Here is a 49,175-nt window from a genome sequence, read left to right as displayed (position 1 = left end):
CGTCGGTGTCGGTCTGGACGACGGCCCACGGCGTGTCGGCACCGCAGTCCGGGTGGTCCTGCACTGTGCGGTACGGCACGGCGCCTCCCTGCGTGGTGGTCTGGTGCGGCATTGTGGTCGCGGACGCCGCCAAGATCATTCCGGCTGCTGCTTGCTCCCCGTCCTGCGGCCACACGGTGACGAGCGTGCCTCGGCAGCGTGCGCCGCCAAGGCACTTGGTGTAGCCGCCCGTGGGGTATGCCTCGCGCGCCTCGGCCAGAGTGGTGAACTCACGGCCGTCGATGTCCCGGCACGGCTTGCACGAGTTCTTGTCGAGGATCTCCGTGGCCGTGTGCGTCGCGGGCGGTGCGACGGCGAGGACGGCGAACCTGCCCTCGTTCTGTGCGGCGGTCATCGCCGCGCCGATCTGCTCCTGGACCGCGGCCTGCGACAGGGCGGCGAGGTGCTCGTCGACCGCCTCGGCGACCTGCGACGCCGAGCCTGAGCCCCACACCCGCATCGCCTGCCGGACGGCCGACTGCACCAGGCCAACGCCCAGGACGCGGGCGGCCGTACGGCCGATCTGCCGCAGCTTGTCGCGGATCGCGGCGGCGGTGAGTGCCTCGTCGTCCAGCGACCAATCCGGCACGGTGACGCCCTGCGCCTCGGCCTCGGCCTGCTGAGCTTCGCCCGCCTCCCGCGCGTAGGCGATCATGCGGGCGATGAGCAGCGTGGCGCCGTCGTCGGTGTCGACGGTGAACTCGTCGAGTCGGTCGAGGTCGTCGGCGTCGGCCGCGGCCTGCACGGCGGCGGTGATCTGCTCGCGCTGTGCGGCCTGGATGTCGGCCCAGTCGGCGACGGTGGCATCGACGGCCTTGTGCCAGGCGTCGTTCATGGCGGCGAAGTCGGCGCGGCTGCGGGTCTCCAGCTCGGTGGGCTGCCGGCGCAACGAGCCGGCCGCCGCGGTGATGCCGTCGGGCAACGGGATGTCGGTGTGGTCCCCGGCGAACGCGACGCGGATGCGGTCGAAGGTGATCGGGCCGAGCCGCTCCTCCAACTCGATGATGAGCTCAGGTTCGTCGGAATAGGCGGCGCAGATGTGCGGTACCCACGGCGCATGCTGCACTGGCAGGTCGGGGTGATCGTGCATCCCTTCCAGCGCCTCGATGGCGAGCGTGTGCGCGAGTTCCAGCGAAGCGGTGATGACGCGCTCGTCCCGGTCGTCGCCAACGCTCCAGACCCAGGAAGGGCTGTCGGTGTTGGCGTTCCAGTGCGCTGCTCCGAAAACGCGTGCCTCGATGGGGCCGCTGACGAAGTCGTCCACGCCCGCTCGCAGGTTGCTGATGAGTTCCTCGCGCTCACGCTCGTTCCATTGGGCGCCGTCGTCGCCGAGGAAGTACAGCGTCAGGTGCAGCTGATCGACGTCCTCGCCGCCCTCGATCGCCAGCCGTGCCGCATCCTCGGGCGTCGGCATCAGGGCGATCATCGCGCCGGAGAGATGCGAGCCGTCAGCCGCGGCTGTGAGCGTGACCATTCGAGCTCCGAGTCGTCGAGAAGAACCCGCTCGTGTCCATGAGCGGGCTGAGCTTGCCGATCGTGAACCGGCCGAACGCGTCAAGGCGCGCCTCATACACGCCGCTGGTCCCCGGCCGAGGCAGGCTGTGCAGCTTCAGCGCGGCGTGGGTGAACGGGCAGCTGTACGCGTGCTCCGAACACTGCTGCGGGTGCAGGAGCTCGGGCGGCCGGCCGGTCGCGAACCGTACGGCGTGCAGCGCCTGCGCCTGTCGGACCATGCGTTCCTGCCGTGCTTCGGCCGCCGCCTGCCGAGCCCTGGCCGCAGCTTCTCGTGCCTCGTCTGCGTCCGGGGGCTCGTGCTCGCCTTCTGGCGGCGGTTCCTCATCGCCGCCCGATGGCTGCTGTGACGCGGCGGTTTCGGGCGCTACGGGCCTGATCTCCACCTTCTGCCCGGTGAGCAGGGACAGCGCGGAAGGGCCGCCGGACGGCAGCGTCTTGATGATGACCTTCAGCCCCTGCTCGCGCAGTTCCTCGGCGGTGGGGGCGTCGGCCTCGTCGAAGCCGGTCTCCCGGCGCAGCGCAGCGCCGTTGATCTCCAGCCGGTCGTACAGCTGGATCGCGTCGTCCGATCGGTCGGGGCGCAGCGTCAGCTCGGACATGTCGTACCAGACGACCCAGTGGGCCCAGTCCTCCACGCCTGACGCCTTGAGGCGGGGCTGGAGATAGCCGGTGGTGAGGGCGTGGCAGATCAGCTCGGCTTCCGGGGCGATGTGCGTCTTCAGCGCGCCCTCTTCGAGCTGCCACGCTCCCCAGTGGTTCACGTCGCCCATGCCGAGGAGTACCTCGGCGGGCATGTTCAGCATGGTCGCGAGGCCCTTGATCGCGGACTCGCGTTTGTCGAGGATCTTCTCGTCGAGCTGGAGGGTGAAGTCGAGGTGCTTGATCTTGTCGACGTACTCGGCGGGCACCTTGATCGGTAGCGGCACAACGGCGGACGCTGTGCCCGGGTTCTGGATCGCGGTCGCCGCGATGTCGATCCACTCCGCGACGAACGGGTCGGCGGCGTCAGCGAACTCCTCCTTCGCCGGGAACGTCACCTCGTCTGGGAAGAGGACGACACCGGCGCTGGCCAGCCGGGACAGGAACTGCGCCATGATGTACCGGTTGATCAGCTCCAGCTCGCGCATCTTCCCGCGGGCGGCCCGGGCCGGCGAATCGGCGCGGTAGTGCCACCGCTTGTGCGGGCGGAACACCCGGGTCACGAGCGAGTCGCTGCCCAGGGACCGCCACTTGATCCCGTTGTTCGATGTGGTCTCGTCGACGACTTCGAAGTGGCCGCGCGCAGCGCGGACTTCGTCGATGCTGCGGACGGCCCACTTCTCGACGCCGTTCACGGTCTCGCCGACGAGGTAGCCCTCGCCGGGGACGGCGAGCTGCGTGCCGAACCCGGACATGAGCTGCGCCTGGGCGCCGACGCCGCCGCCGAGGGTGGTCATGAGGTCGACGGCGGTTCCGGCGTCGGCGCGTACGGGCTCGTCGGCGCCGGGTTCCAGCTTGGCGGCGTAAAGGCGGACGCGGGAGAGCATCGCGGACACCCATTCGACGCCGTAGCGGAATTCGCCGAGGTCGTCGTAGTAGCCCCAGGCTTCTTCCTGCCAGGTGTCGGTGCGGCGGATGAGGTCGGTGCGGGGTTCCTTGACGGGGGCCGCGGCGGCGGTGATGGCTTGGGGTTCGCTGGCGTGCGGTGCGGCTGTGGGCAGCGGTCCGCGTCGGGTGAAGGCGTGCCACCAGGCCATGTAGTCGCTCCCTGCTCGCGGTCTGCGAGGGAGGGTAGGCACCGGGCCGGGAAGATCATTCCGGGGAAAGGGGAACGGCCCCCTGCGCCAACAGGAGGCCGTGAACAACCCGATCCCGAATGCGTGTGGTTGGAGCCAGCAGCAGTGAGGACGTGCGGCCATCGTAGCGGAGGTGGCCGCCTGCTTGTGCCGCTATGCCCAGTCCTGTGCTGCGATCAGAGCGCCAGCTGCCCACACCGCGAACCACACCAGCAGCGGCACCGGCAGCCCAACGACCGCCCACGTTCCGGCCGTCAAGGCGAGCGCGACCCAGCCGGACGCGCACCACGGGCACGACAGCAACTCGGCCAGCCAGTACGGAGACCACTTCTTCCGCTCTACCCAGCGGTTCTCCACCCCATCGATGGCCTGGGTCTTCCAGGGCACGCCTTTGGAACGGACGTGCTCCCACTCGGCCTCTGTGAGCGGGCGCCAACCTCCAACCAGCCGATCCCGCAGCCACAGCACCGGCGGGAACGTGTCCTCAACCACCAGCCGCGTCAGCCGGTACGTGGCGAGCGACAGCATGATCAGCAGCAGCCATGTCTCCATGGCCCGTCACCGTAGCCGCGATCCGACGATCTGCTTTCTGGCGAGATCTCCGCCCAACGAGCCCTGCCCGCGCGGCACCGTTCCGACCAGCTTCGTGTGCCAGCCACCCCACACCATCCCGTCCAACCGGTCCGGCGACCAACCGAGTTCGGGATACCAGGTACACAACTGCTCCTCCAACTCCGGGAACGTCCCCGCGTGATGCCACCGCCCCTGCGCCGACAACGCCGCCACCGGCTGGGCACGGATCGCCTTACCCTGCGTCGCCCGCACCTTCCGGATCGGGATGTCCACGCCGACCTTCTCCATCGCCGTACGGATCACCGCGACCGCCTGGTCCCCGCCATAGTTCACCTCGACGCAGATGTCGTCCGCCTCCCAGTCGATCGCGGCCCGCACAGCCCGCTCACCCCAGCCCTCCGGCGGCAGCTGGCACGACCGGTCATCGAGGACGAACCCGTGAGGCTGCGGCCTGGGCGTGCCGGCGGTCTGGACCGTCGGGTCCTCGGGGTCGGCCTGCGGGGCAGGCAGCACCCCGGGAAGGATCAGCCCGGACTTCGCGGTCACGACGATGCCCTGCTCGCCGGCGCCGCCGGACGGGTCGACGCCGACGGTCCGGCGGATCAGATCCGGCACGGCGTCCAGCTGCATCCGCGAGGCCGCCAGCGCATGGCGCCGCCAGTAGGCGTTGGTCACCTCGTCGAGGATCTGGCCGAGGAGTTCCTGCTCGCCGAGGTCGGTGCCTGCGTAGGCGTCCTCGAGCATCTGCCGGATGTGTTCGGGCAAGTGCGGGTTCTGGTACATGGTGGCGTGGGTGGTGACCACGCCGGGGACCTCGCCGTTCTTCAGCCGGTTGAGCAGCAGCTTGGGCTTCGGGGTGGTGGAGGCGACCCAGTGCGGGCGCGGCCCTGAGCGCAGGCCGAAGCGAAGCTGGTCGAAGCTCTGCTGCATGTATCGCCAGGCGGCGAACTCCTCCAGCCAGGCCAGGCAGGTGTTACCGCCGGCGCGGAGGCGCTCGACGTCTTCCGGGGAGTTGGCGCCGTAGAGCTTGGCCTGGGAGCCGTTCGCCCACCGTACGACGGTGCCGCCTGCGGTGGTGATCGGGCCGGTGGCGGTGGGGTCGTGGGCTTTGATGCCGGACGGGCCGGAGACGCAGGCGGTGACGGCGTCGCCTTGGGTGGGGGCGATGATGCCGATCCAGTGTGGGACTGGTCCGGGCAGGCAGGGGGGTCCGGCGACGTGGCGGGCGACGTACTCGGCGCAGGCGTCTGTTTTTCCGGCGCCGCGTCCTGCCAACAGTAGCCAGCCGTACCAGTTCCCGGGCGGTGGGATTTGGTGTGGGAGGGGTTGCCAGCGTGGGGTGAGGAGGGCGCCGAGCGCGGCGGCGGCGCGCTGCGCGATGTGGGCCCGGTCCTCGGTGGTCATGTGGGGATTGTGGCCGCTCTTGGGCGCTGCGCCGTCCGGAGGTTGACGGCGTCGGTGTGCGCCGGTTCGTTGACCTAGTGGCGGCGCGCGTCGCCCTGGTCGGGCAGGCCTGCCGAGTTGCTTCCGTGGTGGTGCCATGTCCATGAACGCCGGGGCAGGTGCACGATCTTCGCTCCGACGGCGATGCAGCCGAGGGTGAATGCGTAGTCCTCGCCGGAGACTTGGACGTTGGGGTCGCGGGCGAACCCGACCTGCTTGGCGAGTTCGGTGCGGACGAGGATCGTGATCGTCGTCGAGTTGGGGCAGTCCGGGTCGAAGGGGCGGCCGTAGAACATGGGGAAGGGGTCGGTGCCGCCGACGACGCGGAACCAGGGGTACACGTAGTCGGCGTTGGTGTCGGCGGCGCAGGCGAGGAGCTGCTCGACGTGGTCCGGGTCGAGTTCGTCGTCGCTGTCGAGGAACGCGGTCCACTCGGTGTCGACGAGCGCGAGGCCGTGGGCGCGGGTGATGGCGGCGCCCTTGTGGTGGATGTCCTCGGCGAGGATGTGGTGGACGGGGACGGTTTGGGCTTGGACGGAGCGGGCGGCGCGGTCGAGCATGCCGTTAGTGCGCCGCTGCTCGTGGAACGGCGTGACGACCGTGACCGTGGGCTCGCTCATGGCGCCCCCGCGTGCTCGACTTTGCCGAGCTGCTCCTTGCACTGGCAGCCGTCGACCGGAGACCAGGACGGGCAGGCGCTGGTGGTACCCGCGCGACAGCAGCACGGAACGTTGACCGTGAGGGTGTCGCAGCCGCACTTGTCGGGATCGTGCCAGCCGGTCACGGGCCTCTTGCACTGGTCGCAGCGCAGGTAGGGATTGGCGAATGTGATCTCGACGTGGACGCGGGTGTGGGTCCGAGTGATCATCGCGGCGTGCCCCTCCAGAGGATTTCGTTGTCGCCCTGGATCAGCAGCTCCAGCGTGGACCAGAACTTGATCCCGTAGTCCGCGTTCGCCGCGAACGATCCGTCGAAGTAGTGGAACGACGGAATGCACCAGAAGCTGACGTGCGTCGGGTCCGCGAACGCATGCCACGTCCCTGACAGGCAGTTCGGCACGCGGATCTCGAACACGCCGCCCGGCCGAAGCACGCGGTGCGCCTCGTTCATCACGGCGATCCGGTCGGCGCCCGCGGGGATGTGCTCCATGACGTGGCTCGCGCGGATCGCGTCCACGCTGCCGTCCGCCGCAGGCCACGGCACCTGCTGCGCGGGCCGCTGCCACTCGCCCACCCCGTGGGTGGGATCGAGGTTGGTCCACCCGGCCTGGACCAGGTGGCCGCCGCCGATCTCGATACTCGTCATCACACACGCTCCGGCCAGTGCCACGTGCCGCCCTCGCGGCCGACCTCGGACTGCACGCACCCGCCGTCGGAGAGTGAATGGAAGAACATCCCCGAGGGGTTCAGGACTGCCAGGCCCACCGGTACGGCGATGTTGCGCCTGGCGTCTTCGGACGTCTTGCCTTCGGGCCACTCTCCTACTTCGGTGATGACCGCCGCCCGACACTGCGCCGAGTAGGCCTGCGTGCCGTCCTCACGGACCGGTGTCCCGTGACTCACGTAGTGGACCACCCGGCCCACACTCGGTACCTGCTGCTCACTCATCCGTGCCTCGCACTCCCCTCATAAGCCAGCCACGACGTGGCCAGATGCGACCCCGGCCAAGGCGCCGGGCGAAGCCCCGTCTCCCGCAGCACGAACGGCTGCGAGATCTGGTCCTGAAAACTCCACTCGTACGTCTCCGCCAGCCAGCGCACACCGAGCTCCCGCACCGCGGCCGTGTGACGACGGCCGATCACCCCCGTCGCCCACAACCCCCAGGACTCGGGGTGGCCCAGCTCGCTGTAGCGGTCGGCCTGCTCCAAAACCGGTTCACCCGCGTACTTCGCCAGCCCCGCAGACTCCTTGGCCTCCGCATACAGGCAGTTCCGCCACGGATGCACGAACTGCGCGATCGGCTCCTCATCCGTCAGCTTGGCCACAGCCTCGATCGCGAACTGCGCCGAGACCACCCGGAACGACGCGTCCACCCACAAAGAGACACCCGCGTCCGTGTACCGCCAGGGCTCGTACTTCGGATGCTTCGCCGCCCGGTTCGGATGCACCCCAGGCCGCGGCTCATACACGAGCGTCCACCCCTGCGCCGCCTCGGCGTCCGGCGGCTCACCGTCGTGCACACAGATCCACTCGACGTCCACACCCGCCTGCGGCAACACCGGCTTCAGCGAGTCGTAGCCGTCATAGATCGCCGTGACGATCGCGACCTGGCTCACGACGCCGTCCGATACCAGGCCACGACATCCTCCACCCGCGCCCACGAGTGCTCCGGCTTCCAGTCCAGCCGGTCCCAGCCGTCGCCCCGGGCCACGATCCGCGTCGGTGTCTCCCCCAACCGCATCGGCAGATGCTCCACCCCGGCCGTCGACCCGGTGAAGTCCAGAACGGCCCGAGCAAGCTCGTTTACTGTGACCGCAACCCCGGTGCCGGCGTCGAACGTCACGTCGTCCCCGAACTGGGCGGCGTCGACCAGCATCCGGCCGACGTCGTCCGAGTGCACCAGGTCCATCGTCTGCTCGCCGTCACCCCACACCGGCAGCGGCCTGCCTTCCCACGCGGCGCGGGCGAACGTGGGCAGGATCTTCTGCGGGTGCCCGGGACCGAACTTCTGCCCGGGACCGTAGGCGTTGAACGCGCGGACGTGGGAGACACGCAGCCCGTACGCCTCATGCCACGCGGTGGCCAGGCGGGTCGCGCACACCTTCGTCGCTGTGTACACGCTGGGGAACACGGGCGGCATGCCGACACCGACGTAGGCGGCGTCGTGTTCCTGGCACCAACGCAGGATCCGCAGCGTGCCCACGACGTTGGCCTGTACAGCTGCCTCGGCGTCGTCGAAGAGTTCGGAGGTGCCGAGCATCCCAGCGAGGTGGATGACCGTGTCCGCGCCCTTCAAGGCAGCGAGGTCGCCGAGGACGTCGTTGCCGTGGGCGCGGTCGAACGACCAGGCTTCGTGGCCGACGGCTTCGGCCGCGCGGATGGTGGCCTGCCCGAGGAACCCACTGCCCCCGGTGACTGCGATCTTCATGTGGCTCCTCACCATGGGGTCCGCCCCCACTTCCTTGCGAAGGTCTCCCGGTCCCGGCCTGCCTGCTCTTGCAGTTCGGGGCGTTCGTGCATGGATCCGTTGGGGCAGCGGTGTTCGACGGGGATGCCGGGGACGAGGAGCGCGCCGCCCTGCTCGCGGGCGCGCCAGTCGATGTCGTCGTCGCCGTACCACCAGGCGAGGTCCTCGTCGAGGCGCAGCCCCGTCTCGCCGCGGAGCATGTAGGCGTAGCCGGTGATCCGCTGCCGGAGGTCGATCGGTTCGGCCTTCGTGTGCAGCAGGACATCCCGGCCGCCGTGCTGGTCGGGATAAGCGAGCGCGGCCGGGCTGCCGCGCATCGCCATCGACAGGGCCATCACCCAGCCGGCCGGGACGACGACGTCGGAGTTGAGAACCGCGATGTGCCACTCCGTGGCGCCTGCGCGGTGGGCGGCCGCGTCCGCGAGGGCGAGCCCGATGTTCCACAGCTGGCTGATGTTCGGCGGGTCGATCGGTACGGCCGCGACGAAGACCTTGCCGTGCCACGGCTCCGGGTCGATCGGCGGATCGGAGAGGTTGTCGATGACGATGACCCGGTCGACCTGGTCGGCCACGGAGTTGATGCAGTCGGCGAGGAGGTCGTGCCGGTTCCGGGTCGGGATGACCGCAGCCCGGAAGATCCCGCTCACGCGTTCAGCCACTGCGGGTTGGCGGCGTACCACGCCACAATGTCCGCCAGGGTGTCGTCCAGCGGCCGCGGCCCCGGCCAGCCCAGGGCGGCGAGCTTGCTGCCGTCGAGTGCGTACCGGTGATCGTGGCCCGGCCGCTGCGAGTGGTAGTCCACCAGCTCGTAGTCCAGCTGGCGCCCGGCCGCGTCGGCCATGCGCTGGGCGAGGTCGAGGTTGGACGCCTCCTCGCCGACGATGTTGTAGCGCAGCGGGCCGTCCGGGGTGGTCGGGTAGTACGTGGCCCGCTCGTCCCCGTCGAAGCGTTCGGTCAGCCACAGCCACGCGGCGGCGAAGTCCCGGACGTCGACCCAGCACCGCGAGCCGGACACCCCGTCGGGACTGGCGTGGACGGTGAGCTTCTCCCCACGAAAGATGGCGCGGGCCACCTTCGGGATGAACTTCTCCGCGGCCTGCGGCGCCGGCGCCAGCAGGTTCATCGTGTTCGTCACGATCAGCGGCACGCCGAGCCCACGCCAGTACGAGTAGGCGATGGCCTCCTGCGCGGCCTTCGACGCGGCGTACGGGTTGGAGGGGCGGATGCTGTCCCACTCGTGGTGCTGGTAGCCGTCGCTGGCTGGGCCGAACACCTCGTCGGTGCTCATCTGCAGGAAGAGCCGCGGTTTGGCCAGGCGGGCGTACTCCAGCATGTTGAGGATGAGCTCGACGTTGTTCCGCACGAACGGCACCGGGTCGGTCAGCGACCTGTCGACGTGGGATTCGGAGGCGATGTTCCACACGTAGTCGACCGGGCCGATCTGCTCGGCGAGGAGCGGGGTGATCGGCAGGGCGAGGTCGTGGGCGAGGACGTCGACCCGGGCCCGCGCGTCGGGCCGTTCGTCGAGGACGGCGTTGATGCGGGCGCCGTCGCCATGGTGCCGGTACGACACGGGGCAGACGACGCGCCAACTGGTGTGGTCAAGAACGTGGGCCAGTGCGGCGGATCCCACGAACCCAGACGCACCGGTCAGGAGAATTGTCCTGCCGTCGGGAGATTTACCCACTGTGCTTCTCCAAGTAGCTAACGATCGAAGAGATCAACTCGAAGGACTCTTCGACCTTCCCCAGGGTCGAATTGCATCTGAAGCACAGCAGTCCGCGAACCTTACCGGTCGTGTGGCAATGATCGACGGATAGGCGCCGTTCTCCATCGGTTTCCCCGCAAGTCGCGCAGACACCGCCCTGCGACGCGAGCATCTCCTTGTACTGATCAGCGTTGATCCCGTACTTGCTTTTGAGTCGACGCTCCCAGTCCCTCTCCGGGTCGTAGGTTGCGGCCCAGATCCTGGAGCAGCATGCACGGCACCAAGTCTTCAGACCGTCCCTGCGCTTGCTGTCCTTGGAGAACTGATCCGCAGGCTTGAATGCGCTGCAATTTGCACACCAGCCTTCGCCGGGTTGCGCTTTTCGCGGCCTGACCCGGTGATGGACTTTCTGCGGGTCGCCATTGCGTTGCAACCGGCCGTAGTGCTTCCTGCATAGCCCCTTGCAGTGCACTTCCCCTCCGGCCGAACAGTACTCGTCGTCAATCGCGCACCGGATTCCCTTGTTCTTCACAAAGAGAATTCTATTTCCCTGGCATTCTTGTGACTTGCGGGAATTCCGAGATGTGACGCACCCGACTGGCGTTCTGACCCATGCGTGTCGATGCGCGGCGGTTCCGGGCAGGCCGGTCGGGAGCAACCTCATGCCGCGGACGGTAGAGACCCCACCGCGAAGATCATTCCGGCTGGCTGGTTCCCGGCGGCAGGGCGCTGGCGCCGAGGAGGTGCTGCTGCGCTGCGCCGAGCGCCTTCACCCGCTGCTCGTGGTCGAGTTCGAGGACATCGAGCGCGGCGGCGAGCGCCGATGCGACCAGGTCGCCCTCCAGGTCGAGGCGCCGCTCCAGGGCGACCATGACACCGGCGTCGACGGCCTGCTTCGCTGTGAGGGCGGCGAGTTTGCGTTCGTCGCGGGACTGCGCGAGCCACTTCGTGATGGAGGGCGGTGGCTTCAGCGGGTTGCCGCCGGCTTCGACGTGTTCGCGCATCTGCTCGGCGAGGACGCCGTCGGCCCAGGCGGCTCGGCCGGTGGCGGTGCGGACGAGGTCGAGTAGTGCTTCGTGTGGGGTGATGTTTCGTTCGGCGGCGATTTCGTGTGCCATGGCCCATGCCTCTTCGACGTGTCGGTTTCCGCCGCGGTGCCAGATGCAGGTTCCGTACCCGGGGTGGTTGGTGCCTTGTCCGGCGCGGTGGGAGCACATGCGGCCGTTGAGGTTGCGTTTGGGGCATCGGGCCGGGTAGGCGGTCATGGGGTGATTGTGGCTCGGCGGGTTGGGCTGATCTTCCGGGCGCAGCGGAGGGCCCCGACCGGGCGGTGGTCGGGGCCTTCGGCGTGAGCAGGGTCAGGCGGTGGTCAGAACTCCTCGGTGCGGAAGGCGTAGCCGGAGTCGTGCTTCAGGGTCTCGCCAAGCTCGGCATCCCGCAGTTGGCGCCCGAATGCCAACCCGGCGCGGCCGAACGCAATGTCCTGGGCGGCAAGGACCCGCAGTGCGGACAGGGCGACGGCGTGACGGGTGGGCAGCGGTTCGGTGCTGGAGTGGGCCTGCGTTCCGTCGGGGCGGGTGACGATGAGGCGGAAGGTCATGTGGTTCATCCTGTCGTGTCGGGCGGTCAGGCGGCGGGCCGGTACGGTCCCCAGCCGCCGCGGATCATCGGGTTGTGCGGCCGGTCCTCCAACTCCACGGGGAGGTCGGACCAGACCAGGTGAGTCATGCCGAGGTCGAGGGCAGCGGCCACGCGGTGGTGCCCGTCGACGAGCCACGGCTGGCCGTTGTAGGTGCGGATCATGATGGGGAGAGCCATGCCGTCGCGGCGAATCTCGTCCAGGAGATCGGCGTAGTGCTCGGATCGCCGTTTGTGGTCGAGGACGTCGCGGACGTACAGGGCGTCGGGTGTCTCGTCGTCGTCGACGGTGAGCATGTCGAGGACGTCTGCGACGGGGATGATGCCGAGCACGGCGGGCTCCTGGGTGGTGGGGCGTCGGCGAGGAGTTGGACGCGGGCGGTGATGGGGAGGTCGACGGGGCCCGCCTGGAGAGCGGGCTCCGAATGCGGTCAGTCGGAGGACCAGCCCGCCCACTCCGGCTCGCGGAAGGCCACGGTGCCGCTGGTGTAGCGGATCAACTCCCCGTACTTGTGCAGTGAGTGCACCGTGCCCTGGTCGTCGGTGACGCGCCACGACGAGCCGAGCGGGTCCTCGACCGTGGTGACGGTCCGACCGTTGGGCAGCGGTGCGCCGGGGCTGATCGCGAACCGGTCGTAGCCCAGGAGACACCCGTTGGCGGGGACGGTCTCCAGGATCTCCGTGGCCTGGGCGGCAGCAGCGGCCGGTACCGGGATGACGGAAATGTCGATGCCACTGAGGAACACGGAGGTGGGGTCGGTCGTGCGGACGATGCGCAGCGGGCGGCCGTCGCGGTCGGTCACGTCCCACTCGTCGATTGCGTGGCCCTGGGCGCGCGCCTGCGCGATGTCGGCTTCCGCTTTGGTGACGGTGTCGTGGCCCCACAGGGTCCCGTAGTGGTCGTAGTTGGCGACGATGGCGGGCTCCGGCTCGGGCTCCGGCTCCGGGAGCGGGGCGTTGAGCTCTCGCAAGGGCTGGGGGTCGATGGGGGTGAGGACGAGGGCGGTGCCAGCGGCGACGATGGCGGCGAGTTCGATGGTGTCCACGGTGCTCCGATCTCGGGGTGGTGCGCGGGCGGGTAATGGGGATGTCGATGAGGTCAGGCGCGCGGGACCCAGCGGGTCTGGCCGCCGCCGCCCGGGTTGTCGATGGTGACGACGGGTCCGCGCGTCTGGAAGGCGCGGCCCTCCTCGATGGCGGACACCATCTCGATCTGCACCATCTCTCCGCATTGGCCGCTGCGGTTGGTGTCGACGGCCCAGGCGTTGTCGCTGGTGGGGTGTTCGGCGTCGTAGGTGGCGTCGGGGTTGATGGCGGTGACGCGGGGGTCGTTCCAAGACATGGTGTTCTCCTCTCAGGCCGCGAGCAGCATGCGTGCGGCGAGCTGGTGGTAGCAGCGCGAGCCCTTCAGGCCGGCGGGGCAGGAGCAGGCGGTGGGGGCGGTCTTGTAGGTCTCGGTGCCGTCGGTGCTGACGGCGATGAACACCACGCTGCGGAGGGGGACGATGGCGCCGTCCTCGATGAGCTCCCGCGCACTGGCGACCTGGTGGGGCTTGTAGTCGGTGAGGTCGACCTGGGCGCGGCGGATGTGGCGGGCACAGGTGGGGCCGTAGCCGATGGCCTGGGACTTGGCGGTGCGGAGGGGGCGGCCGCAGCGGAGGCAGTTGGTGTGCTGGTGGGTGGTGGCTGCGGCGTTCATCGGGTCCCCCTTGCTCCATGGTGATACCTATAGGGTAGGCCTACCGCATTACGCATGTCAACTAGACTAGGCCTACCGGATCAGTCACACTGGGGGTATGTCCACCACCATCAACCTCGCCGCCATCCGCACCCGCTACGAAATGGCCGTCGAAGACGCCGAGAAGCAGCGCACCGCCGACGTCCAGGAAGCCCTCGCCGCAGGCGCCACCCAGAAGGAAATCGCCGACGCCACCGGCTACACCCGCGAGACGGTGCGCCGGATCGCCAACCCGGAAGCCGCCGAGGCCATCCGCAGTGCCCGACGGGCCGCCAAGCGCCCGGTGGGCAGCGAGGAGAAGGGCGTGTGACTGCCGGAACGATCGACTGTGCAGCCTTCACCTCAGAGGACGACGAACCGGCAGCCTGCAGCGCCTGCGGTCATCCGGCCTGCGAGGTATGCGAGGAGACGCACGCCGTGTACGGCGGGACCGTCTGCGCCGGATGCGTCGACCTACTCGACGAGGATGACCAGGCGCACGAACGCGAGCTGACTGATGCCGCGCGTATCGGCTTTGAACGGGCTGGCGGCAGGGAAGGGCTGGCCCACGTCTGGGACCAGTGGATGACCGAAGGCCATACAACCGGCAAGCGGGTCGGCGAGGGTGCAGGCCCGGTGCGCCGGGACGAGGAGCCCACCACATGACCACCTTCACCGGCGTCCTCGCCGTCCTCCACACCCCCACCACCGACGGCCGCCAACTCGACGAACCGGGACCCGACCTCACCCGCCCACTACCCCTCCCGCTCGTGCGCCCCGGAGAACCCGGCATCGGCCGCATCAACCGCGTATGGCAAGACGGCAACCTGCTCCGCTACGCCGGAACCCTCGACGACGAACACCCAGACGCCGACGCGATCGCCACCGGGATCCGTGCGGGCCGACTCGTTGGCATGCTCGACGCCGACGACGCGAAGATCCGCCACCAGAACGGCAACCTGTTCAGCGACAGGGCTGCCGACACGCTGACGGTGATGAGCGGATGGCGGGTCATGGCCGTGACGCTGATGCCGTCGGAGGGCAAGGCGTGGCCGGAGGTGTCACTCACCCTGGACGCGTAGCCCACCGCATGACGACGGCCCCGCCCGAACCGGTGCGGGGCCGCAGCATGTCCGGCCTACGACGCCTCAGTACCCGCGCTCCGCAACGTCGGTGATCTTCACCGACACCTTCGTGCTCGACGAAGGCACAGTCACCAGCGACGGCGAGAAGTTCAGACTCGTCTGATCCGACAACTCAGCCGTCTCAATCACCGGCCCGTCCTCATCGCCACGGATCTCGTAGGTGATCTCATACACGGCGTCCGGGTCGATCGCCTCACTGTCGACCAGGAGCGTCAGGTCCGGCTCCACCGTCACATTGCAGCCCGCCGACCCGAAACACTGCCGCCTCGTCGTACGCAGCTCGATCGTGAAACTGTTCGCGTCGATATAGGTGTACGACGGCTCCGACTCCTCGGCGGCGGCCGCCACGGTGTCCTCGGCCGCCGGCGTCGTGGCCGCAGCCGGCGAACTCCCGCTGCCGCCGTCGCGGGAGTTGACGACGAACACCCCCGTCCCGATCACCGCCGCGATCACGGCGGCCGCCGAGCCGATCACAACCCAGTTGCGGGGCTGCTTCGGCGCCGGCGGGGGCGGCGGGAAGTCGGGCATGGGCGGTGGCGTGCCGTCACTCATGGGTCCCCCCAGGGATGTTGGTGCGTAAACGGCATCATCCTGCCGTGTGTGCCCGGTGTGGAGGCGGTGTGTCCGTGTTGTGACATGCGGAGGCCCCTGCCGTCACGGGGGTGGAACGGCAGGGGCCTCGTTGCCGGGCGTTACCCGGCGCGTAGCTTCCAGTGTGGCAGGCGGTCAGTCGACGGGCAGCCACTTCGTGACAGTGACCTCCCGCTCCACCACCTCGACGGCCTCCACGGTGTCGCCGTACCAGCCGTGCTGGTCGGGCATGCCGCCGCCGACCTCGAAGTCGCCAAGTTCCAGCTCGGCTTCGTAATCGACGGCGTACGTCTTGCCGTCCTCGGCCCGGAAGACGCAGCGCCGTCGGGCCGTGTACTTCAGGACGGCCACTTGCTCGTCGGCGAGGACGTGCTCGTCGTACTCGATGTCGCGGGGGTCATCCGGGGGAACGTTGTAGGCGGCGAGCTCGGCGATGGTGAAGTGTCGGGTTGCCATGGGGTCAGTCTTCCTGTTGCGGCGTACCGGGAACGGGCTTCTCCGGCGCGGGGAAGTGGCCGCCCCGACTGGCCTGGTAGGTGGTCTCGTGGCCTTGCAGCCGCTCGTCGTCCGGCTCCGGGGGTGTGGTCCAGCCGAGTGCCATGATGGCGGTCTCCTGTCTCGTGTTCGGGATGGTGAGGAACCGGGGCGGGCCGCGCTCTTCTTGGCGGTTGGGAGCGGCCCGCCCCGGGGTTATGAGGCGCCCTTGTGGATCGAGCGGGCTACTCCCTCGAAGGCGTCGAGCGCCCGGGGATCGAAGCGGCCGTGTCGGGCTTGGATGTCCTTGCCGAGCTGGTCGTAGAGGCGGGCCGCCTTGCGGTAGTCGCCCTCCTGCTCGGCCTGTTCGGCCTCGGCCATGCGTCTCGTGATCTCGTCCATCGGTGGGTCCTCTCGACAGGTACGGGCGGGCCGGGGCTTGGGCGGGTCAGTGCTGCTGGCCGAACGGCACGGTCATCGACGCCTCGGTCATGTCCCGCAGCTCGGTGCCGTCGGTGGTGCGGGTGTTGAAGCGGGCAATCGCCTCGTTCTTCAGCCGCTCGGTCTCGGCGCGGTCGCCGCGTTCTCGGGCGGCGATGTAGTCGCGGACAGACTGGTGCTCGGTCTCCATGTGGATCTCCCTGGGTGGTTGGTCAGCGGCCCCAGCAGTTCGCCAGGACCAGCGCGAGCAAGAACAGAACGGCGAGGCAGCTGCCGCGCGGGAGGATCCCGTCGCCACGCGCCTCCGCATGCACCGGACGGACGCCGTCCCCCGCAGCCGGCGCCAACCCCCCGTGCGCGATACGGCGGTGCTCGACGAGCTCGTCCTCGGCGTCCGCCTCACGCTCCCGGCGCTGCGGAGAGACGGCGTCACAGGACCGGCAGAAGTACTCGTGCGGCATTCACGCACCCCCTCTCGACAGCAGGCCGCGAAGCCGCGCCAGAGGCGTAGCTACAGGCGTAGGAACGTCCGCTACATCGCAGGTCACAGCCGTAGCTACGGGGCCGCTACGGGCCTCAGGAGCGGCGCCCGGAGAGGGGTCGGGGAGAGCCTCCTGCCACGCCTGCAGGTCGACCCCGTAGACCCCCTCATTCACCCTCCCCTCGGCATCCCGTACGGAGGCCCGCGTGGGGATACCGAGAGCCCCCAACTTGGCCCTCACCGCGGCCCGATCAACGGACTCCCCCGGGGTGGCCGCGGTGAGGTACTCGGCGAGGGTCTTCACGTGCACGCCGCGGGCGTCCCCGATCAGCTTCCACATCACCGTGACGAGCGGGTCGACAGGCAACTCCTCGGGCTCCGACTCGGGGGCGGCGGGGGGCCGTCCGGCGCTGCGCCGCTCGACCCATTCCGCCCACCCCTCCAGCCGGTCCCGGGGCACGAACGCGGCAACCGCCAGCACCCACCCCGTGACCAGACCTACGGCCACCCAGCCGCCGTAGAAGCCGACGGCCCACACCGACCCCACGTGCAGCACCCACGCCACATCAGCGCGGCCGCGGGCGAGCAGCCACCGGCCCGGGCCGCCCACCCCCGCCCAGAGCGCCCCGGCGAGCCCTGTCGGCGCGGCGCTCGCCTCATCGGCCACGACCTCGTCCTCGCTGACCACCTCGTCGCGGACGTCCAGGTCAGGCACCGGCTCGGTCTTGCGCAGGTTGAAGTACGTCACTGGAGGCCTACCCGCGCGTTCTCGATCGCGTCGGCGATGTAGCTCCAGGAGCCGCCAGCGCCGGTGGCGATGTAGAAGAACAGCAGCGCGGTGAACCCGACCTGCTTAGTTGTCAGCTTCTTGAACAGCATGAAGATCGCCACGCACAGGGCGAGAGCAGGCATCGTGACCCCCTTGAGGAAGCCCTGCAGGAAGTCGATGACCGTGCCGGCCGCGTCGGGGACGACGGTGAACGCGCCGCCGGCGGCCTTGTAGGAGCTGGCGGCGAGCATCGCGACGAACACGGTGGTCCACCAGCCCAGCGGCTTGAGCTTCCCGCCGCCGGGGACGCCGAAGATGAGCAGCGCGGTGAGGGCGGCGGCGAGGCCGACGGTTCCGAGGTTGCCGAACACGAGGGGTCCTTAGAGGTGGTAGCCGGTGCCGTACAGCAGGACGCCGACGACGGTGGACGATGCGGGGACGGCGGCGAGCCAGGCGACGGGCCGCCACCAGCTGCGGGTGCGGTGGTGCAGCAGGAGCGTGGCGGCGCCGACGATGCACCAGAAGATCGCTTGCGGGCCATACGGGCTGGTCGAGACGATCCAGGCGGTGACGTAGGTGACCCAGCCGACCAGGCCGACCGTCCAGCCCAGGTAGGCGGCCGAGGCGTGGAAGGCGAGCCACTTCAGCCGGTACGGCACCCGGTCCCACGCCTCGATCAGGGACTGGCGGGGCGACGGCGGCCGGGTGTCGAAGGCGCTGCGTGGGGTGTCGGGTTGTGGGCGTTTCCTGCGCTCGCGCCGGGCCTTCTTCGGCTTCGTGGCGGGGGGCTTCAGCGTGGTCTTCTCCACGGGCGCGGGAGCCGGTTCGGGTTCCTGGGCGGCCTCGGGCTGGGGGGCGGGCTTCGTGTCGAGGATGTCGTCGAGCCAGTCGCGCGGCCGGCCGGTGGGCTTCGGCGGAATGGCTGGCGGCTTGGCGTCCGGGCCGACGCCGCGGGTCTTGAGGATCGCCTTCATGCGGAGCTCGTCTGCCCCCTGCTCGGTGCCCATCAGGCACCGACTCGCAGGGCGCGGAGGTAGCGGTCGACGCTGCTCTGTGGGACGGGCTTGCCGGTGGCGTTCCGGACCGTGCGGAGGACGGCTTCCGGGTCGCGGATCCCGGAGTCCCAGGCATTCCGGACTGCTTCCTGCGTGGTCACGCGGCCAGGCCGGAGCGTGCTGACCTTGGGATCCGGATCTTCCGGAAGGGGTTCCGGACTTCCGGAAGTCTCCGGATCCGCGGATCCGTTCGCCTCCGCGGATCCGAGGCTGCGGCGCTCGGCGTCGACCTGGGCCTGCCCGCGCTGCAGTTCCCGCCGGATCGGGATCATCGCGAGCTGCCCGTCGACCGCGGCACGCCGCTTCGACACCCACTGCTGCGTGCGGTCGTCCAGCGGGCGGGCGTGGACGCGCATGGCCATGGACCAGCCGCCCTTGGCGAGCCCGGAGACGAGCGCACCGACCACACCGATGACCCACTCGCCGAAGACGTAGCCGTGCGCGAACACCGCGCCCATGGACACAGCGAGCGCCCATCGGCCGGCCTTCTGCGCGGCCTTGGCTCGGGCGGGGTCGTAGCGCAGCAGCCACTCGACGCCCATGCACATGATCCAGCTCGCGTCGAACGCGATGGCCGCGGCGTAGGCGACGACGCTGATGGTGACGGCGGACAGCAGGTCGCCGATGCTCGCGGTCGTCCAGACCAGGGATGCTGTGACGAGGACGATCGCACCGACGGTGACGGCGGTGCGCACCAGCTGGTCCCAGTCGCGGGGCGGGGCGGGTACCTCGATGAGTTCGCGGTCGAGAACCATCTCGGTTTCGCCGTCGACGGTGTGGGGGACGAGGCGGGTCCGCTCGATCTTGCGGGTCTTCACGGTGCTCCTCCGGGAGCGGGAAGGCCGACCCCGGTCGGGGGTTGCCCGGGGTCGGCCGGTCTGGTGGCGGTCAGGCGGTGCCGCGGTAGATCGCGAAGGCGAGGGCGGCGAACCCGGCGACGACGCTGAGGCCGTACAAGAGGCGCTCCATCAGTCGCTCCAGTCGGTGCGGCGCCAGCCGCCCTTGCGGTCGCGGGCGCGGTCCTTGCGCTCCCACTTCTCACCTGCGGCGGCGGCCTCGGCGATGGAGCGGCGGTGACCGGACCGGCGCTTGCGGGCGGCTTTGTCGGAGGCGGACTCGCGGCTGGCGTAGCGGTCGGCAGCGAGTTGGCGGTCGTTGCCTCCGCCGAGCCAAGAGAGAAGGCCCATCAGATGCCCCCGCCTTGCACGCCGGTGCCGCCGCAGCTGGTGCAGGTGCGGAAGACGCTGGTGTGGCCGCCGCCGGGTTTGGGGGTGGTTTCGGTGTAGCCGCGCTGGCCGCCGCAGGTGGTGCATGTGCGTGGGGTGGGCTGCTCGGGGGGCTTGTCGGTACCGTTGGGCACGGTCGTTTCTCCTGGTAGCTCAGGGGATTCGGCTGGCCCCGGCCGGGCTCTCACACACCGACCGGGGCCGTTCTGTTGGTGCAGTGCCAGACTGGCAGGAACCTCTTTACAACGTCAAGAGGTTCGGGAAGGATGTTGCCGTGCCCAAGAGCCCTGACAGCGAGGGGGTTCCGCGCTTGATGACCGTCTCGGAGATCGCGCTGGAGCACGGAGTCAGCCGACAGACGGTGCACTCGTACCGGACGCGCGGCAGCTTCCCGAAGCCCGTCGAGGGTGAGGGCAGTACACGACCCCGGTTCCGCGCCGACGAGGTGGCCGCGTGGTTCGCGGCGAACCCGCCACGGCCGGGCAAGCGAACAGACCTCGCAGCCCCAGATGAAGGAGCACCGATGGCGACAACAGAACGCGCCGAGTCCACCCTGAGCGGGGAGGATGTAGAGCGGCTGACGACGATGCTCACCTATCAGTCGGCCGTCGCGGCGCAGACGGTGGGCCTTCCTGAGCCCCAGGCTCGTGAGTTGGCGGAGGCGGTGGTGCAGGCCGTAGAGCGGCTGGCCGCGAAGTGGGCGGAGGGGTAGCGATGGAGGATCTCGCGCAGTGGCTGCGCGCCCAGCTCGACGAGGACGAGCGGATTGCCCGCGCGGTAGAGGACCGGAGTGCCCCGTGGGACGGGCAGTGGATGGCCGACGGCGACAGCGCGGTGCGCACGGTCAACGGGCACGTGCTGTTCTACCGGCACGACAGCGGGCCGTTGAAGCCGGGGCTCACCGACCATGTGGCGGAGTGGGACCCAGCGCGGGTACTGCGCGACATCGCGGCGAAGCGGCGCATCGTGCAGCACCTCGCCGAGGCCATCGAGGCCAGTGAGAACTACAAGGGCCCGGACTACTACGAGGGCGTCGCCGCCTGCGAGTTGACGTTGAAGCTGCTCGCATCCGTGTACGCCGACAGTCCCGGCTACCAGGAGTCGTGGCGCCCGTAGCCCCAGACGTAGCAGCGCCCCTGCCGCCCGGAAAGTCGGCAGGGGCGCTTCGCGTTGTGCAGCACGCCAGCCTGTCGGCAGAAGCTTGCGACGGCCAGCACGCTCATGCTGCCACGGCCGTCAAGCCGCGCCCGGGGAACGCGGGAGCGCCCGCCCTGTCCAGGTCTGGAGGGCGGGCGCTCGGGGGGCTCTCACGCCTGAGATGTCCCTGCCCGGTTGGCGCCGGGCTGCTCTCAGGATGCCAGGCCGTCACCACATCCCGCAGGCCTTCCACAGCCGCACGGCCGCCCGGTTGAAGCCGTGGACGATGAGCCAGTAGGCCGCCCCGTCGACACGACGCTCGGCGCGGAGGCGGGCACGGGTGGCGAGCGGGAGCCGCGGGGAGAGGATCACTGGGTGCCGCATCACGATGCGTCCACGTCGTGAACGGGCCAGTTGTACGGCGGCGGCACAACGAGCGGCACGATCCGCTCCTCCGGGACGGTGGCGTCCTTGTCGATGACGTGACACCGGATCTGCCGGCCGCCTCGGGGTGCGTCCTCAACGACGACCTCCTTGGTGGACATCACGGCGAGCGGGTCGAGACCGTTGGCGCGGAGCCATTCGCATACGGCGTCGCGGCGCCCGTTGGCGACGTGCTCGCGCCAGAGGAGGTCGCTGGAGATCAGTTGAGTGGTCACGGCTGCTCCTCGGGCTGACGTGCGTGGAGAGCGCATTGGCTGCTGGCGCCGCAGCCTGCCGGGCACCGGTCGGGCGGGAGGGTCGCGTTGCGCAGCTCGATGAGGCGGGCGTCCCACCAGCGGGCCACGGGCGTGCCGAGCGGCGGCGGTCCGGCTTCGACCCATCGCTCGTAGAGAGCGATGACGCGGGTGACGTCCTGCTCGGCAGATTGGTGGAGCGCGGCAAAGACGCGGGTGGTCGTCTCGCGCTCGGCTGCTGCATGGCTGGGGTCCACGCGCTCGTACGTCTCGGCGAGGACGTCTGGGGCGATCGGATAGAACTCGCCCTTCACGCCACGCACGACGTGCTGGCCGGTGTAGACGAGGATCCATGTGGAGTGCAGCCTGTCGTAGACAGTGGCGGTCGCTTCGGGGTCGTCGCTGTTTGCTCGGTCGGCTTCGTCGAGGGCGTAGAACTGGCTGGCGCCCCCGGTGAAGGCCTGCACCTCGGCCTCGTTGTCGCCGGTCCACTGGATGGTGTCGACCTCGACGGGCTTCTTGCGGTAGCGGGTGATGGTCACTTGGTCCTCCGTGCTGCGCGCGCGGCGGCGCGCCGGGTGGCTCGGTTCGGGCGGGGCGGCACCGGCTCGTTCATGCCGGGGACGGTGGTGTCGTCCGGGTCGTCGACGACCACCTCGGTGCGGACCAGGCGGGTCTCCCAGGTGACGCCGGGCCTGGGCGATCGCTCAGGCCTCGGCGTCGACGATGGGCCGGTCATCGACGCTCCTTCGAGGTGAGTCGGGCCACCCTGTGGACGAGGTGGCGGAACAGGACGGCCGTGGACAGCAGGCCGGCGATGGCGATGGCGGCGTTCATGCTGCGCTCCGGTCGTCCCAGTGCGCGGCGATCTCCTGCCACGCCGCACGGTCGGTGTCGTCGAGCCGGTAGTCGTCCCGGCGGGCGTACGGCGGCTGCGTGCAGTCCGGGCCGTGCACGGCGCCGTCGGAGTTGCGCCAGAACGAGCAGCACGGCACCGGAGTCTGTCCGAGCAGCAGGGCGTCGACGATGGCAGCGCGGCGCGCCCTCTCATGCCGGGCGCGGGTGTGGCGGTCCTCGGCGTAGTGGCAGCGGGCCAGCCACAGGAAGAACGCGCTGCCGTAGAACCCGAACACGCACAGCCACGAGGGCTGGGTGGCGAAGTAGGCGCCGGTGGTGAAGGTGAGTGCGGCGCCGGCGAGGCAGGCGCGGGCGGTGCGGAGGTTCATGGGTGCCTCCGGGTGAGGTGGCGGAACAGGACGCCGGCCGCGGCCGGGAGGGCGATCAGGGCGGTGAGGATGAGGGCGGCGGTGAGGGTCATGTGCTGCTCCTGCGGGTGCGGTTGAGGAGGGCGCGCCCCGCCCGGCCGAAGCCGAGCAGGAGCGCGGAGATGAGCGGGCCGAGGATGATGCCGACGCCGAGCGCGCGGCCGATCACGCGGTCCACCGCCTCGTCGGGATCCCGGCCTCCTCGGCAATCCGGGCGGTGTGGCTGGCGCCCCGGCTGCCGTTGCGGATGAAGGCGAGGCAGACGTCTGCGCCGAGGTTGACCATCCGCTGGTTGCGGATGTATCCGGCCCTCTTGCCGTCGATCACCCAGTTCGCGGGGTGGGCTTCGATGACAGCGCCGAAGCCTCGGGCCCATTCGTGGGCCATGTGGTCGGCGCCGCTTGGACAGGCGCCGTGTACGAGTACGAGGTCTTGGTCGGTGGGCAGTTCGCGGGCGACGGTCGCGAGGGCTTGCCAGATGGCTTGCTGGTCGTACCAGTCGCGGCTGCCGGTGACGAGTACGCGGTAGGTGTTCATGCGGCTTCCTCGTAGTCAAGTGGCTGGGTGTGAACCCACGGCGGCCGTGTGCGCCCGCTGGAGCGCCTGAGACGCGTGAGGACGTACATCCGGGCTCCGAGACGCCCACGCGCCCACGACGGCCCGACGGCGCGCCGTGCTGCGGCCTTTGCGGCGGGAGTGACGAGCGGGCCGATCGCGAAGCAGACGACGCAGAGGACGAACGCGGCGGCGGCGGCGAGGATCTGCACCCACATGACGGCGGTGTCGATGATGAGGACGAAGGTGTCCGCGGCTTCGGCGATCACGGCCGGGCCTCCTTCGGCTGCTGCGCGGCGGCGGGCTGCTCGGCGGTGGCGATGTCGCACCAGCGCTGGTAGTCCTGCGGCGCGACGGTCGGCCCGACGAACCCGAGGACCTCACCGGCGTCCGTCAGGCCCGCGTTGTCGACGGCCCTGAAGCCGCTCAGCACCTCGCGGAGGACGGCGGTCAGCATGGCCCGGTCGACGGTCACATTGGGCTGCGTCCCGTCCGCTTGCCCCGGCACGGCAGACACGGCGGCGGGGGCGGCGGCCATACGGCGCAGCAGCTTCATCGCGTGGATCGTGCCGAGGTCCCACGCCTCACGCATGCTGCCGAGGTTTTCGTCGCCCTCCTCGCCGACCATGACGTCGTAGTCCAGCGCAAACACGGCGTCGGCGGCCTCGGTGAGGATCGCGGCCCGGTACTCGGCCAGCAGTCCCAGCCGTCGGGCAACGGGGTCCTGGCCGAGCGGCGGGAGCCCCAGCTCCGTGACCCGGTCGTGGATGGCATCCCACGGCGCGCCCGTCCCCAGCCCGAGCGCCTCGGACAGGGCGAGGCGGTGCTCCTCGGCGGCCCGGTCGACGCTCGCGGGCAGCACGGCCAACACCGCCCCGGCCGACTGCCAGTACGCGGGCTCCATCCCCGTCCCGTCCAGCGGTACGACATGGCCGGGGTGATCGTGGGCGTACAGCGCCTCAGCGATGCGGTCGCGCAGCGCGGCCCGGTCAGCGAGGTACGCCTTGAAGTCCTCGACGGCTCGGCGGTCACCTTCGCTCATCCGGTAGTTCGGGTTGTTGCCGCATGCGGGTCCGGTCATGGTCTTCTCCAGGTGGGGTGTGGTGTGATCGGGGGCGCGGCCGCCCGTGGCTCCAACACGGGCGGCCGTCCTGCTGCTCACGCGCAGATCACGCACCGGTGATCAGCGATCTCGCTGTCGTGGCAGCAGTCGACACAGGCACGGCAGTACGGGGTCTGCTTGTGCCAGGCGTGGCCGTCGAAGCGAGTGTCGGCCGGGTCGAACGGGCGGCGGCACTTCCCGCACACCTCGGCCGGCTGCTCGACGGCCGGCTCGTCCTCGCCGCCGGTGGTGACGGACTCCAGCAGACTGTGCAGCTGGTCCCCGGCGGTGCTGATCTTGCTGGCCCAAATTTGGCCGAGGTCGTCGCGGACGGCTTCGGCTTCCTCGGCGGTGAGGGTGACGCGGACGGTGTCGTCGGTGCGGTCGATGTGCATGGGTGTCCTCTTCGGGTGGTGGGGTGGGCAGGCGGATCAGGCGGTGGGCCAGGCTTGGCGGCAGCCGTTGGAGCGGCAGCGCAGCCCGAGGGGCACGCGCTCCGGGATCCACGAGGAGTTCTCGTCGAGGATCGAACGGCCACAGCGGGACATGACGCCTTCTCCGCGAGGTGCCTTGCGTCCGGCCATGTGCACGGACTTGTCGCTGTGGACGTCGGGCCGCTCGTACCAGGACGCGTCACGGGTTGCGGCCCATGGCTCCTCGTTGTCGGGTGTGGTGGTCACGTTGGTCCTTTCTCGGGCTGGTGGATCAGGCAGAGGGACGGGCGGCGGCACGGCGGGCGGCGGGGCATCCGGCGGTCGTGTAGTGCACGGCGCCCTCACCGCAGTCACACGGCCCGGACAAGCCCTCGTCGTCCTCGTATCCGGCGACCGTCCACCGCCCGGCATCCCGGTCCCAGACCACGGACCACGCGTTCCGGTCAGTGAGGGTGCCGTCAAGGTCGATGCCGACCGCCATCCCAGCGGCCTCGACCGCGTTCAGCGCGTCGGCAACGGCCACCCAGCGCGACCGCTCGGTGCGCGGCGCGAGCATGTCGGCGATCTCGTCGTCGGCGAACCCGTCCCGGCGCAGCGACGCCGCCATCTCGTCCCCGTCGGCCGACACATGGTCGTTGACCGACGCGGCCAGCGTGTTCAACGCCTCCTCGACGAGGAGCTCGGTCTGACCGGACTTGGCGACGTCGCGCAGGTAGTTGAGGCGTTCGGAGCGGTTGTTGCGCTGCCGGAGCGTGAACGCGTGCTGGGCCTGTTCGGCGGCGAGTTCGGCGCGCAGTCGGGCGGTGTCGGCCTCGATGCGGTAGAGCCGGTCGAACTCGTCGGACAGGCACTCGTACACGTGCTCGGCGAGAAGCTCGGCGTCAGGCTGGTCGACCCGGCTGAAGTACAGGTCGACGGCCTTGCGGATCGCGGTGCGGGTCTCGTCGAGTTGCTGGTCGGTGGGCTGGCTGGTCATGGGCTGGTCCTTTCGGGTGTGGTTCGCGGGGTAGTGATCGCGCGGGGCTTGGTGGAACCGAGTGACGCTCAGGCGGTGTCGGCGGTGAACAGGTCCCATTGGGCGCCGAGGCGTTGGTTCGCCCACAGCACCTCGGTGCGCCCCTTGTCGGACTTGGCGTTGCCGGTCATCGACGCCTGCTCGTACCTGTGCCAGCCGTCGTACAGCTCGAGGTAGAGCGGGCTGTCGTAGCCGGAGAGGACGACGCTTGCGTTGCAGTCGGCGAGCGCAGCCGCCAGGTGGCGGTGCTCGTCAGCGGTCTTCATCTCGCAGCGGTAGTTGTTGCCCCACCCGCGGGTGCTGCCGAGGTACGGCGGGTCGACGTACAGCAGCACACCGTCCCGGGCCCCGTAGCGGGTGATGAGCTCCAGTGCGGGCAGCGCCTCGAGGGAGACGCGGTGGAGACGCTCGGCTGTGGCGGCGAGCCGGTCAGCGTAGGCCTCGAGGTAGCCGGGCATCGAGAGGGACGATCCGGCGGGGTCGATGTAGTGCCGCCAGCCGGTGTTCCGCAGCGTGCCGGAGCGGCCCTGTGCGAGGCGGCACCAGATTCGGCGGGCCAGCTCGAGCTCATCCGTCGTCGGATCCCACGTGGCGGCGAGTTCGGCGCGGCCATGCGGGGTGAGCATGCAGGCGCGCAGCAGCTCGGTGGGCCGGTCGCGGAGGACGCGCCAGAACGTCATGAGTTCGCCGTCGAGGTCGTTGACGGTCTCCATGCGGGACGGTCGCTTGGCCAGCAGGACGGACAGGCCGCCAGCGAACGGCTCGACGTAGTGCTCGTGTTCGGGCAGCAGCGACACGATCCATGGCGCGATCGTCTGCTTGCTTCCGAAGTAGGGCACGGGGCTCTTCACGGGGCTGTGCCTTTCGTGGGTGGGGTGTGGGTGGGCGCGGGGTCAGGCGGCTTGTCCGTCGATGACGCGGAGTTGTGGCCGGCGGGGGCGTTGGCGGTCGCGGGTGGCGGTGTCGCTGGGGTCTTGCCAGCCGTTGAGGGCTTCGTCGAGGGTTCGGCGGTGTTCGGCTTGTTCGAGGGCGGTCCAGGGGCGGCTGTGCGGGTCGCTCGGGGGTTGGGCGTGGCCGAAGGTGCCGGTGGGGATGGCTTCGGCCATGAGGCGCTCGTACGCGTTCACGGGTCGGTCTCCTCGCTGGTCTCGTCGGGGCTGGTGGTGGTGCGGTAGTCGTGGACGGCTGCCTCCCATTCCTGGGCGGGCAGTGCGCGTTCGGGGGCGGGGTCGGGTGGTCTGGTGCCGGGTGGCCATTGGCCGGGTTTGTGGTCGGGGGGTTTGGGGATGGCGCCCCAGCTGGGTTTGCGGCGTCGGGTGGGGGTGCGTGTGGGGGGTTTGGTGGGTCGGATGAGGGCGCGCATGTAGGCCTTGAGGTCGCCTTGGTTGTTCATGGCGGTGATGTCGTCGCGGTGGACGGGGTGGTCGTTCACTGGCCCTCCAAGGGCAGTTCGGCCTGCTGACCGGTGGTGGTGGCTTCGCGGGCGAGGCAGCGGCGGCAGACCTCGGGATAGTGGATGGCGAGGGAGGACCGCAGGGCCATGGCGGTCTGGAACTTGACGTGTTCGGCCAGGAGGCCGTGGGCGGCCATGTCGTCGATTGCCTCGTCGGTCATGAGGGGTTCGTCGAGGGGGACGTGGCAGCCGCAGGGGCAGCCGGGTTCTCCTCCGATGCCGAGGGCGGCGGTGTGGGCCCAGCAGGCGTGGTGCTTGTGGTTGCGGCAGGCAGGGCAGATGAGGGTCTTCTCGCCGAAGGGGACGACGACCTTGCCGGGGCGGAGTTCGGAGTCCTTCGCGCGGTAGCCGCGGCTGCGGCCTGCTCCTCTGGTCATGCGGTCTTGGTCTCCTGCTCCTGCTGGGCGTCGCGGGCGTCGTCGACGCGGGAGGGGTGGGGCGTCGAACGTCGGCGGGATGCGGTGGCTCCACCGCCGGGGACGACGCGTCGTGCGCGGCAGGGTTCGCCGGCGGGGGCCTGGCACCAGTCACACGGGACGCTCAGGGCGTCGGGCTGGCCGTTCTGGATGGCTGTGCGGCGGGCGGCTTTCACCGGGCGGTAGTCGTCGAGGGCTTCGTCGACGTGGTGGGGGACGTAGGAGCCGAGTTCGGCGAGTCGGCGGGCGACGTCGGGGTGGATGGGGCCGCCGGTGAGTTCGTGCTGTGCGGGCTGCTGCTGGCCGGTGGCGACGGCCTGGCGGGTGGCGAGGAGTTCGGCGCGGTAGGCGTGTGGGTCGTCGGGGTTGGCGGCGGGGGTGGGGTCGGTGTGGCGGTGGAGTCGTTCGGCGCGGGTGCGGCGTACGGCGGCGGCGATCTCTCCGGGTGAGACGAAGGGTTGGGTGGAGGCGATGGCGACGGCTGCGGTGCGGGCTTCGTCGAGGCGGAAGGGGTAGAGGAGGTCGTGCCAGGCGTCGGGGGTGTATTCGTCGAACTTCTGCTGGGGGCAGAGAGCGCGGACGTAGCGGCAGAGGGCTGCGGCTTCTTGGCTGTTCATGCGGTGCCTCCTTCGGCGGCGGCGTCGCGGGCTCGGGCTCGGGTCATGGCGCGTTCGAACCAGGCGTCGGTGTCTTGCTGGTGGTTGGGGATTGCGCGCAGGGGGCGGGTGGCGCGCTGGGCGTCTTCGGCGATCCACTTGCGCCAGGCTTCGGGCCAGTTGCGGCGGCGGGTGCCGGTGGATCGGTAGTGGGAGAGGAACTGCTGGGTGGAGTGCTGGAGGTCGACGTGGGGGTGGACTTCGTTGGCCCAGCGGCGCATGGAGTCGGTGACGGTGAAGCCGTCGGTGTCGATGGGGGCGGGGGGCCCTTCGGGCCAGGCGTCGGCCGTCGTGGTGGGGGTGTTGTCGACGAGCGCGAGCTCCCCCCGGTTCAACGGACGGTTAGTGGGTGGTTCAAAGGACGGTTTGGGTGACGTGGGCGTCACCCCACCGGCGACGTGGGCGTCACCCCACTCGGACGTGGGCGTCACCCCGGGGGTGACGTGGGCGTCGGGGGGTGACGTGGGCGTCACCCCTGACGTGGGCGTCACCCCTACCTCTGCGTGAGCTGCGGCTTTGCGTCCACCGCGCGCACGGGATGACGCCAGCGTCACCCGTGACGCCTGCGTCACCCCATCGGAGCCGGCGCGGCCCCCGGGAACGGTGATTTCCATGGCGAGGTCGTAGACGTGCGGGCGCCGTTCGGCGGGGATGTGCGCGGCCGCGTGCTGGTCGCCGTCCCGGATGAGGCCGAGCTTCTGGAGTTCCTTGAGGTCGCGCTGGACGGACCGTTCCGCCTTGCATGCGTACGCGGCGAGGGTGCGCACGGACGGGTACGCGCCACGGCCGCGCTTGTCGGCGTGGTCGGCGAGGCCGAACAGGGTGCCGAGTAGCTGCGGTGGCATGGGCGGCGCGTACTTGAGTGCCCACACGGTGGCTTCGAGGCTCAACGGTCCTTCTCTCGTCGTACTGATTTGGGGCAGGACTGATAACCCCCAGTTCAGGGCGGCTTTGCCGGGGCCTCTTGTGGGTTCGATTCTACCCGAGGGTGACCGGTCACCCGATAGTCAAACGAGAGTCCGGCTGTCACAGTGTGGTGACCAGCGCAAAGAGAGTCAGCTACCCTGTCGACATGACGACGAAGGGGCTTCCCGGCCGCGTGATCCGCATCGACGACGAAACGTGGGCGGACTACGCGAAGGCGTGCGAGGAGAAGGGCGTCGCGCGCGCTGCGGACATCCGCATGTACGTCAAGCGCGAGGTCGCGGCGTGGCGCAAGCGGCAACGCGACATCGCTGCCGCGCGCAACATCGCCGAGTCCTGACACCGCCCCTCCTCTCATCCCAGCCCCGCGCCGTGCGTGCGGGGCTTCGTCGTGCTGTCAGCGGAAGCTCGTCGACCGCAGCCCGCCCGGCTTGCGAAGCCGTACGCCGGCCTCGATCAGCAGCGTCCGCGTGGTGCCGTACGAGAAGCCGATCTGGCGGGCGGTGGAGGCGATGGTGCAGCCCTGCACGTACAGCTCGGCGGCCCGTGCCCGGGTGCGGACGCGGGTTTCGCCGGTGAGGTGTTTGCCGCTCATGTGGTGCCTTTCGTCGGATGGTTGAGGGGTGGGCCCGGGCCCCGCTGGCGGGGGAAGTGCGGGGCCCGGGCCCCGCTGGCGGGGGAAGTGCGGGGCCCGGGCCCCGCTGGCGGGGGAAGTGCGGGGCCCGGGCCCGGGTGGCGGCCGTCGGCGTTGGGGCGCCGTGGGAGCCGGCCGCCAGGTCAGGCGGCTCAGTCGTGGTCGTAGAACTCGACCTCGATGCCGTCGCGGCGGACGGTGATGTTGGCGTGGTCGCCGAATGCATCCAGCAGGACGTTCTCGAATGCGCCGCCCTCGACCGCCGCCTCCAGCGCCTTGCACCGGTGGTAGCGGGCCTCGTCCGGGCCCTCGTACGGCCGCGTCTCCCACTTCCGGGTCTGCTCGTTGAAGTCACCGGGGACCTTGCCGAGGCTGCGGTGGCCCCACATCTCCAGCTCGTCCTGGTCCGCGTCCTCGTCGGCGGTGGTGCGCACCCACGTGCCGTGGACGCCGAAGGTGCAGGGCTCACCGTCGTTGAAGTACGGCGTGTACTGCCGCCACCCGAACTCGACGATCGTCGGGTCGTCGAGGACGGCCTGAAGGATCGGCTGGAGTTCCTCGATCGGCTTCTGCTCGACGCGGGTCTCACCGCGGGTGATGTCGCCGTTGATCGGGATACCGAGGAAGTTCGTGGTCACTTCATGTCTCCAGAGGGGTGGGTGAGGAGCAGGTGGGAGAGGGGGACGGTCTTGCGCTGACTACCGGACATCCACGGCGCGATGGCCATGCCGTCGATGTAGTCCGCGGGGCTGGGGAGCCAGCCCAGGTCTTCGAGGACGTGCTGCTCGGCGATGAGCCGCACGGGGACCTGCACGGTCGAGCGGACCTTGGGGACGTCGAGGGTGACGCCGAAGATGCGCTGGCACAGCCACACGCCCTCGGTGTGGTGGTAGAGGGACCGGTGGCGGACGTCGCCGATGATCCGCTTCGAGCTGTCGATGAACTCGTGGACGGGCAGGTACAGGTCGGGGCTGCCGCCCCACTTGCGGGCGCTGCTCTGGGCGTGGTGCCAGGAGTTCACGCGTGTTCTCCTTGGGGCTTGTGGCCCCGCCGGTTCGGTCGGCGGGGCCGCTGTCAGGTGGTGGTCTTCGTTGTGACCGCGGACGCCGGGATGCCCGCCCCCGGCCGCGGCGCCGGCAGGCCCTTCGCCGCCCACGGGGCGTGCGCGTCGCACAACCAGCCGTTGACGTAGAAGCGGAGCTCACCGGCGTGCGCGCCGCGGGTGGCCGGGCAGGGCTGCGGGATCCGGCTGCTCACGCCGCGACCTTGGTGGTGCCGGTGCGGCGCAGCCGGTTGTCCGCGTCCGTGTTCGCCCGCTTGCACGGCAGACACGCCGGCTCCTTGTGCTTCTTGTGCCGCTGGTAGCCCTGCCTCGTGCCGCACAAGGCGCCCTCGTCACGCATGCGCCCGTCCGTGAGATGGTCCGCGCGGTGACAGTCGATCCCGCAGGTGCGGCGGACCGGGCCTTCGGGCTCGCGTCCGTGGCCGAGGAGGAACGCCACCCTGAGGGACGTGTACTTCTCGCCCTGGAACTTCATCTGCCGGGCGCCGTACCACAGGACGTGGCCGTTCTCAGTGCGGGTGGTGCGGCGGGCGAACGCCTCGGCGAGGGTGGCCGGTGGCGGCTGCTTTTCCGGCTTTGGCTTCGGAGGTTCGACAGGGCTGCCCTGCTGGGCGCGCTTTTTGGCCAGTGCGCGGCGTTCTTTGTCGGTGAGGCCGCCGCGGACGCCGAAGTTGTTGTCGCCGGTGTTGAGGGCGTCGTTGAGGCATTCCCGCCAGACGGGGCAGGGGCGGCAGATGCGTTTGGCTTCGGCGATGCGGCGCTGGTTGTTGTCGGGGAACATGGCGTCGTTGTGGCCGATGCATGCGGCGAGCGGCAGCCAGGTGCGGGCGGGTTCGGTGTCGGGGACGGAGCCGGTGTAGTTGCTCACGACAGCACCGCCTTCACACGCTCGCCCAGCCAGCGAGCCGCGTTCACGGACACGGCGTTGCCGATGCCGAGGATCTGCGCCTCCTGGCTGGCGTCCGGGAGGATGTAGTCCGCGGGGAAGCGCTGCGCCGAAGCCAGCTCGCGCGGGCTGAGCATGCGCAGCGTGCAGTCGTCGACCTGCGGCGCAGGTCGTACGAGACTGTGGTGCGGCTTGCACGCCACCGTGGTGAGCGGCTCTGCGGTCGTACGAACGGCGCCCTTGCGGCCGTTGGGCACGATCAGCGCGTGGTGCCGACCCTTCGCCGAGACAGTCGGGATGGGGCCCGTCGTGGCGACCGCGGTGCTGTTCTGCCGGAGCATCGCGACGTGCGGCTCATGTCCGTACTTCGCCAGGCCAGCTGCGACGCGCTCCCGGGTGGATACGGCGTACGGCGTGAACTTCTTCCGGTCCGGGCGCCCATCCCCGATCCGCGTGCCCGGCATAGACCAGTCGATGACGTCGCCGATAGGCCGCACGGTCGGGTCGAGGATGAGGTGCCCGCACTGCCGGTTGGGGCAGCGGTAGTCGTACTGCACGCCCCAGCTGCCGACCTTGCGGCGGCGCGGGTTGCGCCACACCTGCCGCGCCTCGACGGGGCCGCACTCCGGGCAGAGGGCTCGGGGCCGGACCTCAAGGTCGGGCAGCGGGATGCCCTCGCGGGTGAAGACGACGTAGCCGCGGTTGCGGTGCTGCGGGGCGGTCTCGTTGTCGTCATCGCCGAGGTGCGCGCTGGACGCGCACACGATCTGGTGGTTGTAACCGAGGATCTTGAAGCCTCCGAGCCACCAGTCGAAGAGTTCCCAGTCGGTGAAGAACTCGATGACGTTCTCGCAGAGGACCGCGTCGTACCGGTGGACCTCGGTCGCGGCGATGATGTCGAGCGCGGTCGCCCGGGTCCGCTCGAATCCGGGCTGGATCGGGTTGCCGTATTCGTCGACACGGACTTCCTTGCCGTCCGCTCCCAAGAGGTACGTCTGGCCGTACGTCCTCTTCCGACCGCCGGCCGGTGAGATCTCGGTGCAGATCGGGGACGCCCACAAGACGCGAGTCTTGGGCAGGCTTCGCTTGTCGTAAGCGTGGATGTCCTCACACAGGTGCTCCGTGCCCGGGTGGTTCGCCTGGTGCGCGTCGACCTGAACGCGGTTGTGGTTCATCACCAGGCGCGCCCGCATGCCCGCTTCGATGAGGCCGCGGGTGGAGCCGCCGAGGCCGCAGAACAGGTCGGTGAAGTCGAGATCCCAGTCGTGCTGGAAGGTCCCTCTCATCGGGCGGTCACCGCCTCGCGGTCGGGCCACTGCACGCCGGCCAGCGCCGCACGATGCCCGTCCGGAACCTCCGCGAGCGGCTGGCCGAGCCAGTCGAGCCCGGCCGCCCGCAGCACGAGCGCGTCTGCCTCGTTGTCGTTGTCGAGGACCGCCCCGTACCGACGTTGCGCAGCCTCCAGCACGGCTTCCTTGCGGCTGCCACCGTTGCCAGTGGCGTACTTCGCGCGGGACATCGGCGGCATCACCGCGATCGGGATGTCCTGCGAGCACAGCCGGTCGACGATCCGCCACCACAGGCCAGCTCGGTCCCAGATGCTGCCGCCGACGGAGTGGTGAGAAGGGCCCTCGATGACGGCCAGGTCGACGACGCCGACGGCGAGGAGAACCTCGTCGACGATGGCCTTGATCCGGGTGCGGCGCTGGGCGATGGTGTCCTTGCGGCGGCCGGTGGAGGTGATGAGCGTGGTCCCGGCGAGGGTGGCTACGCCTGTTCCGGTGAGGCTGACGTCGATTCCGGCGACTCGGTATGGCCGCCGCGGCCCGGCCGCCGCGGTGGCGGCCGGTGCCTCGGGGGTGAACAGGGTGGGTGCGGTGCTCACTTGGCCTCCTCTCGGGGCGTGGTCGTGTTCAGGTGGCCGTGCGGGCACAGCCAGGCGTCGCCGTGCACCGTCACCGGCAACTCCATCCCGCACGGCCCACACGGCCGGAACGCCTGCGCGACGACGGTGTCCGGGGCGGCCGGCCACACCGGGCGCGGTACGGCGAGCTGGTGCAGGCCGGTCGGCGGGAACAATGCGGCGGCAGCACGCTGAAGGACTGCGCCGAGGAACCGGGTCATGACGCGTCCGCCTTCGGCTTCTGGTAGCCGGGCTGCCACTGGCGGCTGTCCTCGATCCCGCGAGGAGTGAGGCCGACGGCGTCGTCGAGGCGCCGCTGCAGACCGTCGGCGCGCTTCGTCTCCGTGCGCCGGTCGGCGAGGAGCTGAGAGACGATGCGTCGGAGGCGGGCTACGCGCCGTTCCAGCTGGGCGGCGTACTCGGGGTCGGCTTCGGTGAGTTTGCTGATCCGCTGGCCGAGTTCGAGGTTGCGGCCGTGCAGGCGCCGGTTCGCGGCGTCCGCGGCGGCGAGCTGGTCGAGGGCCTGCTGCCGGTTGAACTTGGCGGTGGCCTCCGCCTTCACTGCCTTCTCGGCGCGCTCTCGCTGCCGGTCCGTCTCGGCCTTGGCCGCGGCGACTTCGGCGCGGAGGCGCCGGGTGGTGGTGAGCCCGAACATCAGCCTCGCCCCCCGTCGCGCTGCTGCGGGATGAGCGGCCACGAGCCGTCGATTACCTTGTTCGGGTCGCCGCCCTGCTCCGGCGTCGCCTTCGTGCGGAACCACTTCTGCAGGCCGGCCTGCTGCTCCGCCCGCCATGCCTTCTGCGCGGCGAACAGCTGCTGCGGGCCCATCGAGTTGAGCTGCGGATGCCGCTCGAACTGCGCCTCCGCGATCAGTAGCGCGGCGAGCGCGTCGGCCTCGGCGGTGTGCCAGTCCTCCAGCTCGACGCCGTACCGCTCGGCGGTGGGCTTCAGCTTCCGCATGCCGCTGCCCTTGACGTACTTGTCGACCTGCTTGTCAATGACGTGCGGGTCAAGCAGGGGCAGGGGGGCGAAGTTCAGGCGCTCTTCGACGGTCGGCAGTCCGTTACGCGCGAGGTCATAGTGGAGGATCGACCAGTCGAAGGACTGGTTGAACGCGATGACCGGCATGCCCAGGCTGATGGCGTGGGCGAGGCACGTGGCGATTTGGTCGAGGGCTGTCTTCGGGTCCTGGCCATCGGCCTGCACCATCTCGTTGGTGATGCCGTGGACCTCGGACGCTTCCTCCGGAATCGGGATGCCGGGGTTGATGAGCCAGGAGAAGTCACGCTCCTCCTGGCCGCCGCCGCGGACGATGAACGCGGCGGTGACGATGCGGTCTTCGAGCGGGTTGGGGCCGGTGGTCTCGGTGTCCCATGCGCTCCTGCGGACCTCGGCGAAGGCGCTCACTGGCGGGCCCCCGCTCCGGGCTGCGCGGCGGCCGGCCACTCGCGGGCAGCGGGCTCGTCGTCGACGACCTCGCCCTCGATCGGGCCCTCGTCCTCGTCGTCCTCGACGGAGGCCGGGGCGGGCATCGGCGCCTGCGGGGCTGACGTGCCGACGGCGGGACGTTGCTCGGCGGCGACCTCGGCCTGCGCGCGCAGCTGCTCGCGCATGTACTCGGCCGAGGTGGGCACCCACTTCGTGAGCCGGTGGGCGGCGGTCTTCATCCACATGGCCTCTTCGTGCTTCTGCCACGGCGAGTACGCGGAGTCCGAGCCCTGGCTCATGGCCTTGGCCTTCATCACCTGGGCCCGGTTCAGGACGACAACCTTGCTGGTAGCGCCGTCCTTCATCACCGCGTAGGCGTAGACCAGGCGCAGCTCGCCTCGGTCCTCGGCGTCCCAGTCGATCTCGTGCTCGGGCCGCTCGTCCCGGCCGGGCGAGTAGCGGAAGGTGTCAGCCTGCCGGACCACCTCGACGATCACCGAGGAGACTGCGCCTGCCCGGTAGATGAGTTCGATCTCGCCCTGGTAGCCGCGGATGCCTTGGATTTCCAGGCGGCCCTTCTGCTTGCGGGGGACGAGGTAGTACTGCTCGGTGCCCGGGGTGAGGCCGAGTTGGGCGGCGTCCATGAGGGCGCCCATCAGGGCGGCGGGGTTGTTCTGGGCGGCGAGGGCGAGGTTCTTGTCGCGGCGCAGGACACCGACAGCGAGGCGGACGAAGGTGTCGGGCTTGACGTGGGACGGCATGACCATGGCGAGGTCGTTGCGGTAGTGCTCGACCATGGCGCCGGGTCCGTTGTCGCGGACGGCGACGGCGTTGGAGACGGTGTTGTCGGTCATCGGGCGTTCCTTCGGGTGCGTGCAGGCATGAGGGAGTAGGTGGCGCCGTCGCGGACGGTGCGGGTGGCGATGCGTTGGCGTTCGCAGACGGCGCGCTGGCCGGTGCCGATCGCGTCGAGGAGCTCGCCCTTGCAGGCGGTCAGCTCGTCCTCGGCAGCCCACGCGGCGTCCTGCGCGGCGTAGAACCGGTCACGGAGTTCGGTGCCGATCTCGACGTCCACGGGGTCGAGGCCCTCGGGGATTTCGCGGAGCGCCTGGTACGTCGCGGAGTGCCCGTCGATGTCCGGCCGGATGTCGCGGGCGAGGTCGTCCATGAAGCGGGCGCCGGCGTCACGCAGCAGTTGGGCCTCCGCCGGGTCGTACTCGACAACGTACTCGCGGTAGTCCGACAGGCCGATCAGGACGGCGACGTGACACCGCTGGAGTCCGAGGACGTCGAGGTACCAGATGCACTGAGCCCGGTACCAGACTGGGATCTCGCCGGTGCCCTCTTCGCCCCAACCTTCGTCGTCGTAGGCCGTCTTCGCTTCGACGATCGCCACCGGCGGCTTCGCGAGGGTCGGGCAGGTAGGGCAGTCCTCGCAGCACGGCCCGCAGTCCTCCGGGTCGCAGCACGCGGGCTTGTGCAGACCGCAGTCGCAAGGCTTGTGGAGGAGCCGGTCTGGGTTGGCGATCTGCTCGCCTTGGGCGTACGTAGGCGCGATGCTGACGACGAACTCGGGGTGGAGTTCGGCGAACTCATCGCAGATAGTGGGCTCGTGCTTTTTCCCCCACCGCATCTGCGGGGACTCCTCAACCGGGCCGATGAGGCCCTTCTTGCGGTGCCAGAGGGAGAAGCGGGACTCGTGAGGACTGAGGCCGAGGACAGCGGCGATCTCACTGCCGCCGATTCCGTTGGCCCGTGCGGCGTGCCAGGCGTCGGTGCCGGGCTCGAACCATCCGAGGATGGTTGGGCCGGCGGCCGGGGCGGTGGTGGCCCCGGCCACAGACGTGTCGATCATGCGGCGTCCTGGAAGGTGAGCGACGCGAGGGCGTCAGCCCACGCGAGGTTGGCGAGGAGGACCTGGGCGGGCGTGCCGTTGAAGGCGCCGCCGTAGGTGGCCTCGTGGCGTTCGGCGATCTCGCGGGCGGCGCCCGGGCCGCAGCGGAGTTCGCCGCGCTGGATTTGGCCGAGGACGCGTTCGGTGTCGGGGCTCGGTGTGATGGTCGGGTAGCTCACGGGCGGCCGTCCTCTCCGGTCGTGGGGTGGTACAGGCGGCGCGAGTCGATGTCGACCGCGGTGAGGTGGCCCTGCCGGGCGAGTGCGCGCAGGTCCTTGCGCGCGGTGTTTCGGCCCGCGGTGGGCCACGGGGAGCCGGTCATGAGCTGCTCGGCGAGCTGCGTGGTGACGGGGCGGCCGTGTGTCCTTATGGCGGCGAGGAGGTAGGCGCGGCGGGAGATCAGTTCAGGCATCGGCGACACCGTTCTCGGTGACGTCGGTGGTGCCCACGTGCAGGTGGATGTCGAAGTCGTCCTCGCCGTACGCGTACGGCTCCCACTCGCCTCGGAAGTGCCGCCAGCCCAGAGCTGTGCGCTCGCCGTCGTCCGGGTGGGTCGTGACGGTGTCGACGCGGAACTTCCAGTCGGTACCGTGGTCGTGGTCGGCGTAGGTGTGGCCGGGTTCGAAGAAGTCGGCGGGCAGCATCCGCAGGTTGTCCGGGCGGACCGCGCCACGGTCGACCTTCGAGGCGAGCAGCCACACCGGCGTCTTCTCTCGGGCCTTCTTCACCAGCCAGGCCACGACGTCCGCCTTGGGGAGCAGCTCGGCCTCGGCGAGGACCTCATCGCGGTAGGCGTCGAGCATCTCCTCGGCACCGGCCTTGGCTTCGGCGTCGTTCGCGCTGGGCACCTTCCACCAGAGCAGATCGGCGATCTTTGCGCGGGCGCTCATGCCGTCCTCCGCTCCGGGTTGAAGCGGGACAGGACCCGCTCCACCTCGACGAGCTCGGCCAACATGCGGCGCGTGTCCGGGATCGACACCTCAACCTGCGCCGTGTCCATGCAGGCGACGTCCTCGACCTGCTCCAGCGCGGCGTCAAGCTCGCCGTCGCGGCGTACGCCCTGCACGACCGAGGCGAGCTCGTCGAGGGCGTCGAGCACCTCGTCACGGGTCTTCGGCTCGGCCCATCCGGCGACGAGCTGCATGAGCGTCTCGGCGCGGATGGCGTCGACTCGGAGGACGGAGTGGAGGTGGTTGGCGCCGAGCTCAAAGCTCAGCGGCGGCTTCGAGGAGTGGATCACCGGGCACCGTCCTCGTCGACGTGGATCTCGGGCTTGCCGGTCTCGTCGTCGCGCATCAGGCTCCACTCGCCTTCGATGTTCAGCGACTGGTTGCCGCTCCCCGCGCACTGGTGGCACAGCGTCGGCGTATCGGCTTCAAGGGCGGCAGCTTCGAGGTGCTCCGGTGTCGCGTCCTCCGGGGCCTCGAACTCGACGACGCATGAGGCGGTTTGGAGCAGCAGGGCTCGGTACTTCATCGGTGGTCCCCCGTCGGGATGGTGAGGATGAGGAGCGCGGCCACCGTCAACGCGGCATCGCGGGCGGCCTGCCCGGCGTGGCGCTGCACGGTGGCGGTGGCGCGGTTGAGGTCGTGGCCCGCATGCACGGCCGCCTGGTGGACGGCAGCGGTCGTACGGCGTACGGCCGGACGCGGGTCGAAGTAGGCGGGGTCCGCGTCAGCGAACGCGAGCGCGAGGATCAGCGCGCCGACGGGGACGAGGCCGAGTGACAGGGTGGCCGGGACGGTCAGGTCGGCGAGGAACGCGGTCACTTCGCACCGCCCGACTCGGCCGGGTAGGTGCCGCCGTGCACGCGGGTCACGTGGCCGTGCAGCTCCTCCTCGGCCGAACCGTCGTCCACGTGCCAGACGCTCGTGGTCCAGCCGCAGCCGCAGGTGCGGGAAACCTTGGCGTCCTTGCCCTCGACCGGACCGGAGCCGCCGCCGAAGGGGTTCAGCTCAGAGAACTCGTGCGTGCAGTCCTCGGCTTCGCAGGCGTACGGGTCCGCGTCGGGCTCGTCGCACCGGCACTTGTTCGTAGGGCTCGTCGTCATCGCGCACCGCCCGTCTCGGCCAGCGGCGGGATACCCCGCTCGGCACGGAACTCGGCGATCGCTGCGTAGCAGCAGACCGGCTCACCCTCGACGCTGTGCTCGTCCTGATTCGTTGAGTCGTCAGCCGCCTCCTCGGCGGTCAACGCCTCGAACTCGGCCCGGCAGTGCGTGCAGATCGTGATGTCGTCGGCGGTGAACGCCGCGCTGAACCCGGGGTACTCCTCCGCGAGAAGCTTCTGCACGGCAGGCCAGACCTGCGTGCGAAGGGCGTCGGTCTCGTGGGCGTAGTCGTCGGCGGTCCAGTACGGGCTGACGGGCAGGGTGATGGTGAGGCGCCCTCGGGTCTGCGCTTGCTTCTTCACTGGACACCGCCCGTCTCGGGCAGTTCCCGGCCGAGTCGGTACGTGTGGCGCAGGTGGTTCGGGTCGTCGTCGCGGAGGGCCTGCGTCGGCGCCAGCAGCTGCGTCAGCTTGTCCGCCGACCGACTGGCCTCCGGAGTGAGCAGCGCATTCGCCACCCGCTCCGACTCCTCGACACGGGCCAGCATCAGCCACGCCTGCCGACGGCCCGGATGCGTCTCCCGCCGCGCCCGCTCGGCGTACGGCGTCCGCAACTCCTGCACCGCGTCGTCGAGCGCCTCGTTCGTGACGTGCCGCTCAGCCTCCAACTCGGCAACCCGAGTCCGAAGCTGCTCCAACTCCGTCTCCGCGTTCACCGCACGGAGGTGCATCGCGTTGTACACCGACCACAGGACGGGCGTCTCCGTGCCAGCGGCGTACCGCTTCAGCTCCTCGCTCATCGCGTTGACTTGCTCGTCGGCGCGACGCAGCCCCGCCTTGTAGCGCTCGCGCCCGGACTTCAGCGCGGCATCCAGCGTCACGGCGATCTCGTGCAGCGCCTTCTCCGCGCCGCTGTCGTAGGTGGCCGTGGACCAGGTGCTCGTCCGCTCGCCGTACTGCGCCAGCCGGATGAGCGCGGCCTTCAGCGACATCGGCGCCTGCAGCTCCGGGCCCACCGGCACCGGCAGCACATCCGCCGACCCACAGATCCCGTGCTCCGCCAACTCCACCAGCGTCGCCATCACGAACTCCGGGCACCCGCACACACCCTCCGGCGCATACAGAGCGATCCCCGACGACGTCACCGTGCGACGCGTCCAGCACATGCCGTCCCTGGTGTTCACCACCAACGGGGCACTCACGACGCCACCGCTTCAGCCGCCACCGGCAGGGACACAACCACCTCGACCGGCACGTCACGCCACACCGCGTTCAACACGTGCCTGCGCAGCGTCCGCCCAAGGTGCTCGTAGCAGTTCGCGGCATGCACATCCCCGCCGAGCACGTCCTGGTACGCCACCAGAGCCGCCATGGTGTCCGTGTGCACGAACCCGCGCAGCTCGGTGATGACCGAGCCGATCGACCAGCCCGCCTCGGGAAGTTCAGGGTGCTCCTTGAGGAGCTGCACCAGCGCGGTTGCCGCGCTGATCTGGGTAGAGTTGCCAATCACGTGATCCACTCCTTGCTTCGTGCTTCAGTGGGTTGCGCAGGGGCTATTCCGGATGCCGGTCCGGGGTGGCCCCGCTTCTTCGTCAGGCGGCGGCCGGCGTCTTCACGGCCGTACGGCGAGGGCGGCGCTGCCGGGGGATCGTGCGCCCGGTGCGCGGGTCGCCGGCGGAGCGGGCGGCGTGGATCGCGGCGCGCTGGGCACGGTCGGTGATGATCTTTCCGCCCTTGCCGTTGCGGCCGCAGAGGTCCGGGTGGGTGGCCAGGAACCGGCGGAGCCAGGTGAGGCTGCAGCGCAGGACGTAGGCCGTCTCCTGCGCAGTCATGTACTCCTGGTTCGGGTCGGCCGGGGGGACGGGGGTGCCGTACCTCTGGGACTTGGTGGGGGTCACGGAACTACGTCCTTTCTGTTGGCGGGTCCTCGGTGGGGCGAGGAGGTGTGCGCCGGAGGCGCGCGTCGTTCGCTCTGAGGGCGGTGCGGAGGCGCTTGTACGACGCGGGTCTCATGCGGCTGCGGGTGCCGTTTTCGAGGTGGCTGATGTAGCGCTCGGTGACTCTGACCAGGTCAGCAAGGTCCTTGCGGCTCATCCCCGCGTGCATGCGTTCCTCGCGGATCGCGTCCCCGTCGACCTCGAAGGTCGTCGGTTGGTGCATGCTTCGAAGTTAGCGTTAGTTCGTCTCGCTGTCTAGCCTGAGTTCGTCTTAGATCGCTGAAGTTCGCCTCGATGAGGCGGGTGAGGTTCGTCTTAGTTAGCGTTACCTAAACTAAAACCGGCCGATTACCCCGTTGGAACTAGCTGGAACTAGGGGTGCGCTGCGAAGATGTCGACATGGCAACTCGCGATCTCGAACGCCTCGGGGCGACGGTGAAGGCCCACCGGCTGCAGCGGTACTCCTCGCGCGACGCGGCAGGCGCCGCCGGCGGCATCACCAAAGACACGTGGCAGCGCGTCGAGGAAGGCCGCCCGGTCCGCGAGTCGTCGTACATGGGAATCGAGAAGGCCCTCGGCTGGGCCATCGGCAGCTGCATCCTCATCGCCGAAGGCGGCTCACCCGTCCTCGCCGGCGACGCATCCTCCTTCGACTCGGCCGGCGCTGCAGTGGAGCGGCCGACGGCGAAGGCGGTGCGGGAGGAGGCCTACCGGGCCGCGGAGGCGAAGATGCCAGGTGCCCCTATCGGGGAGGTGCGAGCGTTCGTTGACGAACTTGTGGAGGCTTTGCGAAGGGTTGGGGCCGTCTCGGACTCGGATTGATCAGTTCTGATATCCGTACAACCATTTCGCCGTAACCTGATCGTAACGTTCCGGTGGTGACGAAACCTCATCAACCCCCTCCCGCCCACGCGTTCGCCGTGTAACCCTGACGATCCACCCGGGGAGGTCCCGCAGGCGACATAAGGGGGACCGGTGAGAGTCATCAACCTGGATCTTGGGCCGGGCATCCTCGGATACCCGACCCAAGTAGACGGCGAGATGGTATGTGTCCTGGCTCCAAGGGCCGTCGAAGACCGCGCAATTCAGGAGCGCGTGAGGCAGTTCATGGGAGCCGAGGGCCGAGACTGCAGAACATGCCGCGGCTGCCCTGTCGGCACGGCAAAGTAGGCAGTCAGTACGCGGAAGCCCGGCGGTAGGGGTGCCTGCCGGCGCATCCGTGCTCAACTCACCTGAGTCATCTGGGGGGATGACGTGCCTTATGTGGAAGCGCGCGGCAACTCAATACGCGTGAAGTGGTGGGGCGGCGAGTACAAGCTCGACGCCGAAGGCCGGCCGACAAAGACGAAGAAGTACGAGAGTGCAAGCGGGCCCGCACCCGGCGTCAAGTTCCAGGACGAGAACGAGGCGTACACCTACGGCCTCGACCGCGAGTACGAGCAGCGTCACGGCAAGGGCGTGCGCAGGGCCAGCGCCGCAACACCAATGTCTGAGTACATCTGGATGTGGTTCGAGGCCGTCGATATCCGGCACAACTCGATGCGGAGATACCGCTCCATGCTGCGGTCGGTTATCGAACCGTACTGGGGGAACCGGCCCGTTGGTGAGATCACGCCCATCGAGTACGACGTGTGGAAGCGGCGCATCAGCGCGCAGTACTCGGAGAGCTACGCGGGCAATGTCACCGGCCTGTTCAAGATGCTCATGGACGACGCAGTCACCAAGTACAGGCTGCGCACGGACTCTCCCATCGTCGAGCAGCGGCGCCGCGGGCGCTACAAGAAGCGCCAGGTGGTTCGCGTCAAGACGGAGTTGCCGTTCGGGGCGGTTCACCAGTTGGCCGTGAACGCCCATACGGTGTGGGGCTACACAGGGTGGGCGTACATCTGGACCATCGCCTTTGCCGGGATGCGGCCGCCAGGCGAGATGGTTGGCTTCCAGCGTGGGTTCGCGTCCCCTAACTGGCCAGCGACGGATCCCGATATGGCGCGCGGTCGGGAGGCGGCGAAGCGGTATGAGGGCATGCACGCGCTGCGGGTGCAGCATCAGGCGTACTACGTCGACAGTGTGCCGACGCTCGCCGGGCCGAAGTATGACAGCTACCGGACATTGGTCATCCCGCCATTCCTGCATGAGATGCACACTGCGCTGCTGGTCTCCCATTCGTCGCCGTGGGTGTTCCCGTCGATGAGCGGTAAGCATCTGCTGTCGACGCCGTTCACGGACTCGTATTGGAAGCCGATCCGCGACGGTGCCAAGGAGCGCAAGCCGCGGCCGAGCCGTATGCGGTACGTGCGCCCGGAGATCCCGGCGGTGCCGGAGATGGCCGGGCAGGACATCTACCGGCTGCGGCACTGGCACCGGGAGTTGTTGGACGAGCCGGGGGCGGACATCGCGACCATCGCCAAGGAGGCCCGGATGGGGCACGAGGTGGCTGGGATGGAGGGCGTGTACAGCCGGGTGACGATCGGGATGGAGATGCGGATCGTCGAGTACCTTCAGGGTGTGTGGGAGAAGAATGTGGTGGCGGGGGGTCTGTGGACTCCCCCTTTTCCCATTTCTCTCCCATCAGAGCCCGGTATGGATACTCCGCTGCAGTTCAGCGGGCTTCCGGTGGTTGGTCAGTTGTGATCTCCGACATGACGCCACCGTAGAGCCCGCCACTGACAGCGGCCTCCGGCTACTTCGTGAGGTCGGTCAGCTCCCGGTCCTCCGCTCGGGCGACCCGGCGTCGGATCGCGAACCAGCCGGCGACCAGCATCGCCGCGATGACCGGGATCAGGAGGAGGGTCTTGCGGCCGACCTCGGGGTCGTTCCACATCAGGGCGAGCACGGAGAGCAGGAAGGCGATCGTCACGATCTCGGTGACCGGGCTGCCGGGGAGGCGGAAGCTCGGCCGGGTGACCAGGCCCGCCTTGGCGCGGCGGACGAAGATCAGGTGGCAGACCATGATGATCACCCAGGTCGAGATGATGCCGAGGGAGGCGACGTTCAGCACGATCTCGAAGGCCTGGCTGGGCATGAGGTAGTTCAGGCCGACGCCGAGCACGCACACCGCGCAGGTGAGCAGGATGCCGCCGTAGGGGACCTGGCTGCGGTTCATGTGGGCCGTGAACTTGGGCGCCGAACCCGCCATCGCCATGGAGCGCAGGATGCGGCCCGTGGAGTACAGGCCGGAGTTGAGGGAGGACATCGCCGCCGTCAGGACCACCAGGTTCATCACGTCGCCCGCGCCCTCGACGCCGATCTTCGACAGGACCGTGACGAAGGGGCTCTCGTCGGCCGAGTAGACCGAGCCGGGCAGGAGGAGGGCGAGGAGGACGACCGAGCCGACGTAGAAGAGGCCGACGCGCCACATGATCGAGTTCACCGCGCGCGGGACGACCTTCTCCGGCTCGGCGGTCTCGCCCGCGGCGACGCCGACCAGCTCCAGCGCGGCGTACGCGAAGATCACGCCCTGCATGACCAGGACGACGGGCATCAGGCCGTGCGGGAAGACGCCGCCGTTGTCGGTGATCACGTCCAGCCCGGGGGTCTGGCCGCCGACCTTGTGCTGGGTGGCGAGCAGGAAGATGCCGACGAACATGAAGGCGACCAGCGTGGCGACCTTGATGATCGCGAACCAGAACTCCATCTCACCGAAGATCTTCACCGAGATCAGGTTCACGGCCAGGACCACCGCGAGCGCGGCCAGGGCCAGCACCCACTGCGGGATGTCGGTGAACATGCTCCAGTAGTGCGTGTACAGCGCGATCGCGGTGATGTCGGCGATGCCGGTCGTCGACCAGTTCAGGAAGTACATCCAGCCGGCGACGTACGCGCCCTTCTCACCGAGGAACTCACGCGCGTACGACACGAAGGAGCCGGACGAGGGGCGGTAGAGGACCAGCTCGCCGAGGGCGCGGACGACGAAGAAGGCGAAGATGCCGCAGATCAGGTAGGCGATCGCCAGCGCCGGTCCCGCGTTGTGGAGGCGGCCGCCGGCGCCGAGGAAGAGGCCGGTGCCGATGGCCCCGCCGATGGCGATCATGTTGACGTGGCGGGCCTTGAGGTCCTTGCTGTAACCGGCGTCGCCCGCGTCCGCGGGCACCGAGGCCGCGTCGGTACGGGGTGCGGCCACTGCCGTGTTCACGGCGTCCTTGCTCACGGGGGTACCACTCTCTGGTGCGCTCGAGCGGGTCACGCTCGGGTGTCCGGACGTACGTATGGTCCGCGTCCTCGGTAAAGGCGCAGACCAAGGGGTCACCTTCCCCCAGGGACGCGGCTCACGCGGTGGCGCATGTCACAGAGCGTTACTTCTCACAGGGCGGTCCCGCGTCGTCGTCGGGTGGGTCGCGGGAGGTGTCACAGCACTGGTGAGACAGCGATACTGCTGCACATGACGACCGACACCACCGAGGGGCCGACCCTCACGATCGACGAGCTGGCCGCGCGGGCGGGTCTGACGGTCCGCACGGTGCGGTTCTACGGCACCAAGGGGCTGCTGCCGCCCCCGGTGATCGGGCCGCGCAGAGTGGGACGGTACGGGCGCGAGCATCTGGCCCGGCTGGCGCTCATCGAGGAGTTGCAGCAGCAGGGCATGACGCTGGCGGCCATCGAGCGGTACCTGCAGCAGCTACCACCCGATCTGGACGCCCATGACCTCGCCGTTCACCGGGCCGTGGTGGCGTCCTGGGCGCCGGAGTCCGTGGAGAGGGTGACGCGGGCGGAGCTGGAGCGGCGGGCGGGGCGGGCGCTCGGCGACGACGACGTGGAGCGGCTGGCTGCGATGGGTGTCGTCGAGGCCGAGGGTGGGGGTGGAGGTCGGGATGGGCGCGGAGTCGGGGACGGGGAGGGCTCCGGCTCCGGCGACTACCGCGTCGACCTCGGGCTGTTGCGGCTGGGCGTCGGGCTGCTGGACGTTCCCCTGTCGCAGGAGGCGATCCTCGCCGCGCGCAAGGTCCTCATCGAGCACTCGCGTGCCGCCGCGCACGAGCTGTCCCAGCTCTTTCGCGAGGAGGTGTCGCAGCGCGCGGCGCAGGATGTGAAGTCGCTCTCCGCGCACATGCAACCCCTGGTGGTGCAAGCCCTGTTGACGACCTTTCAGCGGTCGCTCAAGGAGGAGCTGAGGGAGTGGCTGGGGCGGATGTCGGAGGAAGGGACCTCGAAGGAGGGCGGATCCGTCTGACACGTCCAGGGTCTGCCCGGTCAGGAGGCCGCTGCTCCGTCGACGTCGTACAGCAGCGTCGGCACCGGATCGGACGGCGCCTGGGTCCGACGTACGGCCTGCCGGTCACGGATGTGCTCGAAGCCGCCGTCCGCCGTCCGCCGTTCGTCGTACGGCGCGAGGGCCGCGGTGAGTGAGCGCGGAAGCCGATCAGGCCCGTCTCGTGGCCGACGAGGAAAGGCGTGGCACGCCGGCGGGTCCACTCCGTCTCCGGAGCGGACCCGCACAGGATCACGCCGTCACGAGTCCGCGATCACGGGCTCCCATAGATCTTGCTGTAGTCGGCGCAGTCCCAGTCGCTGCCCTGTTCCGTGAGGCACTCCTTGGCCTCGAACCATGACACGGTGTCGTCGAAGTTCCAGGTGTAGCTGTTCTCCGCGCCCGACCCCGAGGCGGAGAGGTACTCGGTCCTGTCACCGCCCCACCCCTCCTGGTACGTGGCACGCAGGTACACGCGCGCACCGTGCGAGTCGGCCTTCGTGTCGCGGATGTTCACCTTGACGTAGTACCGACCGCCGGAGAGGCTGACGGTGCCCCAGGCGTGAGCGCCCACGAGGTCGCCCTGCGTGTACTGGAGGTTCCAGCTCGAAGCCGCGTTGGCGGTTCCCGCGGAAACTCCGACGGTCAGTGCGGCTCCGGCGGCGACCACTCCGAGTGATCGCATGATGAGCTTCGTACGCATAGGTCCCTGCCTCCCGGTCGAGCTTCTCGGATTCGTCCACGAACCGTTCGTCCATGAAGCTAGGGAGGCTGCATTGCGCAGACCTTGGACGATCCTTGAAACGGCTGGTCACGGCCGCGCGCACACGGGAGGGGGCAGCGACGACCGAGACGGCGCCACGGACTCCTCCAGGTTGATGCCGTAACAGCAGGATCGGACCAGTGCGAGGGCGAGGACGAGGAACACCTTGCCGGTGGCAGGCGCACGCTGCTCCTGCGGGGCGTCGTGCAGGTCGCCCGGGTACGAAAGTGCGGCGGCACGGCTTGCGCCGGGGGGCGCCGTCACGATCGCAGCGGCACGTCGACCAGGAGCGGCCGCGTCAACCTCCCCGCATCGGCGACCAGTTCGCACAGATGAGTCGCGCTCTGTGCCCGTACCGCGTCGACGCCGAAGAAGCCCGCGGCCCGGGTGAAGTCGAGTTGCCCCAGCTCGGTGCCCGGGCAGACGCCCTGGCCGCCCATCGACTGGTAGGCGTCCTGGACGGTGCGGTAGGCGCCGTTGCTCATCACCACGAACAGGACGGGGGCGGACTGCCGGGCAGCGCTCCACAGGCCTTGCAGCCCGAACAGGGTGCAGCCGTCGCCCAGGACGGCGACCACGGGCCGGCCGGGTTCGGCGAGCGCGCGGCCCACGGCGGCGCCGATGCCCCAGCCGAGGCCGCCGCCGACGGTGTGGGTGTAGCTGCCGGGGCGGTCCAGGCGTACGAGGCGGCGTAACAACAGGCCGACGGTGATGGCCTCTTCGACGACCACGGCGTCGGGCGGCAGGCCCCGGGCCACGGCGTGGGCGGCGGCCCAGGGGGCGAGCGGGGCCCGGGAGTATGCGGCGCGGGCCGCGGACTCGGCACGGTCGCGCTCGGCGGCGTGCCGTTCGCCCGCGCGCAGGATGCGGGACTTGGCGGTGTGGTCGGGGACGCGGTCGCGGAGCAGTTCGGCCAGGCGGTGCAGGGAGGGGGCGAGGGCGCCGACGAGTCCGGTGTCGGCGGGGAAGTTGCGGCCTATCTCGCCCGGGTCGGAGTCGAGTTGTACGACGGTGAGGCCGGGCGGCACGGCGGGGCCGGGGGTGTAGTGGTGCGGGGTGAAGGCGTGTGCGCCGGCGATCAGCACGGTGTCGTACGCGGCGAGTGCGGTGCGGATGGCGTCGTGGCGCGGGGGCAGCGTCCCGGCGTGGAGGGGGTGCGTGGTCGGGAAGTTCAGGCAGTCGGCCATCGGTTGGTGGTGGACGGTGGCACCGCAGGCCTCCGCGGTGCGTATGAGCGCGCCGAGGGCGTCCTCGCGGCCCACGCCGTCGCCCGCGACGATCGCGGGGCGGGTGGCGTCGCCGAGCAGGAGCGCGGCGCGTTCCAGGCCCGGAGCCGGTCCCGGTGCGGGTGTGGGGGTGCGGGCCGGGACCTCGATCTCGGTGTCCTCGGCGAGGAGATCCATCGGGACGGAGAGGAACACCGGCCCTACGGGCGGCCGTACGGCGAGCGCGAAGGCGCGGCGCAGGGCGAGCGGGAGGTCGCGGGCGTGCTGGACGTCGAACGTCGCCTTCACCGCGGGGGCCGCGAGGCCCGTCAGGTCGCCCGAGAGCATCGGGTCCTGCTGGAGGCGGCGGCGGTCCTGCTGGCCGGCCGTCACCACGAGGGGGGTGCGGGAGCGGCGGGCGTTGAGCAGGCCGATCAGGCCGTTGGCGAGGCCGGCCGCTATGTGCAGGCTTACGAAGGCGGGGAGGCCGGTGCCGCGGGCGTAGCCGTCGGCCATGGAGACGACGGCGCCCTCGTGGATGCCGAGGATGTATTCGGGGGCGTCGTCTGTCTCCGACAGGGCGGCCAGGAACGGCAGTTCGGTGGTGCCCGGGTTGCCGAAGACGCGGTCCACGCCCTCGCCGCGCAGGATGTCCAGGAGGGCTTGGGCGGGGCGGGTTCCCATGGGGCTCCTCGGGGGCGGGGCCTGAAGGGGGTCGCCGGTCAGTGTCGGGGGGTGGTGGGGTGGGGGCAAGGGGGCGTGTCGCTCCGCGGTACGCCGGGCGGTTTCTCGCCCCCGCCGCCCCTACCCGTCCCATCCTCCAGGGGCGCTGCCCCTTCGACCCCGCTCCCAGGGGGCTCCGCCCCCTGGACCCCCGC

At 69.9% G+C, this 49,175-nt stretch carries 86 protein-coding genes (1 of these 86 running past the window's edge); 9 read left to right on the top strand and 77 right to left on the bottom strand.

Annotated elements, in window-relative coordinates; translation table 11 throughout:
- The 19 genes from ACIREI_RS33470 to ACIREI_RS33380 all read right to left on the bottom strand — a co-directional run.
- On the bottom strand, positions 1 to 1,513 hold the 5' portion of the coding sequence (locus tag ACIREI_RS33470; protein ID WP_403340949.1) for a hypothetical protein. Its footprint begins 1,397 nt before the window's first position; the window shows 1,513 of its 2,910 coding nt (coding positions 1-1,513); the start codon lies at positions 1,511 to 1,513; its stop codon lies beyond the left edge, outside the window.
- Positions 1,488 to 3,290, bottom strand: coding sequence for a hypothetical protein (locus ACIREI_RS33465; RefSeq protein ID WP_403340946.1), 1,803 nt, complete (start codon positions 3,288 to 3,290; stop codon positions 1,488 to 1,490). Before ACIREI_RS33465 ends, ACIREI_RS33470 begins: the two co-directional genes overlap by 26 nt.
- A gap of 192 nt (positions 3,291 to 3,482) precedes the next feature.
- Positions 3,483 to 3,881 (bottom strand): DUF1360 domain-containing protein, encoded by a 399-nt coding sequence (locus tag ACIREI_RS33460; protein WP_403340943.1) that lies wholly within the window; start codon positions 3,879 to 3,881, stop codon positions 3,483 to 3,485.
- A gap of 6 nt (positions 3,882 to 3,887) precedes the next feature.
- Positions 3,888 to 5,306: a terminase large subunit domain-containing protein gene (locus ACIREI_RS33455; protein WP_403340940.1), complete on the bottom strand. Its 1,419-nt coding sequence runs from the start codon at positions 5,304 to 5,306 to the stop codon at positions 3,888 to 3,890.
- Positions 5,307 to 5,380: 74 nt separating this feature from the next.
- The gene (locus tag ACIREI_RS33450) at positions 5,381 to 5,965 is read right to left on the bottom strand and encodes a glycosyltransferase family 2 protein (protein WP_403340937.1); all 585 of its coding nucleotides are present in this window, start codon (positions 5,963 to 5,965) and stop codon (positions 5,381 to 5,383) included.
- Positions 5,962 to 6,213, bottom strand: coding sequence for a hypothetical protein (locus ACIREI_RS33445; protein WP_403340935.1), 252 nt, complete (start codon positions 6,211 to 6,213; stop codon positions 5,962 to 5,964). Before ACIREI_RS33445 ends, ACIREI_RS33450 begins: the two co-directional genes overlap by 4 nt.
- The gene (locus tag ACIREI_RS33440) at positions 6,210 to 6,650 is read right to left on the bottom strand and encodes a methyltransferase domain-containing protein (protein ID WP_403340932.1); all 441 of its coding nucleotides are present in this window, start codon (positions 6,648 to 6,650) and stop codon (positions 6,210 to 6,212) included. The genes ACIREI_RS33445 and ACIREI_RS33440 overlap by 4 nt, the downstream gene beginning before the upstream one ends.
- On the bottom strand, positions 6,650 to 6,952 hold the full coding sequence (locus ACIREI_RS33435; RefSeq protein ID WP_403340930.1) for a hypothetical protein: 303 nt from the start codon (positions 6,950 to 6,952) through the stop codon (positions 6,650 to 6,652). Before ACIREI_RS33435 ends, ACIREI_RS33440 begins: the two co-directional genes overlap by 1 nt.
- The gene (locus ACIREI_RS33430) at positions 6,949 to 7,620 is read right to left on the bottom strand and encodes a glycosyltransferase domain-containing protein (protein ID WP_403340927.1); all 672 of its coding nucleotides are present in this window, start codon (positions 7,618 to 7,620) and stop codon (positions 6,949 to 6,951) included. The genes ACIREI_RS33435 and ACIREI_RS33430 overlap by 4 nt, the downstream gene beginning before the upstream one ends.
- Positions 7,617 to 8,432, bottom strand: coding sequence for an NAD-dependent epimerase/dehydratase family protein (locus ACIREI_RS33425; RefSeq protein ID WP_403340924.1), 816 nt, complete (start codon positions 8,430 to 8,432; stop codon positions 7,617 to 7,619). Before ACIREI_RS33425 ends, ACIREI_RS33430 begins: the two co-directional genes overlap by 4 nt.
- A gap of 8 nt (positions 8,433 to 8,440) precedes the next feature.
- Entirely contained in the window at positions 8,441 to 9,118 is a 678-nt protein-coding gene (locus tag ACIREI_RS33420) for a glycosyltransferase family 2 protein (RefSeq protein ID WP_403340921.1), read from the bottom strand.
- Entirely contained in the window at positions 9,115 to 10,158 is a 1,044-nt protein-coding gene (locus ACIREI_RS33415) for an NAD-dependent epimerase/dehydratase family protein (RefSeq protein WP_403340918.1), read from the bottom strand. The genes ACIREI_RS33420 and ACIREI_RS33415 overlap by 4 nt, the downstream gene beginning before the upstream one ends.
- Positions 10,151 to 10,843, bottom strand: a complete 693-nt coding sequence (locus ACIREI_RS33410) for an endonuclease VII domain-containing protein (protein WP_403340915.1) — start codon at positions 10,841 to 10,843, stop codon at positions 10,151 to 10,153. The genes ACIREI_RS33415 and ACIREI_RS33410 overlap by 8 nt, the downstream gene beginning before the upstream one ends.
- A 31-nt stretch (positions 10,844 to 10,874) precedes the next feature.
- Positions 10,875 to 11,297 (bottom strand): hypothetical protein, encoded by a 423-nt coding sequence (locus ACIREI_RS33405; protein ID WP_403340912.1) that lies wholly within the window; start codon positions 11,295 to 11,297, stop codon positions 10,875 to 10,877.
- Positions 11,298 to 11,548: 251 nt separating this feature from the next.
- Positions 11,549 to 11,779 carry a hypothetical protein gene (locus tag ACIREI_RS33400; protein WP_403340909.1) on the bottom strand — a complete coding sequence of 77 codons (231 nt, stop codon included), beginning with the start codon at positions 11,777 to 11,779 and terminating at the stop codon, positions 11,549 to 11,551.
- A 26-nt stretch (positions 11,780 to 11,805) separates the two neighbouring features.
- Positions 11,806 to 12,150 carry a ParB/Srx family N-terminal domain-containing protein gene (locus tag ACIREI_RS33395; protein ID WP_403340906.1) on the bottom strand — a complete coding sequence of 115 codons (345 nt, stop codon included), beginning with the start codon at positions 12,148 to 12,150 and terminating at the stop codon, positions 11,806 to 11,808.
- 98 nt (positions 12,151 to 12,248) lie between these two features.
- Entirely contained in the window at positions 12,249 to 12,863 is a 615-nt protein-coding gene (locus ACIREI_RS33390; RefSeq protein WP_403340903.1) for a hypothetical protein, read from the bottom strand.
- A 53-nt stretch (positions 12,864 to 12,916) separates the two neighbouring features.
- Positions 12,917 to 13,159, bottom strand: coding sequence for a hypothetical protein (locus tag ACIREI_RS33385; RefSeq protein WP_403340900.1), 243 nt, complete (start codon positions 13,157 to 13,159; stop codon positions 12,917 to 12,919).
- A gap of 12 nt (positions 13,160 to 13,171) precedes the next feature.
- Positions 13,172 to 13,516, bottom strand: coding sequence for a DUF6011 domain-containing protein (locus ACIREI_RS33380; RefSeq protein ID WP_403340897.1), 345 nt, complete (start codon positions 13,514 to 13,516; stop codon positions 13,172 to 13,174).
- Between the two features lie 97 nt (positions 13,517 to 13,613).
- On the opposite strand from ACIREI_RS33380, the gene ACIREI_RS33375 reads away from it, so the two are divergent.
- From ACIREI_RS33375 to ACIREI_RS33365, 3 genes are read left to right on the top strand one after another with little or no spacing between them, the layout of a single operon-like run.
- Complete coding sequence (locus tag ACIREI_RS33375; protein WP_403340894.1) at positions 13,614 to 13,865, top strand: hypothetical protein; 252 nt, start codon at positions 13,614 to 13,616, stop codon at positions 13,863 to 13,865.
- Positions 13,862 to 14,200 carry a hypothetical protein gene (locus ACIREI_RS33370; protein WP_403340891.1) on the top strand — a complete coding sequence of 113 codons (339 nt, stop codon included), beginning with the start codon at positions 13,862 to 13,864 and terminating at the stop codon, positions 14,198 to 14,200. The genes ACIREI_RS33375 and ACIREI_RS33370 overlap by 4 nt, the downstream gene beginning before the upstream one ends.
- A complete protein-coding gene (locus ACIREI_RS33365; RefSeq protein ID WP_403340888.1) occupies positions 14,197 to 14,616 on the top strand; it encodes a hypothetical protein in 420 nt (139 codons plus the stop codon). The genes ACIREI_RS33370 and ACIREI_RS33365 overlap by 4 nt, the downstream gene beginning before the upstream one ends.
- Positions 14,617 to 14,682: 66 nt before the next feature.
- On the opposite strand, the gene ACIREI_RS33360 is transcribed toward ACIREI_RS33365, so the two are convergent.
- The 12 genes from ACIREI_RS33360 to ACIREI_RS33305 form a co-directional block, all read right to left on the bottom strand.
- Positions 14,683 to 15,231, bottom strand: a complete 549-nt coding sequence (locus tag ACIREI_RS33360) for a hypothetical protein (RefSeq protein WP_403340885.1) — start codon at positions 15,229 to 15,231, stop codon at positions 14,683 to 14,685.
- A gap of 174 nt (positions 15,232 to 15,405) precedes the next feature.
- Positions 15,406 to 15,726, bottom strand: coding sequence for a hypothetical protein (locus ACIREI_RS33355; protein WP_403340882.1), 321 nt, complete (start codon positions 15,724 to 15,726; stop codon positions 15,406 to 15,408).
- 4 nt (positions 15,727 to 15,730) lie between these two features.
- A complete protein-coding gene (locus tag ACIREI_RS33350; RefSeq protein ID WP_403340879.1) occupies positions 15,731 to 15,871 on the bottom strand; it encodes a hypothetical protein in 141 nt (46 codons plus the stop codon).
- Positions 15,872 to 15,960: 89 nt separating this feature from the next.
- Entirely contained in the window at positions 15,961 to 16,146 is a 186-nt protein-coding gene (locus ACIREI_RS33345) for a hypothetical protein (protein WP_403340876.1), read from the bottom strand.
- Positions 16,147 to 16,192: 46 nt separating this feature from the next.
- The gene (locus tag ACIREI_RS33340) at positions 16,193 to 16,375 is read right to left on the bottom strand and encodes a hypothetical protein (RefSeq protein ID WP_403340873.1); all 183 of its coding nucleotides are present in this window, start codon (positions 16,373 to 16,375) and stop codon (positions 16,193 to 16,195) included.
- A 22-nt stretch (positions 16,376 to 16,397) separates the two neighbouring features.
- Entirely contained in the window at positions 16,398 to 16,646 is a 249-nt protein-coding gene (locus tag ACIREI_RS33335) for a hypothetical protein (RefSeq protein ID WP_403340870.1), read from the bottom strand.
- The gene (locus tag ACIREI_RS33330) at positions 16,647 to 17,414 is read right to left on the bottom strand and encodes a hypothetical protein (protein WP_403340867.1); all 768 of its coding nucleotides are present in this window, start codon (positions 17,412 to 17,414) and stop codon (positions 16,647 to 16,649) included. It abuts the gene before it with no gap.
- Complete coding sequence (locus ACIREI_RS33325; RefSeq protein ID WP_403340865.1) at positions 17,411 to 17,806, bottom strand: hypothetical protein; 396 nt, start codon at positions 17,804 to 17,806, stop codon at positions 17,411 to 17,413. The genes ACIREI_RS33330 and ACIREI_RS33325 overlap by 4 nt, the downstream gene beginning before the upstream one ends.
- A gap of 9 nt (positions 17,807 to 17,815) precedes the next feature.
- A complete protein-coding gene (locus tag ACIREI_RS33320) occupies positions 17,816 to 18,409 on the bottom strand; it encodes a hypothetical protein (protein ID WP_403340862.1) in 594 nt (197 codons plus the stop codon).
- Positions 18,410 to 18,441: 32 nt separating this feature from the next.
- Complete coding sequence (locus ACIREI_RS33315; RefSeq protein ID WP_403340859.1) at positions 18,442 to 19,308, bottom strand: protein transporter Sec31; 867 nt, start codon at positions 19,306 to 19,308, stop codon at positions 18,442 to 18,444.
- Between the two features lie 150 nt (positions 19,309 to 19,458).
- Positions 19,459 to 19,677 carry a hypothetical protein gene (locus tag ACIREI_RS33310; RefSeq protein WP_403340856.1) on the bottom strand — a complete coding sequence of 73 codons (219 nt, stop codon included), beginning with the start codon at positions 19,675 to 19,677 and terminating at the stop codon, positions 19,459 to 19,461.
- Positions 19,677 to 19,850 carry a hypothetical protein gene (locus tag ACIREI_RS33305; protein ID WP_403340853.1) on the bottom strand — a complete coding sequence of 58 codons (174 nt, stop codon included), beginning with the start codon at positions 19,848 to 19,850 and terminating at the stop codon, positions 19,677 to 19,679. The genes ACIREI_RS33310 and ACIREI_RS33305 overlap by 1 nt, the downstream gene beginning before the upstream one ends.
- Positions 19,851 to 19,990: 140 nt before the next feature.
- On the opposite strand from ACIREI_RS33305, the gene ACIREI_RS33300 reads away from it, so the two are divergent.
- Positions 19,991 to 20,428: a helix-turn-helix transcriptional regulator gene (locus ACIREI_RS33300; protein WP_403340850.1), complete on the top strand. Its 438-nt coding sequence runs from the start codon at positions 19,991 to 19,993 to the stop codon at positions 20,426 to 20,428.
- 2 nt (positions 20,429 to 20,430) lie between these two features.
- Positions 20,431 to 20,832 carry a DUF6221 family protein gene (locus tag ACIREI_RS33295; RefSeq protein ID WP_403340847.1) on the top strand — a complete coding sequence of 134 codons (402 nt, stop codon included), beginning with the start codon at positions 20,431 to 20,433 and terminating at the stop codon, positions 20,830 to 20,832.
- 249 nt (positions 20,833 to 21,081) lie between these two features.
- Here the strand turns inward: ACIREI_RS33295 and ACIREI_RS33290 are convergent, their stop codons facing one another.
- The 17 genes from ACIREI_RS33290 to ACIREI_RS33210 form a co-directional block, all read right to left on the bottom strand.
- Positions 21,082 to 21,237, bottom strand: coding sequence for a hypothetical protein (locus tag ACIREI_RS33290; protein WP_403340844.1), 156 nt, complete (start codon positions 21,235 to 21,237; stop codon positions 21,082 to 21,084).
- A complete protein-coding gene (locus ACIREI_RS33285; RefSeq protein ID WP_403340841.1) occupies positions 21,237 to 21,512 on the bottom strand; it encodes a hypothetical protein in 276 nt (91 codons plus the stop codon). The genes ACIREI_RS33290 and ACIREI_RS33285 overlap by 1 nt, the downstream gene beginning before the upstream one ends.
- Positions 21,509 to 22,072, bottom strand: a complete 564-nt coding sequence (locus tag ACIREI_RS33280) for a hypothetical protein (RefSeq protein WP_403340838.1) — start codon at positions 22,070 to 22,072, stop codon at positions 21,509 to 21,511. The genes ACIREI_RS33285 and ACIREI_RS33280 overlap by 4 nt, the downstream gene beginning before the upstream one ends.
- Entirely contained in the window at positions 22,069 to 22,269 is a 201-nt protein-coding gene (locus tag ACIREI_RS33275; protein WP_403340836.1) for a hypothetical protein, read from the bottom strand. Before ACIREI_RS33275 ends, ACIREI_RS33280 begins: the two co-directional genes overlap by 4 nt.
- 94 nt (positions 22,270 to 22,363) lie before the next feature.
- A complete protein-coding gene (locus ACIREI_RS33270) occupies positions 22,364 to 22,756 on the bottom strand; it encodes a hypothetical protein (protein ID WP_403340833.1) in 393 nt (130 codons plus the stop codon).
- A gap of 204 nt (positions 22,757 to 22,960) precedes the next feature.
- Positions 22,961 to 23,332, bottom strand: a complete 372-nt coding sequence (locus tag ACIREI_RS33265) for a DUF2493 domain-containing protein (RefSeq protein WP_403340830.1) — start codon at positions 23,330 to 23,332, stop codon at positions 22,961 to 22,963.
- Complete coding sequence (locus ACIREI_RS33260; RefSeq protein ID WP_403340828.1) at positions 23,329 to 23,619, bottom strand: hypothetical protein; 291 nt, start codon at positions 23,617 to 23,619, stop codon at positions 23,329 to 23,331. Before ACIREI_RS33260 ends, ACIREI_RS33265 begins: the two co-directional genes overlap by 4 nt.
- Entirely contained in the window at positions 23,616 to 24,431 is an 816-nt protein-coding gene (locus ACIREI_RS33255; RefSeq protein ID WP_403340826.1) for a hypothetical protein, read from the bottom strand. The genes ACIREI_RS33260 and ACIREI_RS33255 overlap by 4 nt, the downstream gene beginning before the upstream one ends.
- A gap of 77 nt (positions 24,432 to 24,508) precedes the next feature.
- Positions 24,509 to 24,847 carry a hypothetical protein gene (locus ACIREI_RS33250; protein WP_403340823.1) on the bottom strand — a complete coding sequence of 113 codons (339 nt, stop codon included), beginning with the start codon at positions 24,845 to 24,847 and terminating at the stop codon, positions 24,509 to 24,511.
- A 36-nt stretch (positions 24,848 to 24,883) separates the two neighbouring features.
- On the bottom strand, positions 24,884 to 25,132 hold the full coding sequence (locus ACIREI_RS33245; RefSeq protein ID WP_403340820.1) for a hypothetical protein: 249 nt from the start codon (positions 25,130 to 25,132) through the stop codon (positions 24,884 to 24,886).
- Positions 25,133 to 25,157: 25 nt separating this feature from the next.
- Positions 25,158 to 25,862, bottom strand: coding sequence for a hypothetical protein (locus ACIREI_RS33240; RefSeq protein WP_403340818.1), 705 nt, complete (start codon positions 25,860 to 25,862; stop codon positions 25,158 to 25,160).
- 68 nt (positions 25,863 to 25,930) lie between these two features.
- The gene (locus ACIREI_RS33235) at positions 25,931 to 26,740 is read right to left on the bottom strand and encodes a DNA adenine methylase (protein ID WP_403340815.1); all 810 of its coding nucleotides are present in this window, start codon (positions 26,738 to 26,740) and stop codon (positions 25,931 to 25,933) included.
- Between the two features lie 54 nt (positions 26,741 to 26,794).
- On the bottom strand, positions 26,795 to 27,028 hold the full coding sequence (locus ACIREI_RS33230) for a hypothetical protein (RefSeq protein ID WP_403340812.1): 234 nt from the start codon (positions 27,026 to 27,028) through the stop codon (positions 26,795 to 26,797).
- Complete coding sequence (locus ACIREI_RS33225) at positions 27,025 to 27,333, bottom strand: hypothetical protein (RefSeq protein ID WP_403340809.1); 309 nt, start codon at positions 27,331 to 27,333, stop codon at positions 27,025 to 27,027. The genes ACIREI_RS33230 and ACIREI_RS33225 overlap by 4 nt, the downstream gene beginning before the upstream one ends.
- Positions 27,330 to 27,731 (bottom strand): hypothetical protein, encoded by a 402-nt coding sequence (locus ACIREI_RS33220; protein WP_403340806.1) that lies wholly within the window; start codon positions 27,729 to 27,731, stop codon positions 27,330 to 27,332. The genes ACIREI_RS33225 and ACIREI_RS33220 overlap by 4 nt, the downstream gene beginning before the upstream one ends.
- The gene (locus ACIREI_RS33215; RefSeq protein WP_403340803.1) at positions 27,728 to 28,387 is read right to left on the bottom strand and encodes a hypothetical protein; all 660 of its coding nucleotides are present in this window, start codon (positions 28,385 to 28,387) and stop codon (positions 27,728 to 27,730) included. Before ACIREI_RS33215 ends, ACIREI_RS33220 begins: the two co-directional genes overlap by 4 nt.
- Positions 28,384 to 29,316, bottom strand: a complete 933-nt coding sequence (locus ACIREI_RS33210) for a helix-turn-helix domain-containing protein (protein WP_403340800.1) — start codon at positions 29,314 to 29,316, stop codon at positions 28,384 to 28,386. The genes ACIREI_RS33215 and ACIREI_RS33210 overlap by 4 nt, the downstream gene beginning before the upstream one ends.
- A 182-nt stretch (positions 29,317 to 29,498) precedes the next feature.
- Here ACIREI_RS33210 and ACIREI_RS33205 point away from each other — a divergent pair, with 182 nt between their 5' ends.
- Positions 29,499 to 29,690 carry a hypothetical protein gene (locus ACIREI_RS33205; protein WP_403340798.1) on the top strand — a complete coding sequence of 64 codons (192 nt, stop codon included), beginning with the start codon at positions 29,499 to 29,501 and terminating at the stop codon, positions 29,688 to 29,690.
- A gap of 57 nt (positions 29,691 to 29,747) precedes the next feature.
- On the opposite strand, the gene ACIREI_RS33200 is transcribed toward ACIREI_RS33205, so the two are convergent.
- From ACIREI_RS33200 to ACIREI_RS33085, 24 genes are all read right to left on the bottom strand, one after another.
- A complete protein-coding gene (locus ACIREI_RS33200; RefSeq protein ID WP_403340796.1) occupies positions 29,748 to 29,945 on the bottom strand; it encodes a helix-turn-helix domain-containing protein in 198 nt (65 codons plus the stop codon).
- 191 nt (positions 29,946 to 30,136) lie between these two features.
- On the bottom strand, positions 30,137 to 30,622 hold the full coding sequence (locus ACIREI_RS33195; protein ID WP_403340793.1) for a hypothetical protein: 486 nt from the start codon (positions 30,620 to 30,622) through the stop codon (positions 30,137 to 30,139).
- Complete coding sequence (locus ACIREI_RS33190; protein WP_403340790.1) at positions 30,619 to 31,005, bottom strand: DUF6915 family protein; 387 nt, start codon at positions 31,003 to 31,005, stop codon at positions 30,619 to 30,621. The genes ACIREI_RS33195 and ACIREI_RS33190 overlap by 4 nt, the downstream gene beginning before the upstream one ends.
- Positions 31,006 to 31,058: 53 nt before the next feature.
- The gene (locus ACIREI_RS33185; RefSeq protein WP_403340788.1) at positions 31,059 to 31,241 is read right to left on the bottom strand and encodes a hypothetical protein; all 183 of its coding nucleotides are present in this window, start codon (positions 31,239 to 31,241) and stop codon (positions 31,059 to 31,061) included.
- Positions 31,238 to 31,915: a WhiB family transcriptional regulator gene (locus ACIREI_RS33180; protein WP_403340785.1), complete on the bottom strand. Its 678-nt coding sequence runs from the start codon at positions 31,913 to 31,915 to the stop codon at positions 31,238 to 31,240. The genes ACIREI_RS33185 and ACIREI_RS33180 overlap by 4 nt, the downstream gene beginning before the upstream one ends.
- Entirely contained in the window at positions 31,912 to 33,219 is a 1,308-nt protein-coding gene (locus ACIREI_RS33175) for a DNA cytosine methyltransferase (protein ID WP_403340782.1), read from the bottom strand. Before ACIREI_RS33175 ends, ACIREI_RS33180 begins: the two co-directional genes overlap by 4 nt.
- Positions 33,216 to 33,818, bottom strand: a complete 603-nt coding sequence (locus tag ACIREI_RS33170; RefSeq protein WP_403340779.1) for a hypothetical protein — start codon at positions 33,816 to 33,818, stop codon at positions 33,216 to 33,218. Before ACIREI_RS33170 ends, ACIREI_RS33175 begins: the two co-directional genes overlap by 4 nt.
- Positions 33,815 to 34,057: a hypothetical protein gene (locus ACIREI_RS33165; protein WP_403340776.1), complete on the bottom strand. Its 243-nt coding sequence runs from the start codon at positions 34,055 to 34,057 to the stop codon at positions 33,815 to 33,817. Before ACIREI_RS33165 ends, ACIREI_RS33170 begins: the two co-directional genes overlap by 4 nt.
- On the bottom strand, positions 34,054 to 34,491 hold the full coding sequence (locus ACIREI_RS33160) for a hypothetical protein (RefSeq protein WP_403340773.1): 438 nt from the start codon (positions 34,489 to 34,491) through the stop codon (positions 34,054 to 34,056). Before ACIREI_RS33160 ends, ACIREI_RS33165 begins: the two co-directional genes overlap by 4 nt.
- Entirely contained in the window at positions 34,491 to 35,243 is a 753-nt protein-coding gene (locus ACIREI_RS33155) for an exonuclease domain-containing protein (RefSeq protein ID WP_403340771.1), read from the bottom strand. The genes ACIREI_RS33160 and ACIREI_RS33155 overlap by 1 nt, the downstream gene beginning before the upstream one ends.
- Positions 35,240 to 36,118 (bottom strand): recombinase RecT, encoded by an 879-nt coding sequence (locus ACIREI_RS33150; RefSeq protein ID WP_403340768.1) that lies wholly within the window; start codon positions 36,116 to 36,118, stop codon positions 35,240 to 35,242. The genes ACIREI_RS33155 and ACIREI_RS33150 overlap by 4 nt, the downstream gene beginning before the upstream one ends.
- A complete protein-coding gene (locus ACIREI_RS33145) occupies positions 36,115 to 37,119 on the bottom strand; it encodes a YqaJ viral recombinase family protein (RefSeq protein WP_403340765.1) in 1,005 nt (334 codons plus the stop codon). Before ACIREI_RS33145 ends, ACIREI_RS33150 begins: the two co-directional genes overlap by 4 nt.
- Positions 37,116 to 37,337: a hypothetical protein gene (locus tag ACIREI_RS33140; protein ID WP_403340762.1), complete on the bottom strand. Its 222-nt coding sequence runs from the start codon at positions 37,335 to 37,337 to the stop codon at positions 37,116 to 37,118. The genes ACIREI_RS33145 and ACIREI_RS33140 overlap by 4 nt, the downstream gene beginning before the upstream one ends.
- Complete coding sequence (locus ACIREI_RS33135) at positions 37,334 to 37,570, bottom strand: hypothetical protein (RefSeq protein ID WP_403340759.1); 237 nt, start codon at positions 37,568 to 37,570, stop codon at positions 37,334 to 37,336. The genes ACIREI_RS33140 and ACIREI_RS33135 overlap by 4 nt, the downstream gene beginning before the upstream one ends.
- Positions 37,563 to 38,048, bottom strand: a complete 486-nt coding sequence (locus ACIREI_RS33130) for a hypothetical protein (RefSeq protein ID WP_403340757.1) — start codon at positions 38,046 to 38,048, stop codon at positions 37,563 to 37,565. Before ACIREI_RS33130 ends, ACIREI_RS33135 begins: the two co-directional genes overlap by 8 nt.
- A complete protein-coding gene (locus tag ACIREI_RS33125) occupies positions 38,045 to 38,398 on the bottom strand; it encodes a hypothetical protein (protein WP_403340754.1) in 354 nt (117 codons plus the stop codon). The genes ACIREI_RS33130 and ACIREI_RS33125 overlap by 4 nt, the downstream gene beginning before the upstream one ends.
- Positions 38,395 to 38,634 carry a hypothetical protein gene (locus ACIREI_RS33120; RefSeq protein WP_403340751.1) on the bottom strand — a complete coding sequence of 80 codons (240 nt, stop codon included), beginning with the start codon at positions 38,632 to 38,634 and terminating at the stop codon, positions 38,395 to 38,397. Before ACIREI_RS33120 ends, ACIREI_RS33125 begins: the two co-directional genes overlap by 4 nt.
- Positions 38,631 to 38,927, bottom strand: coding sequence for a hypothetical protein (locus tag ACIREI_RS33115; RefSeq protein WP_403340748.1), 297 nt, complete (start codon positions 38,925 to 38,927; stop codon positions 38,631 to 38,633). Before ACIREI_RS33115 ends, ACIREI_RS33120 begins: the two co-directional genes overlap by 4 nt.
- Positions 38,924 to 39,208: a hypothetical protein gene (locus ACIREI_RS33110; protein ID WP_403340745.1), complete on the bottom strand. Its 285-nt coding sequence runs from the start codon at positions 39,206 to 39,208 to the stop codon at positions 38,924 to 38,926. The genes ACIREI_RS33115 and ACIREI_RS33110 overlap by 4 nt, the downstream gene beginning before the upstream one ends.
- Positions 39,205 to 39,570 carry a hypothetical protein gene (locus ACIREI_RS33105; protein WP_403340743.1) on the bottom strand — a complete coding sequence of 122 codons (366 nt, stop codon included), beginning with the start codon at positions 39,568 to 39,570 and terminating at the stop codon, positions 39,205 to 39,207. Before ACIREI_RS33105 ends, ACIREI_RS33110 begins: the two co-directional genes overlap by 4 nt.
- Complete coding sequence (locus tag ACIREI_RS33100; RefSeq protein WP_403340740.1) at positions 39,567 to 40,409, bottom strand: hypothetical protein; 843 nt, start codon at positions 40,407 to 40,409, stop codon at positions 39,567 to 39,569. Before ACIREI_RS33100 ends, ACIREI_RS33105 begins: the two co-directional genes overlap by 4 nt.
- Complete coding sequence (locus tag ACIREI_RS33095) at positions 40,406 to 40,717, bottom strand: hypothetical protein (protein WP_403340737.1); 312 nt, start codon at positions 40,715 to 40,717, stop codon at positions 40,406 to 40,408. Before ACIREI_RS33095 ends, ACIREI_RS33100 begins: the two co-directional genes overlap by 4 nt.
- Before the next feature lie 82 nt (positions 40,718 to 40,799).
- Positions 40,800 to 41,105 carry a DNA-binding protein gene (locus ACIREI_RS33090; RefSeq protein WP_403340734.1) on the bottom strand — a complete coding sequence of 102 codons (306 nt, stop codon included), beginning with the start codon at positions 41,103 to 41,105 and terminating at the stop codon, positions 40,800 to 40,802.
- Positions 41,106 to 41,109: 4 nt separating this feature from the next.
- On the bottom strand, positions 41,110 to 41,367 hold the full coding sequence (locus tag ACIREI_RS33085) for a helix-turn-helix domain-containing protein (protein WP_403340731.1): 258 nt from the start codon (positions 41,365 to 41,367) through the stop codon (positions 41,110 to 41,112).
- A gap of 176 nt (positions 41,368 to 41,543) precedes the next feature.
- On the opposite strand from ACIREI_RS33085, the gene ACIREI_RS33080 reads away from it, so the two are divergent.
- Positions 41,544 to 41,966 carry a hypothetical protein gene (locus ACIREI_RS33080; RefSeq protein ID WP_403340728.1) on the top strand — a complete coding sequence of 141 codons (423 nt, stop codon included), beginning with the start codon at positions 41,544 to 41,546 and terminating at the stop codon, positions 41,964 to 41,966.
- A 432-nt stretch (positions 41,967 to 42,398) separates the two neighbouring features.
- Positions 42,399 to 43,775: an integrase gene (locus tag ACIREI_RS33075; RefSeq protein WP_403340725.1), complete on the top strand. Its 1,377-nt coding sequence runs from the start codon at positions 42,399 to 42,401 to the stop codon at positions 43,773 to 43,775.
- A 49-nt stretch (positions 43,776 to 43,824) separates the two neighbouring features.
- Here the strand turns inward: ACIREI_RS33075 and ACIREI_RS33070 are convergent, their stop codons facing one another.
- Positions 43,825 to 45,291, bottom strand: a complete 1,467-nt coding sequence (locus ACIREI_RS33070) for an amino acid permease (RefSeq protein WP_403340722.1) — start codon at positions 45,289 to 45,291, stop codon at positions 43,825 to 43,827.
- Positions 45,292 to 45,522: 231 nt separating this feature from the next.
- Between ACIREI_RS33070 and ACIREI_RS33065 the strand changes: the two genes are divergently transcribed.
- Positions 45,523 to 46,311 carry a MerR family transcriptional regulator gene (locus ACIREI_RS33065; protein WP_403340719.1) on the top strand — a complete coding sequence of 263 codons (789 nt, stop codon included), beginning with the start codon at positions 45,523 to 45,525 and terminating at the stop codon, positions 46,309 to 46,311.
- 20 nt (positions 46,312 to 46,331) lie between these two features.
- Here the strand turns inward: ACIREI_RS33065 and ACIREI_RS33060 are convergent, their stop codons facing one another.
- From ACIREI_RS33060 to ACIREI_RS33045, 4 genes are all read right to left on the bottom strand, one after another.
- The gene (locus ACIREI_RS33060) at positions 46,332 to 46,553 is read right to left on the bottom strand and encodes a hypothetical protein (RefSeq protein WP_403340717.1); all 222 of its coding nucleotides are present in this window, start codon (positions 46,551 to 46,553) and stop codon (positions 46,332 to 46,334) included.
- Positions 46,554 to 46,603: 50 nt separating this feature from the next.
- A complete protein-coding gene (locus ACIREI_RS33055) occupies positions 46,604 to 47,014 on the bottom strand; it encodes a hypothetical protein (RefSeq protein ID WP_403340715.1) in 411 nt (136 codons plus the stop codon).
- Between the two features lie 126 nt (positions 47,015 to 47,140).
- Positions 47,141 to 47,356 (bottom strand): hypothetical protein, encoded by a 216-nt coding sequence (locus tag ACIREI_RS33050; protein ID WP_403340712.1) that lies wholly within the window; start codon positions 47,354 to 47,356, stop codon positions 47,141 to 47,143.
- Positions 47,353 to 48,981, bottom strand: coding sequence for a thiamine pyrophosphate-binding protein (locus ACIREI_RS33045; protein WP_403340710.1), 1,629 nt, complete (start codon positions 48,979 to 48,981; stop codon positions 47,353 to 47,355). Before ACIREI_RS33045 ends, ACIREI_RS33050 begins: the two co-directional genes overlap by 4 nt.
- Positions 48,982 to 49,175: the final 194 nt, after the last annotated feature.

It is taken from the genome of Streptomyces sp. NPDC093591, from assembly GCF_044764885.1.
Lineage (GTDB): Bacteria > Actinomycetota > Actinomycetes > Streptomycetales > Streptomycetaceae > Streptomyces.
Note: the sequence above shows the minus strand (reverse complement) of the source record. Positions and strands in the feature narration are given on the sequence as shown.

Excerpts from the sequence above, each read along its gene's own strand:
- ACIREI_RS33465 (WP_403340946.1), bottom strand. The coding sequence starts at position 3,290 with ATGGCCTGGTGGCACGCCTTCACCCGACGCGGACCGCTGCCCACAGCC.
- ACIREI_RS33460 (WP_403340943.1), bottom strand. The coding sequence starts at position 3,881 with ATGGAGACATGGCTGCTGCTGATCATGCTGTCGCTCGCCACGTACCGG.
- ACIREI_RS33455 (WP_403340940.1), bottom strand. The coding sequence starts at position 5,306 with ATGACCACCGAGGACCGGGCCCACATCGCGCAGCGCGCCGCCGCCGCG.
- ACIREI_RS33450 (WP_403340937.1), bottom strand. The coding sequence starts at position 5,965 with ATGAGCGAGCCCACGGTCACGGTCGTCACGCCGTTCCACGAGCAGCGG.
- ACIREI_RS33445 (WP_403340935.1), bottom strand. The coding sequence starts at position 6,213 with ATGATCACTCGGACCCACACCCGCGTCCACGTCGAGATCACATTCGCC.
- ACIREI_RS33440 (WP_403340932.1), bottom strand. The coding sequence starts at position 6,650 with ATGACGAGTATCGAGATCGGCGGCGGCCACCTGGTCCAGGCCGGGTGG.
- ACIREI_RS33435 (WP_403340930.1), bottom strand. The coding sequence starts at position 6,952 with ATGAGTGAGCAGCAGGTACCGAGTGTGGGCCGGGTGGTCCACTACGTG.
- ACIREI_RS33425 (WP_403340924.1), bottom strand. The coding sequence starts at position 8,432 with ATGAAGATCGCAGTCACCGGGGGCAGTGGGTTCCTCGGGCAGGCCACC.
- ACIREI_RS33410 (WP_403340915.1), bottom strand. The coding sequence starts at position 10,843 with ATGAGGTTGCTCCCGACCGGCCTGCCCGGAACCGCCGCGCATCGACAC.
- ACIREI_RS33405 (WP_403340912.1), bottom strand. The coding sequence starts at position 11,297 with ATGGCACACGAAATCGCCGCCGAACGAAACATCACCCCACACGAAGCA.
- ACIREI_RS33400 (WP_403340909.1), bottom strand. The coding sequence starts at position 11,779 with ATGACCTTCCGCCTCATCGTCACCCGCCCCGACGGAACGCAGGCCCAC.
- ACIREI_RS33385 (WP_403340900.1), bottom strand. The coding sequence starts at position 13,159 with ATGTCTTGGAACGACCCCCGCGTCACCGCCATCAACCCCGACGCCACC.
- ACIREI_RS33380 (WP_403340897.1), bottom strand. The coding sequence starts at position 13,516 with ATGAACGCCGCAGCCACCACCCACCAGCACACCAACTGCCTCCGCTGC.
- ACIREI_RS33375 (WP_403340894.1), top strand. The coding sequence starts at position 13,614 with ATGTCCACCACCATCAACCTCGCCGCCATCCGCACCCGCTACGAAATG.
- ACIREI_RS33365 (WP_403340888.1), top strand. The coding sequence starts at position 14,197 with ATGACCACCTTCACCGGCGTCCTCGCCGTCCTCCACACCCCCACCACC.
- ACIREI_RS33360 (WP_403340885.1), bottom strand. The coding sequence starts at position 15,231 with ATGAGTGACGGCACGCCACCGCCCATGCCCGACTTCCCGCCGCCCCCG.
- ACIREI_RS33355 (WP_403340882.1), bottom strand. The coding sequence starts at position 15,726 with ATGGCAACCCGACACTTCACCATCGCCGAGCTCGCCGCCTACAACGTT.
- ACIREI_RS33350 (WP_403340879.1), bottom strand. The coding sequence starts at position 15,871 with ATGGCACTCGGCTGGACCACACCCCCGGAGCCGGACGACGAGCGGCTG.
- ACIREI_RS33345 (WP_403340876.1), bottom strand. The coding sequence starts at position 16,146 with ATGGACGAGATCACGAGACGCATGGCCGAGGCCGAACAGGCCGAGCAG.
- ACIREI_RS33340 (WP_403340873.1), bottom strand. The coding sequence starts at position 16,375 with ATGGAGACCGAGCACCAGTCTGTCCGCGACTACATCGCCGCCCGAGAA.
- ACIREI_RS33335 (WP_403340870.1), bottom strand. The coding sequence starts at position 16,646 with ATGCCGCACGAGTACTTCTGCCGGTCCTGTGACGCCGTCTCTCCGCAG.
- ACIREI_RS33320 (WP_403340862.1), bottom strand. The coding sequence starts at position 18,409 with ATGAAGGCGATCCTCAAGACCCGCGGCGTCGGCCCGGACGCCAAGCCG.
- ACIREI_RS33310 (WP_403340856.1), bottom strand. The coding sequence starts at position 19,677 with ATGGGCCTTCTCTCTTGGCTCGGCGGAGGCAACGACCGCCAACTCGCT.
- ACIREI_RS33295 (WP_403340847.1), top strand. The coding sequence starts at position 20,431 with ATGGAGGATCTCGCGCAGTGGCTGCGCGCCCAGCTCGACGAGGACGAG.
- ACIREI_RS33290 (WP_403340844.1), bottom strand. The coding sequence starts at position 21,237 with ATGCGGCACCCAGTGATCCTCTCCCCGCGGCTCCCGCTCGCCACCCGT.
- ACIREI_RS33275 (WP_403340836.1), bottom strand. The coding sequence starts at position 22,269 with ATGACCGGCCCATCGTCGACGCCGAGGCCTGAGCGATCGCCCAGGCCC.
- ACIREI_RS33270 (WP_403340833.1), bottom strand. The coding sequence starts at position 22,756 with ATGAACCTCCGCACCGCCCGCGCCTGCCTCGCCGGCGCCGCACTCACC.
- ACIREI_RS33265 (WP_403340830.1), bottom strand. The coding sequence starts at position 23,332 with ATGAACACCTACCGCGTACTCGTCACCGGCAGCCGCGACTGGTACGAC.
- ACIREI_RS33255 (WP_403340826.1), bottom strand. The coding sequence starts at position 24,431 with ATGACCGGACCCGCATGCGGCAACAACCCGAACTACCGGATGAGCGAA.
- ACIREI_RS33250 (WP_403340823.1), bottom strand. The coding sequence starts at position 24,847 with ATGCACATCGACCGCACCGACGACACCGTCCGCGTCACCCTCACCGCC.
- ACIREI_RS33240 (WP_403340818.1), bottom strand. The coding sequence starts at position 25,862 with ATGACCAGCCAGCCCACCGACCAGCAACTCGACGAGACCCGCACCGCG.
- ACIREI_RS33220 (WP_403340806.1), bottom strand. The coding sequence starts at position 27,731 with ATGACCAGAGGAGCAGGCCGCAGCCGCGGCTACCGCGCGAAGGACTCC.
- ACIREI_RS33215 (WP_403340803.1), bottom strand. The coding sequence starts at position 28,387 with ATGAACAGCCAAGAAGCCGCAGCCCTCTGCCGCTACGTCCGCGCTCTC.
- ACIREI_RS33205 (WP_403340798.1), top strand. The coding sequence starts at position 29,499 with ATGACGACGAAGGGGCTTCCCGGCCGCGTGATCCGCATCGACGACGAA.
- ACIREI_RS33200 (WP_403340796.1), bottom strand. The coding sequence starts at position 29,945 with ATGAGCGGCAAACACCTCACCGGCGAAACCCGCGTCCGCACCCGGGCA.
- ACIREI_RS33175 (WP_403340782.1), bottom strand. The coding sequence starts at position 33,219 with ATGAGAGGGACCTTCCAGCACGACTGGGATCTCGACTTCACCGACCTG.
- ACIREI_RS33165 (WP_403340776.1), bottom strand. The coding sequence starts at position 34,057 with ATGACCCGGTTCCTCGGCGCAGTCCTTCAGCGTGCTGCCGCCGCATTG.
- ACIREI_RS33160 (WP_403340773.1), bottom strand. The coding sequence starts at position 34,491 with ATGTTCGGGCTCACCACCACCCGGCGCCTCCGCGCCGAAGTCGCCGCG.
- ACIREI_RS33150 (WP_403340768.1), bottom strand. The coding sequence starts at position 36,118 with ATGACCGACAACACCGTCTCCAACGCCGTCGCCGTCCGCGACAACGGA.
- ACIREI_RS33145 (WP_403340765.1), bottom strand. The coding sequence starts at position 37,119 with ATGATCGACACGTCTGTGGCCGGGGCCACCACCGCCCCGGCCGCCGGC.
- ACIREI_RS33135 (WP_403340759.1), bottom strand. The coding sequence starts at position 37,570 with ATGCCTGAACTGATCTCCCGCCGCGCCTACCTCCTCGCCGCCATAAGG.
- ACIREI_RS33130 (WP_403340757.1), bottom strand. The coding sequence starts at position 38,048 with ATGAGCGCCCGCGCAAAGATCGCCGATCTGCTCTGGTGGAAGGTGCCC.
- ACIREI_RS33120 (WP_403340751.1), bottom strand. The coding sequence starts at position 38,634 with ATGAAGTACCGAGCCCTGCTGCTCCAAACCGCCTCATGCGTCGTCGAG.
- ACIREI_RS33110 (WP_403340745.1), bottom strand. The coding sequence starts at position 39,208 with ATGACGACGAGCCCTACGAACAAGTGCCGGTGCGACGAGCCCGACGCG.
- ACIREI_RS33085 (WP_403340731.1), bottom strand. The coding sequence starts at position 41,367 with ATGCACCAACCGACGACCTTCGAGGTCGACGGGGACGCGATCCGCGAG.
- ACIREI_RS33080 (WP_403340728.1), top strand. The coding sequence starts at position 41,544 with ATGGCAACTCGCGATCTCGAACGCCTCGGGGCGACGGTGAAGGCCCAC.
- ACIREI_RS33065 (WP_403340719.1), top strand. The coding sequence starts at position 45,523 with ATGACGACCGACACCACCGAGGGGCCGACCCTCACGATCGACGAGCTG.
- ACIREI_RS33055 (WP_403340715.1), bottom strand. The coding sequence starts at position 47,014 with ATGCGATCACTCGGAGTGGTCGCCGCCGGAGCCGCACTGACCGTCGGA.
- ACIREI_RS33045 (WP_403340710.1), bottom strand. The coding sequence starts at position 48,981 with ATGGGAACCCGCCCCGCCCAAGCCCTCCTGGACATCCTGCGCGGCGAG.